The sequence below is a fragment of the Rhodococcus koreensis genome, assembly GCF_017068375.1.
Lineage (GTDB): Bacteria > Actinomycetota > Actinomycetes > Mycobacteriales > Mycobacteriaceae > Rhodococcus_F > Rhodococcus_F koreensis.
Map to the genome: position 1 here is coordinate 1,036,555 of NZ_CP070610.1, position 57,671 is coordinate 1,094,225.

Genomic DNA, 57,671 nt, shown 5'->3' on the forward strand with positions numbered 1-57,671 from the left:
ACGCCGGTTTGCAGATGGCCACACCCTTGTTGCAGCTCTGGGGGTCGCGAGGCCAGCTCAGCGAGGCGAGGCGCTGGCTTGACCAATTCCTGTCACTCCAGAAAGAACGCCCGACCATCACCTACATCCGGGCGCTGTACGCCGACTGCCTGATGTCCGAACAGCAGCAGGACCACCAGCGAGGTGCTGCCCTTGTCGAGCGGGCGCGGATCCTCGCCGATCAGATGACCGACCCGATAGCGCACGCGATCGTCGACCACGCGGACGGCATCGTCGGATTGTTCACCGGCGATCTCACACGCGCGGCGTCACGTCTGGAGCGGGCACAGCCTGTGTTGCGACATGCCGAGAACGAACTCGCACTGCGGATCGAGTCCCTGACGCTGCTGGGATTGACGTATCAACTGGCCGACACCCAACCCCACCGGGCAGTCGAATGCTACGAGGAAGTTCTCGCGATCACGGAAGCTCAAGGTGAATCCGTCTATCGGGCCTACGCACTGTGGGCCATGGCCGTCGCACAATGGCGACTGGGTGATCAGCGCCGCGCAACCGACCTACTCGAAGAAGGAGTGCGGCTCGCTCGACTCGTCGACGACCCGGTCAGTTGCGCGAACTGCGTCGAAGTACTCGCCTGGATCGCCGGAACCAGTGACCCTGAACGCGCCAGCACACTGATGGGGGCCGCGGAGACGCTCGGCCGCGCTGCCGGGAGCCCGTCCGTAATTGTTCCCGACCTGTTCGTTTATCACGAAGAATGCGAGCGGTCCGCCCGCCGGATGCTCACCGAACGCGCCTTCGAGCAACCCTGGCAACACGGCAGGGCAATGGATCTCACGTCCGCTGTCTCCTACGCACTCCGCGAGCAGACCCCGAAGACGAGTCCTCCAGATTCCACCACCCTGACGAAACGCGAAAAACAGGTCGCCGAACTGATCGCCGAGGGTCTGACCAACAAGGCGATCGCCGCCCGCCTCGTCATCTCACAGCGCACCGCTCAGGGACATGTCGAACACATCCTCACCAAACTCGGATTCACCTCAAGAGCACAGGTCGCTGCCTGGGTTGTCGAAGAGAGACAATCATCCTAATTTACGCTCAGCGTGACGGGGAGGCACGGGTCAGCCGGACATCGGACCCGCCTCCATCGAGCCATGGAAGGTTTCGTGGGTACTTGTGCTGGCCGTGTAGTCCACTCCTGAATGCCATCACCAAAAGCCGACTGCACACGGTCGCACGTGCCAGCTAGCGGTGCAGTCGCCGTTTGATATTGAAAGCGTGTTCCTAAAACGGTCGTTTATGAACCCTCGATCGGAACAGCGCACCTTCTGACGGAATCGACAGTGGTCGTGCGACGTTCGGGCCTTCAGCGCACTATGGGATCAAAGCGGCCGAATACGATCGTCTCCGACCCATGTGGGGTTCAGGGCGGCAACCACTGCTTCCTGAAATGACACGAAGGACAATACTCATGGTGAGTAGTCTTCGCGCACCGCTTATGTGCTGCTGACCACCTATCTCGACTTTCAAGATAGCTACGATCTGCCGATGCGTCTGAAAGAGCAACTACCGAGAGAGCTGGTTGCTGGATTGCGGCCGCTCCATTCTGGTTGCATGATGTGCGGTCAGGAGCCGTGCGTGGCGAATTCGGTTGCGGCAGCGAGCATGGTGTCGCGCACGGTGTCGAGGTTCGGTTCGCGGAGTAGCTGTGCGGGTGGTTGGTTGTCGAGTGCGGGGTTTCGTCCTTGGAACCAGGTTTGGATGACGGCGGGGGTGTCGCGCGCGCCGATTCGTCGTGCGGCGTCGAGGGCGACCTGGAGTCGGTCGAGGATGGCGTGGTCGGGCAGTGGGGTGGTGCCGTCCACCCATCCGTGGACGGTGGCGGTGTCGGGCGCTTCGGCCAGGTATGCAACGAGTTTCGCGCCCAGGAGTGACCGCAATTCGGTGATGAGGGTGCGCGCTGCCGTGTCGGGTCCGGTGCCTGTGTCGACCATTTCGCCTCTCCTCGGTCAGCCCCCGTGTGCTGTTCACGCTACTGCTGGAACGGCATCCGCAGGTCCGGGTAATCGGCGTCGGACAGGGTGATCGTGCGCCCGCACCCGCACGGTGTTCCCGATGTGCAGGAGGTGGTCGGGACGCTGTGCGGTGCGCGCATCGAGACGGGATTGTTCGGGCAGCGAACCCGGGCCGGAGGAACGGCGGGCCCGCGGTAACGCCGGGATCCGTCGGGTTGGCGGGCGCCGTGTGGGGCGAAGGCGTAGGCCTGGCGGGCCTGGTGCCGGCGGTCGAGCCGCCCGCGCACGCCGGCGTCCATCTTGGTGTCGATCGGCTCGATGTCGTGCAGCCCCGCAGGAAGACTCGTCGGGTAGAGGGTGCCGTCGATCCAGAGGGTGTCGCTACCGTCGGGTCCGGGGTGTATGCCGCGCTGTTTGGGGTGCAGGTCGTAGATGGTGGTGTAGCCGAGCTGCCAGACCGGCAACGCGAACGTGTCGTTGGTGACGTAGTTGTAGGCGCGGTCGGCGATGAGCTGCCGCGGCTTGCCGATGGTGTCACCGAGCGCGTGAACGGCGGGCAGGCCACCGATGCCCTTGTGCGACCCGGCCGGGGAGAGGTTCATCGCCCGGGCCACGTGTACCACCGGGCCACGGCCGGGCACGGATGGCACATCGGTGATCACGTGCAGGCCATAACCGCAGAAGAAGATCGTTTCCTCGAACTCACTGCTGCGCCAGCCCATCCGCGCGTCCATGTCGGCCGTGCAGATGTAGCGGCGATCCGGCCCGGTCGGGGCGTCCGGGAGGTGGTGCCCGCTCCTGCGGGCATGCGGATGGTTCGGATCCGGCGGCGCGAGCGGATGATCCGGCGGCGGCGGCGAGTCGGGGTCGGCGTCGACGAGCGGTTTGCGGTGGCGCACCCGCCCCCACGTCGAGAGGTCGGTCGAATCCAGAGCCACGGCCCCGGTCGACGGGTGACCCCACAGGGAGGCATCGAGCAGGGCCTGCACGAAGCGATGCTCGTCCCACTCGGGATACCGAGATGATCGGCACGCGTTCATCAGTCACCGTAACGCATCGTTGATGGCCTCGTAACTGATGGGCACACCGTCCGGCAGCTCAAGTGCCGCGCGTTGCCGATCGGTCCATCCCCGCACCACCGTCGCGACTTTTGTCTGGTGCATCGGTAGGCCGAGCATCGGTGTGAGCAGGTAGGCGGCGAGGAATGCATCGGCGGTGAAATTGCGTTGAACGTCGCGATGGTGGTCGAACACCTCGTGGACGAACTCGCGTGCCTCACAATGTTCGATCACCGCGACCACCCCGGCTGGTGGTGAGCTGTTGGAGGGAGGTGTCCGTCTCGTCGGAGTCGGTGACTTTCGGTGCGTCGTGGTCGGTGGCCGTGTCTGTTGGTTTCTCGTGTTCTGGGTGTTCGGATCCGCCGGGCTATTGCTGCGCCTATGGGTGCTCGCCCCGGCTGGTGTGCGATGTCAGTTCTGTGGGTGTCCAGGCGGGCCAGGTGGCTTCGCCGACGAGGTGTCCGTCGGTGAACTGGGCGACGATGCGCGGGCCGGTGCTCGAGCTGTTGTCGTACACGCTCGCGTGATCGAAACGTGGGAACGCCTGAGCGACGAGGCCCCATATTCTTTGGTATCGCTGGCGGATCTTGTGTTCGGGCACGTCGTGTCCGCCGGCTTGCACCCGGCAGCGCACACGCTGGACCGCTAGTTCCTCGGGAATCATTAGCACATGCAAGACGACGGTGTAGTCGTGTGTGCGCGCTTGGTCGATCAGCTCCAGTTTCGACGCTTGGGAGAACACCGTCGCGGCGATGAACGATTTCCCCAGGGTCAGCAGGTGTGCTCGGGTCTTCGCGGCGATCTCCGCCGCCTCATAGGAGTGGATGGCCGGATCTGCCGGCCATCGTTGTGTGGCGATTTCGTCGGCATTGACGAGCGGGCTGGCTGGCAGCAGGGGGGCGAGGGTGAAGGCCACGAAGGTGGACTTGCCGGCGCCGTTGCAGCCGGCCACCAGGTCGAGTCGTTTCACTCGGGCAGGATTGTGCGCGTGCCGTCGGGACGGTACTCGATGATCTGACCGTCCTCGGACAGCGCGACGGTGGTGATTCCCTGGGCGGCGAGCGTAGAGCCGTAGTCGGTGGTGGCCAGTTGTTCCTCGATCGCCGCGTTGATCTCGGCGTTGAACACTGTGCCTTCTTCGGGTCCGAGTTCGCCGAGCGGCAACCGGCCGGCGAGGGCGTCTTCTACTCGGCGGCGGGCCGCGGTCTGTCGGCTCGAGACCGCACGTCCCACCCGGGCCCAGTGTTCGAGTTGTTGGCGTCCGGTGCGGTGTTGCCGTTCTCCCTCGGCCATGGCGCTGGCCACCAGGTCGGCTGCCAGGCGGGTGACCTTGTCGCCAGTGCTGTGCATCGCTTCACTCTCAGGTGGTGTAGCTACTTGCTACAAGTGTAGCTGATAGCTACAGGCGCTGTCGGGTTCCTGTTGTCGGGGTCCGCCCGAATCCGCCGACGATCGTCGGTCCTCCCTTCGAGACCACGCCGCCGGGTGCGGTGAAGGTCCCCTAGACGACAAAAAGCCGCCCCCAACTGGCCATTGAGGTCAGTCCGGAGGCGGTTTAACGTGGAGGGTGCGGCCGTATCCCGTCGGGTCGAGACTTGGCATTCCGGGATACGACCCGCCGGGTTTGCTGACTCCTGCCTCCGCTGCGAGTCGCGTAGCTGAGCCGCTCTCGAACCATCCCCGAGCGCGGTGCTCCACGCATGGTTCGAGGGCGCAAGGGTAACTGGCCGAGATTCGCCAAGTCGCCTTACCGCGAAGTGGTCGCCCCGGGGTAGGTGGGACTCACGGCGGGGGTTGGGTGATGCACCGTGCATCACGGTGGGCGGCGACCTGGCGGACGATTCTTCTGGTTCGGGCGCTGTTCTGCTGACTGAGCAGAGGGGCGGGTCGGTCCGCCTGATCGCCGGTTCCGGTGGAGTGAGACGGGGAGGATTGCGATGGAACTGAGGGTGCGGAAGTCGGGGTCTGGGATCGCCGTCATGCGTCTCGGTCCGGCGGTTCCACTAGGGGTGGCGAGCGGTCAGGATGCGGGACTTGATTTCCGGGGTGGTGGTGCAGACGGCACTGAAGGCGGCTTCCCGGACCAACCGCTCGGTGGGCTCACCGCGTGTGACCGATCGGCTCCCCGCGGCGGTGGCGACGTAGGTGGCGGCGGTGACGGCGAATTGGCTGGCCTGGGCGCGGGCGTTGTAGATGTCTCCGTCGCCTATGGCCGCGTTGTTGAGTGCTGTGCGGATCGTGGTGTGTGTTTCCCGCAGTTGTGGGCAGGGGTGTCCGATGCGGTTGGCTTCGGTCAGGCACGCTCGTGCCACGCCGAGGGCGAGGGAGCCGTTGATCCGGAGAATGGCGCGGTCCGCGATGCTGAGTCCGCCGCGACGAGCCTTTCGGACGTGGATGACTGCGGTGTGGGGGATGTGGTGTCCGTTGAAGGTCAGTTCGACGGTGTTGGATGCGTCGGCCGCGGACAGGCAGATTCGTTTCGCGTGGACACCTCGACCGTCGGTTGCGTCCATGAGGAAGGTGACGGTTTTCTGGGCTCGGGTGTCGTATGCGGTGACGCCAATAGTGTCGACGAGGCCCCATCCGGTCACGAACGGTGCCTGCCCGGTAATGGTGTATCCATCGTCTGTTTCGGTCGCGACGATGACGGGGTTGTCCGGGTTCGCGTAGCCGCTGCCGGAGACCCCGGCGGTGACGGCGCCGCTGCGCAGGTCGGCGAGATAGCGGGCTTTGAGGGTGTTGTTCCTCGACATCATCATTCGGAGGAGGGTGCCGTGGTGTTGTGCCCAGACGAATGCGGTCGCCAGGCAGCCGCTGATGAGGATTTCGCCGACGTCGGCGAGGGTGTGGACGGGATCTTTGGTGGCGAAGGCGAGGCCGTAGAAGCCCTGGTCGCGTAGTGCGGCGAAGTGCGAGGGCGGGATCTTCCCCGACGTGTCGACCTCCGCCGCGGCGGGTCGCAGCACCTGGTCGGTGAGGGTTTGCGCTTGCTGTACCCAGTCGGTCATGGCTGACACCGTATCCACACTGCGCCGCACCCAGCCGACGTACTCCAATGGTGGGCGGACGCCGTGAGCCTCGTCCAGCTTCTGAGAACTCGCACCACTGCGGCAGCGGTCCACTGCCGAAACGTCGATCGAGATGTTGCCCGGATCGCCTCCGGTGTAGTCCCACGGCAGTAGCAGTCGGTCCGTGACCCGAGGTGCGGCGGCTCGATGATGGTGGAGGACTACCCGCGAGACTGGTGAACGTCCCGCTGGACGGCTCATCGGACATCAACTCGGCGATGTGTGGTGTGACGCAGGGTCCGGCGGATCTGTGCGAGGGCGACTTCCCGCTGCTCCGGGGTTGCTTGCATGGCGTTGCGACGGTGGATTGCGGTGCGGTGGGCTTGTTGTTCGCGGCGGCGCCGGGCGTCGGCTGCGGTGCGGTGCTGGCTGGGGGAGGGGCCGGTCCAGTCGATGTGGGTCAGTCGCCAGCGGAGGAGGGCGACCGGTGAGCTGATCCAGTCTGCTGTGGGCCAGGTCCAGCCGCGTTGGGTGGTGTCGCGGTCGAGGGTCTGTGCGATGTCTTGGCCGGTCCAGCGGGTGGTGTCGATGCCGGCGGCCTTGATGGTGTCGCAGATGTTGCCGATATGTCCGTGGGCGAGAACGGGGGAGCGGGAGGCGAGGGTGGCGGCTGCTTGTTGGAGGTGGAGGGGTCGGGGGTGTGGGGTGGGTGTGGTGGGCCGCGCGTGTGCGCGTTGGTGAGTACTTCGTAACGAAAGATTATGTGAAGGAACGTAAGTACCGGGGGATAGGGTGTCAGCGCAGGTGGCCTGGGGATGAGTTGTGCTAGCCGCGTTGGTGGGTTGTTGGAGTCGGGTGCGGTGGCGTGTGAGACGTCGGGCGGCGCGGGTGCGGCGCGGACGCGATGGTCGTTGTGGGGGTGAGGGTGTGGCGTCGACGATGCTTTTCGGGGAGCTAAGCGCCCACACGGATGCGGCTTGGTGTTGTTGGCCGCCGTGGTGCAGTTCGGCGGCCATGTACTCGTGGGTGCGGAGGGTGCGGCCACGTTCGACTTCGACACCCATCGCAAGGGTTTTGAGGACGCGGCGGGTGCGGTTGATCACGGAGAGTGAGACTCCGGCGTGGTGTGCAATGAGATTCCGGGACGCGGTGACACCGCGGCCGGTGGTGGAATCCGCGAATCGGGCGTGGGCTGTGGCGACGGCCATCAGGCGTTCGATGCCGATGCTGTGGGCGGTGAGTGCGGCCTGGCCGGTGGGGGTGTGGGTGATGTGGTGGCGGAGTTGGCGTAGCCATTCGGTGCGTCCGGACCATACGGGGATGGTGGCTTCGCATCCGGGTGTAATCGGGAGGGTGAAGGATCGGCCGCGTTGCCCGGTGTCGCGGTTGTACTCGTGGAGGTTGTTGATGGCTTGGGTGGCGGCGTAGACGGAGGCTTCCCAGGTGTCGACTTCTGCCGACTGCGGAATGTGCGTACCGCCGTTGACGGATGACCGGATGTTGGTGGGCGAAACGGGTTGTGTAGTTGCTGATTCAGCGCATGCGTTAGCATCAGACGTACCTTCCACAGGTAAGTCCCTTCGGGGAATGCAGTACGAGTGTCGGAAGCGGGTAACTTCCGGCACTCACCCTCAGAGAATGTGACGGCTCGGCAAGGCCTTCACCCTCTTGGTTGAGGAGGACCGGCAAGTCCTCCTCAACAACATGCCGCGGAGCGGTTCGTGAATCTGAAACCACCCCCACCAAGGGGGTTTTCGCGTGTCTGAGGTCTGCGCTTTGAAATTTGGGTTATCGGGGTAGCGCGATGGTTACGCGGTCAGGGGCATCGCCTCGCTTTGGGCGTGGGTGGGTGCCGATCAACTAGCGCGGTCACCGCGAACTGTGGAGGTTCGCGCGTGTCCGCTGAAGGGGACCGGGAAGGGTGGTTTGCGGCCGCAGCCGTGCCAGTTACGCCGACCGCGGTGCCGGCTTCACACCGAGCAACAGGCGGGCCGCGGCGGCAACCTCACGGATCTGCTCAACCGTGGCCGTTTCGGGCTCCGATGCGACGAGGCCGACGACATCGACCAGCGCGTCGCGTGCTCCCGGGCTGAGACGACACCTGCCCGGTGAGAGCCGGATTGGGCCGTGCGTGTCGATAAGATCCGGAGCGGACATCACAGTCGGCGTGCTGGTATCGGTGACGAGGAGTGCGCAGATGACGCTCTCTATCGCGATGAGGTCCCACGTTCGCCCGTGACGGTCGGTGGCGGTAAGACCCCTCATGCGACTGCCCCTCTCGTCGAGGGACGGCGCAGACGTGAATCCCATGCCTCGATGGCCGCGGCGACGCACGTCTCGGCGACAGAGCCCGGTTTGGCGGCGAGGTGCGCCCAGAACGCGGCGGCGACAGCTTCCGCACCACTGAACTGATGGCCACTCAGGTAGTCATGAGCATCGACGGTGGTATCGGCGACCGCGGACCAAGCGTAGAGCGCCGCCGACTGAGCGCGGCTGGCGCCGATCGCCCCGAGCCGGTGCACCGCATCCCACCTGGCAGCGAGGGGGTCGACCGTGCCGGTCGGCATATCGCGGCACAACATAGCGACGGTATGTCCCACGGCCGTGGAGAAGCCCGGAATAGTGACCAGACCCCACACTGGGTGGGAGTAGAGATCAGCGAGCCATCCCCAACGCAGAGACCCGGGGCCTTCGGTACCGGGGCACTCGATCTCGCCGGTCGCCATGAGCAGGACACGGTCGGAAAGACTGATCATGCCGCCGACCCCCGCTCGATTGCCCGTTGCCCTTCGACGCGGTTGTAATACACCCGCAGCTCACGATCAGTGGCGACGGCCGTTCCGTCGTGCCGATACGCGACACCGGCCCAGATCATCGACTGCGGCGGATCTCCCGCGGCGATCATCTTTGCGACTTCGGCGCGGCACGCGGCGAGCCGCGGGCACTGGAAGCATTCCCGCTGCGCGTCGCGGCCGGCGCGGTACGAACCCTCATCGATGTCCCACGACTGCGGGTCAATCGAGCAGGGCAAGACCGTCGGGGCTGATCGGCGGGCGGTCATGCGGCATCACCACCAGCGGCGACGTGGTTGGCGGGACCTCGGGGAGTCCTCGAACGCAGGACTGCATACGTCCGGAGCCGATCGGCGGGTACATGATTGCCGTAGTAGTCGAACGCGGCGCCCGCCACGATCTGATCCTGCGGCGGTTCACCCCCTGCGATTCGATTGCGCAGCGTGGTGCGGCACTGGGTGAGGATCGGGCATTCGTGGCACGAATCGATCGCACGCTGCCACGATGCCAAGTTCTGCCCCGTCAGTTCCCAGGAAGCGGACTTGCCCGCGCACGTGCCCACACCCGGCTCGGGTGCGGTCAACGGGATCATTCCGCGTGCTTCCAACTCGCGGCGGATACTCCGCAGCTGCGGGCAGTCTTGGCATTTGGCGGTGTAGACGAAGCCGCACCGGAAGCAACGCCCCTCAGGGGTTGGTCGGTGTGCGCTCGCCGAACGCAGCAACGTCGCGACCGAAAAGCGAATCGTTCTCGACGATGTGTCTGCAGTTCCATCGCGCCGCGCTAGCTCGCGGAGCGCGGCCGCAGCTCGGGGGCACAGAGGCTTAGCTGCCGTGACTAGGGCGCCGCATTCCTCGCAACGCCCCTCGGAGGACACGTGTTGGGCAGTGATGCGCACCAGGTCGGCAGTGGCTAACGATCGCGCCACGGCTGGATGCCGCTTACCGCGCTCTCTTTGGGCGCCAGCTATCGTGTTCATTGCAGAGACTCCAATCTGCTGATGGTGCCTGAACGGACCGCTAATCCGTTGAGGCTCGAGCCCCCTGGCCGCCGCTAACGGTCAGGGGGTTTCTCGTTGCAATAGGGCTCGACTCTTAGCTCCACCCCCATGTCGCTCTCGTGCGATCATATAAAAGCGATCGTTTAAAACCGATCGTATGTGCGCATCGTAACGGGAGGGCGGCACAGTGTCTACCAGTGACCACATGTGCGGCAGGATTATTTCGGTGAGTCGGCGAGTTATGCGCGGGTTTACTCCGTCCGCCCTGGTTGGCGCGCGCCGCAACGCCGGCTGGTCGCAAGCGGATTTGGCACGGCTTTCCGACGTCGGCGTCGCCACGATTAGAAGGTGGGAGAAGGGCACTGCATCGCCCCAAGTTGACGTCCTGGCGAGGGTTGCCGCTGTTCTTGAAGTTCCCATCTCCGACTTTGTGAATATCCCAGTCTCGGAGCGCTTCCCGGGCGACTGGCGGGTTCTGCTGGGGCTGACCCAACCGCAACTCGGTGCGCGTGCCGGGGTCCGTACTGCCGTGGTTGGCAGCATCGAGCGTGGGGAGACGGCATTGTCCGACAACGTTGCTGAGCGACTGTCGTCTGCGCTCGACATCTCCATTGCGGAGCTGCGGGACGCGCATCAGCGGGCGCGGAGCCGGCCGCCGGGCATGCCCGCCTGACGTCCTCGTGCGCGGTGGCGTGCCCGAACTCCGTGACACCGGTGCCTCGCCTTCTGTCGTTCATGTGAATGATCTTGAGCCTACTTTACTACTGCAAACTTGCAACAGTAAACACTTCCGTAACTACTGCAATAAGGCGACGTCAACGACATCTATACTCATGTCCAACTACCGGCGAAGCTTGAAGTTTGGAGGATGTGCGGTGAGCGAGAGTTTCGCCGAAAGGCTGCGACATCTATTCGACACGGTCCATCCGAAGGGGCGAGGTCCCTACAGCCAAGCGGAGGTTGTCGAGGCCATCCGAGCCGCCGGCGGCAATATGACGCCGGGATACATGTCGCAGTTGCTGTCCGGAAAGCGATCTTCACCGAGCTGGACCACGCTGCGAGACATATGTCGAGTCTTCGCAGTACCAATGGACTACTTCAATGACGACGATGTCTACGAGGAGATCAAGGGCTATATCGCCTACATCCAAGATCTCCGAGACGCCGAAGACCAGAATATTGCAGCACGAACGTACTTCCCGTTCCGGCGTCCCGAATAGGACTAGGTGAACAGTGTGTACGTGCCTCCAGCGATGACGGAGCCCACGAATGCACCCACGATGACCTGACCAGTCGTGTGATCACCGAGCCGCACCCGAGACCAACCGATCGCGGGCGTGCACGCTAGTGCCAGAACCCAAATCGGTGAGACAGCGAGCATGAGAATCACGGTGATGCCCGCTGAGACAGCAGTGTGCACACTGACCTTCCACCGAACGACGCTGGTAATTATCCCGATGGCCAGCAACGTCGCAAACCCTGCGGCCGTGAAGGCGATCAGTTCTGCGGGTGCATTGGTGCAGATCTGAATGACGAGACCCGCAAGCACGATTGCCAAGATAACGACAATCAGAAGGTGACGTTCGCGGTGCTCGGTCACATGGTGATCGCCGATCCGTGATCGCCAGATTTCGAACAGAATGAAGGCCATGGGGAGGCCGCCGGAAATCATGGCGACGAAGATCCCCCATGCCGTCGCCTCAAGGTACACGCCCAGGAAGAGTGACGAGACAATGTTGAGAACCCAAGGAGCTCCCACCTCAGTCAATGCTCTGGCAAGGCGATCAACACGGTCGCCGCGGGTTTGATTCTCAGTCATCGCCATCTGCGGCCACCAACTTTTCCTGTCGTGCGGTGTTGAAAGCGACGCCGAGAGTGCGCACCCACTCGACGTCTGAGACGCCCTCCGGAGCGCCGAGAGCTTCCTGGGGCAACTCTTCCCGTGTGAAGCCGGTAAGGATCCACTCAGCTATTGCAACTGGCGCTTCGTCCTCGGGAATCGGGGCGCCATGGGGGAGGCCTGCGGCTTGGGCGGCGATGCTAAGGGCGTCCATCACTTCCGTGGCGCGGTCGGCAACGCGATCCGTGGCGCTGCTACCTTTCCAGGAGGGTCGAATGACACCAGGCCAGCGCGTAGTGAGCACCCGATGGAGTTCGAAGAAATCTCGCAACGCCCGGCGGGCGGCCGTCCAGAGAGCCATCGTCGGCCACAGCACACCGATGGTGACCATGAGGACCCCGACGAGCGCAAGAACCTGAGTGATGTCGAAGACTCGGGGAGTCGGATCGATTGCACCGGTAGACGCGGCCAGAACGTATGTGATGCGCATGCCGGCGTAGACGGTGAGCAGGAAAACCCCGGGGCACAGCACCATCAAGCCACGACCCGTCGCGGTCCGCGTGTCGGCATGGCCGGCCGTCACGATGGTCACCACGATGCAGAGAAGGAACGGGTAGAGCATCGCGGTAATGCCGGCCTCCGCATATCCGGGAGTGTGGGCATACAGGTCGTCGAAGGTATATCCGTCGCGCTGTTCCGGCACTTCCGGGGCAGTCAAGAAGAAGGCCACTGACCCGCCTGCGGTGACCATTGACAGCAACGCATGAAGCCGGATGAGCTGTGCGCGACGTCGATCGGACGGAGCCATAAGGTCTGTCACGAGTATGGCTGCACCGAAGCAGATTCCGCTAAACAGGACCATTTTGACCGCGCCAGCACCATTTGAGTGACCAAGTGCGCCTCTCAGTAAGCTCTCGAAGAGCGGCAGGTTGACTGTCATGTGGGCGGCCATGCAGGTGAAGACAGTCAGAACACCGACCAGGTTCCATGTGCGAGCCCACCACCACCTACGGAACCGACTGGCTGCGGCTATCCATAGAAGGACTGCGACCGCCGCTGTTGCGGTCACCTGATCGCCTCGTCGAGGCGAGCGCGCACACCGGGATTGCGGGATGCTTGGTTACTATTCACCCGCCCAAGGAGTCTGCTCGCGAACGCCTCAGCCTCAATTTCCTCAGCGTCGTGTCCGTCACTGCACTCGCGCCGAAGCATTATCTTCGCCAATCCATGAGCCGCTGCTGGAAGAAACTCTTCCGCGAACTCGCGGGCAGGTCGGCCCCGATGCCCGAGCAGGATGTGGCCGAGTTCGTGGGCAAGCGTGCGCTCGCGGGCGTGAACCCAGTCAGCGCAGGAAACCTCGTCCCGGTCGGGATGTTGAACCCATTGGCCGAAAACGCCTAGCGGCAGGCTCTTGTTGGATTGAACGACGGTGATCGGGCGCTTCCGGTCCCGGGCTGCTGCCTCCATCAATCCTGTAAGCGTAGACGCTTCACCTGAGGTCGCTACGCGAAACAGTCGATCGACAGCCTCTGAAACACGATTCGTCATTATCAACCTCCACCCGGGACCATTGGGGCGCATATGAATACACGTGTGCCACATCTTGACGCTGCATCTGAAGCCGCCCCGACGGGCTTCAGGGAACTCCCGGGCGGGAGCGCGGTGGCTAGATTATCAGCACCGCGGATAGCTGCAACCAGAAGGTCTCTGGGACCTCGGTACCAAGCTCTGCGCGCGTAATCGTAGTCGGCGGTAAGGTGGAGAAACCATCCTGAAGTCGTGTTTCGCTGCTGGAGAACAGAACTGCGGTACTCAAACATCGAACCTATCTAGCCGGGCGACTGTCAGGCAGAGTGGCATAGCTACTCAGAGCTGGTGCCGGTTCGCCCGGCACGCGTGGTGCCCCCAACTGCAATGCGTGCCGATTCGCAATACGGGGTGTGGCGACTGTGAGAAATTGATGCTTCGGCGAGTCGAAATCTCCGTTACCCGTTGCAGTTGAGATGCATGTAGATGTCGAGGTCGTCATACGGCGAGTTCACGATCCAGTGGGGCGGAGTGTCGTCGTCGACCTGAATTTCGACTTCTCCGACCGATGGCTTGTCCCAGGTAATGCCGAGAGGAAATTGCTTGGTGCTGCCCTTCGGTCGTGTTTTGCTGACGGCCTCGATCGCTCCCGGGGATTCGGCGAAGTCGTGTGCTGGGTAGTTGAGGCTCTCGTTCTCGATCGTGACGGTTTGGGATCCGTGGGTGAGGGTAGCGTTCCACCCGTTCGGTGCGGCGACGTCGATGGTGAGGTTGTCGCCCTCGCCGTGGCACTCGACATCGACCTGGTCCGGGGTAGGAAGGGTCACGAGGTCGATGCCTTTGCGGTTGCCTACGCCGATGGCGATGTTGCCGTCCCACCCGTCGGATCCGCCGGACGATTCGGCGGGCGTGACGCTGCCGGGCCGAGTGTCATCGCTCGACGAGCCTGAGCATGCGGCAAGGGTCGCGGCGATCATGGCGATGAGCGCGAGCCCGGCGGGTGCACGGCTGCTGGACATTTTGGTTCCCCTCCTGTTGCCGTAGTACGGCGTTGTCGAACTCGATGCGGTGGTTGCTGCGTTCAGTACCGGATGGTGTCGATGAGCCAGTTGCCCCCTGTCTTGCTAAGCGTGACCCAGACGATGGTGTTGGGGTCAACAGGGACGGCGTTGTCCCCGGTGATTGCGGTCTGGTGGATGGTGGCGACGCGGTGGATGAGGGTGTCGGTATCGGGCGGGCAGCCGGAGCAGCCGATCAGCACGTCGGCGACGACCTTTGCGTTCGTGGTGGCCCACCGTCCCCATTGCACGCCGGGACCGCGTTCGGGCGTGACTGGAATGGCCACTTGCGCTGCGAGCCTGTCGGTCAGCCACTGTCGGGCCCGCACGAAGCCGTCGTTGGGGGACTGGTCGGTGGCCGGGTACCAAGTGAACGCGACCGATAGGGCCTGGCGGGCGACGTCTTCCGCCACGTCGGCGTCCGGAGCCGGCGCCGCCGTGGTTGGTGGAGGTACGGGCGCAAAGGTCGTAATTGGTGCTGTGGCTGCCGGTGGTGCCGCGGCCGCCGGTAACGACGTTTCTAGAGGCGACGTCTGCGGGTCCTGTTGGGTCGGCCGGCACGCATAGACGAGGATGGCGACCAGGGCACCCAGGATCACGACCACGGCCAGGAATCGGCGCACGCTCATCTCGGTCCTCCTGCAGTAGCGGGCAGTCCACTCATCACATCACCCTCCGTGCTTTCATCCCGCCCATCAGCGGCGCTTCCTTCACGACGTCGCCGGTGGTCGGGGCGTGGATCATGCGTCCGCCACCAAGGGCGATGCCGACGTGACCCGGCCCAGACCCGGCCCAGGATCCGAACACGAGATCACCCGGTTGGGCCTGATCGATGGGAATCTCCGTGCCAACGGTCCACTGCTGCTCCGAAGTGCGTGGCAGTGTGACCTTGCCGCCGCTGCCGGTGAAGGTGGCGTAGCTGGTCAGGCCGGAACAATCGAAGCCCCCGCCGGACGGTCCGCCGGTGCTACCTCCACCCCAGACATACGGGGTGCCGAGGTACTGCCGGGCGGCCGCGACGACCTGGCCGCCGTCTTTCGATCCGTTCGGGACCAGGCGGCCGGTGGAACTCAGGGAGGTGTACTTGGCCTGGCCGAGGATGATCTTTGCGACGTAGTTCTGGGTCTCGGCGTATGGGGGGATGCCGCGGTGAGCCTGCACCGCACCGAAGCCTGCATTGTACGCGGCCAGTGACAGCTCGGCCGGGTCTCCCATGACGGTGCCGACCGCGAGCGCGGCGTTGACCTGGTCGTTGAGCGCGCACATGAAATGCCCCTGAGCCATGACGGCGTCGCCGATCGAATTGGGGTCGACCTTGCCGTCGCCGTCGTAGTCCTTGCCCCAGGTCGCCCAGGTTCCGGGCATGAACTGTGCAGGTCCGAGAGCACCAGAGGGGGAGCTGGGGGCGTTGGCGCCGTGCCTGAACTGATTCTCGGCGTGGAGCTGCGAGGACAGGACCGGGGGCCGAATGCCGGGGCAGATGCTGCCGGCCTTGCGGATCCACGGATCGAATTCGGCCGGCACCGAGCCGGCGGCCAGCTCACCGCCGCCGACGGTCCCGAAGCCCGCGCAGTTGATCGGCGACGACAAGGAGGCCAGCCGCACGTCCGCGCCGTCCGGCGCGCCAGGAGGTGAGGCCGCACTGCCCAGTTTGATCATCGGGTCCACGGCGGTGCCGCCTTGGAAACGGCCGCCTTCCCAGTACTCGAAATGCAGGTGGGCGCCGGTGCTTTGGCCGTCGTCGCCGACATTGGCGATGTGGTCACCGGCCCTGACCTGTTGGCCTTCGCGGGCGATTAGCCCGTCGGTGAACATGTGTCCGTACACGGTGGAGACCGGTGTGTCGCCGACGAGGGAGTCGATGACGATCCAGTGTCCGAATCCGGTGGCGGTGCCGGAACGGACGACGAGGCCGTCGAGGGCTGCGTAGATCGGGGTGCCGATGGGGCCGGCGAAGTCGACGCCCTGGTGCTCGGTACCCCACCGAGGCCCGAAGCCGGAGGTGAATGCGGTGGTCCCGGCCCTCGTCGGTGCAGTGATCGGTCCGGAGGCGCGCAACTGGCCACCGGCGGGCGCGCCCGGGTCGCTAGCGGTGGAGGTTGTCTTGCATCGATCGTGGGGGATGACTGGTTGAGGTGCGCAGGCCGTCGTGCTGACGACTGTGCTGGCTACGGCCGCGAGTAGCAGCGCGGTGCCGCGCTGGCGCAGTGTCACAGGGCTCCCGGGATCGGGGTGTCGAGTTCTGGGATCGGGATAGGCCCGGGCACTGGAACGGGCACCGGCACGGGTGTCGGTTCGGGCTCGGCCATTGCTGGCGGTGCGGTGACAGATTCGGGCGCCGAGGTCGTCGTCGACGGTTTCGGCTGGCTCGTGGTCGGCTGCGTTGCAGTCTGGGGCGTGGTCGAGTGCGTGGAGGTTGAGGGGACACTCACTAGGGTCGGCGCGGCGCCGAGTTTGCTGACCTCGTCGCGGTCGAGAGTGGGAAACGGGTTCTGGACCTGCCATTTCGGCCCGCTCGGGGACTCGGCCACCTGCACGGACACGCGCAGGTCGCCGGCCTGAGTGGGGATGGTGACCTCTGCCCGCCGCTCGCCACCGGCGCCGGTGACGATCTCACTGGTCGTGGGCCCGGTGATCGCGACGGGCACCTGTGGACGTGCGGCGACGATCGTGTCACTGGGGGTGTCGGTGGTGTATCGGCCGAGTTTGGTTCTCCACTCGGTATTCGACTGTGTGATGTCCACGTAGTTGTGCGCATAAGCCATCGCTGTGGCTGGCGCGCTCTTCCCGGCCGAGGCCGTCGTTGTGCCTGCGATGGCCGACTCGGTCACCTCGATGAGGTCGTAGGTGACCTCGTTTCCTTGTGCAGGAGTCGTCGTCGGTGCACCGGTCACCGCCGCGGTATTCGGCGCATGGCTTGTAGGAGGGGATTCCCCGGATGCGGTGCCGGCAACGAATAGAACGGCGAGAACGGCCGCCATGCTGATCATTAGGTTGGTGCGCGAGTACAGCACCCACCTTCGGATCGGGGCGAGGACCGGGTTGCCTGCGGGGCGGGCCATCAGGTGAAACTCTCGCTCGGGTGCGTGCGCACTTCGGGAGTCAGCGACGGCTCGTACAAGCGGGTAATCGACCGCGGCGGAGCGGAAATGCTGGCGGGCGCGGACGCGGCGGGGACGTTCGCTGATGAGGTGTCCTTGCGGGTCGGAGTGAAGACCTTGGTCGGGGCGATGGCAGAACCTGCTCCGCCGTCCCATGTCTCACTGACCCTCGGGGTGTCACCGTGGCGCGCTCCGCCACCCAAGCGGCTGGCTTCGAGCGCTTGCAGCGCCGCGCTACGGTCGCGGCCGACGCGGGTGTTCGCGGTGTCCTGTTCACGATGCTTGCCGCCCTTGGTGAGGTGCATGTGGCGTGCGTCCTGGGATTCCTTACGTGAGTCAGCGAGCCGTTGCAGGAGGTCCATCTTTTTGTGGGCGGCGATCCGAGTTTGGTCGGCCTCGTGCCGGCGACGCTGGTTAAGTTCGCGCCCCTCCGGGCGGGCTGGGCCTGCGGAGTTGCTGTCGGAGTCTTCGGCGGTGCCGCCGTCCTTGGTTATTTTGCGTAGCGCCCCTACTCCTTCCTCGACCATCGCACCGGTCGGGCCACCGATGACCGCGCTGGCGCCCTTGAAGAATTTCTGCTTCATCGAGGTCTGCGCGTGACGGGCCTTTCGATTGAGGGCGCCGGCGCGGTTCTGGGTGAAGGTTTGCGAGACCCGTTTGAACGGTCGCATGATGAACCAGCACACCAGGGTCAAGATGACCATGAACCACAACCGCCATGACCCGTCGATTTGCCCGTTGTCGGTGACGTACAACTTCACCAGGGCCAGCAGGTAGAGGGCGACGATGACGGAACCGGCCACGCCCCACATGTAGGCGCTGGCGATCATCCGGCACACTCGCATTAGCGTTCCCGCGTGTGCGACTGCGAGCGGTATCCAGATCGGGGCGAACAGGATGGCCAGGCGGATGGCGAGCAGCGCGATGAGCTTCAGCACCGATGCGCCGATCCACAGGATCGACGGCATGCCGATCTTGACCATTGCCATGAATCCGATTCCGGTGCGGCCGGAGTCCTTGCCTTGGAACGTGTAGTAGGACAGTCCGTAGTCATCGTTGAGTGGCTTGACGATGTCGTCGCGAAAGATGTGCTCCTTCTTCGCCTTCAGGTCGTTCTCGACACCGGAATCTGGTGCGTTCTCGATCTGCTGCTGTTCCTCGTAGGAGAATGCGAGCGCATCGCGCAGTTTGGGGCCGAGTTGGTTCTCGTTGTCGCGGTAGTTCGGGCCGAACCAGCCTTTACGCCAGTCGTCGAGGAAGATGTCGTCGAGCAGTACGTCCCGGGGTCCTTTGCCGCTGCCGGTGATCGAGAGCATCTCGTTCTGGGTATCGGTGATCACTGCCCCGAATGTGTCGTCGGCGAGCCGGATTGCTTGCTGGGGTGCGCCGATCAGGAGAGCACCGAGGGCGAGAGCGGCTCCACCGACGGCCATGGATTTCGTGACGCCGGCAGCGTTCGATTTGAGTGCGTGCCAGAGCATGATCGAGGCAGCCGCGGTCAGCCCGATACCGAGCCAGAGACCGTAAATGCCGATCATGCCGTTCGAGATCGAGGAGACGACCTGGTCGAACTGTTCCATTGCGGGTGCGACGCCGGCGTCTTCGGCGGCCTGACCGGTCTTGGTCTGGTCGTCGAGCCAGAATGCGGCGGCGGCCAGGGACTTCCCGATCGTCAGGAATCTATTGCCCCAGTCGGTGTCGGTGACGGCGCCGGGCGCGCGCACCAGGTCCATGCCGCAACCGAGGTCGTAGGTGTACCACTGCAGGCCGGCCCACCCGTAGGTGGTGTATCCGGTGACCCCGTTGTCGGGGCGGTTCTGGCTGGTGGCGTCGAAGACCCCGGGGAACGCTCCCTTGGGGTATTCCGGGGCGGGGACTTCGTCGCACGCGAACCCGCTGGCCGCCGCGACGGGGGAGAGCGGGTCGACGAGCAACGGGGCCAGCGCCAGGGCGAGGACGGCCAGGAGACGCCCCAGCCGACCGGTCAGGCGTCTATTCGGGCTCGCCTCGGGGTTGTGGGTCCGATGAGTGCCTGCGGGTCGAAAATGCAGGTTGAGCCGCCGCAGGGTGGTGGTCATGTGGCACCGCCGAGGGCGTTCTTCGCGGTACTCGAGTTCAAAGCGGCGAAGACGTGGGATAGGTGCACGTAATGAACCCAGCTTGACCGGACCAGTTCGACGTCGTCGGCCATCCGGACCATCCACCGCCGCGCCTGATCTTGGTAGGAGGTGTCGGTGTCCTCGTCGAGCGTGTCCTCGCCGCCGCTGCCGAGTTCGGCGAGGAATTGCTCGAAACCCTGCCCGGTGGGGAGTTTGAGGAGCTTGAGCGCCCCGTCGATGGCGTGTGGGTCGCCGCCGACGTCGCCTACGAACACTTCGTAGGTCAGGGCTGTTTTGTCGTCGGTGCCGTCGAGGCCGAGGAAGTCGTCGGGCAGTTGCGAGCACACCAGGGCGCGGACCTTGAACTTGCGTGAGTCGCGGGCGATCCGCAGGTTCAGGGTTCTGCCGGCGCCAGTGGATTCGAGGTACTTGTTCTCGTCGAGGAACAACACTTTACGGACGTGTCTCGGCTTTTCGTAGACGAGGCGGTTCGCCAGCCACGCGGCCATGTGCATTAGTGGGGCGGTCATCCGCTGCTGTGGGGTCCACTGCGAGGAGGGAACACCTTCCGGTGGCAGCTGCAGACCGGGCATGGTCAGGATGGTCAGCCGGATATCGGCGTCGAAGTCGTCGACGCCGCTGCCGACCGTGCCGGCCTCGGGGAAGAGTACCCGGGCTTCGGCGAGCCTGGACATCAACTCCAGCTGCTGATATATCCCGGCGGCGCAGGTGCGCACGGCCTGATCGGGATCGTCCTGGCCGATCGTCTTGATGGCGTCGAGGACTTCGCCCAGGTTGTGGTCGCGGTCCCCGCCCACGCGGTTGGCGGCCAGGTGCAGCACCGACTCGGTGTGTTCGAGATGCAGATGCCGTTCGGTGAGCATCATCTTCAGCACCGAGACGGCGACCTCGACGCGCTCCGCCGCCGCCGCGCGCATGTCCGCGTCGTACTTCGCCTGCGCCGCGGCATACGGGTCGGCGGCCCTCATCAAGTCCGGGTGGAGGGTGTCGTACTCGGGGTCCTCGCGTCGGGGGTCGATGATGACCCGGTAGGGGTTGAGCGCCCCGGGGCGGGAGTCACGGCCGGTGAGCGCGTAGACCCGGGCGATGTCCCGGAATTCAGGTAGGTTCGCCAGTTCCTTGAGTGGCCCCGAGGGGTCGTGGATTACTCCGTAGGCGCCCGCGCGCACGGCCTGGTAGACGATCATCCCGGCCATGAAGGTTTTGCCGGAACCGGGGACCGCGACGATCGGGGTCAGACCCGATTTGTGTTTGATCTCGTGTGCGGCGAATAGGTCCCAGATCACCGGGCGCGGTGCGATCGACGAGGTCTCACCGAGCACGACTCCGCGGCGGTCACCGATCCGGTCACCGACGGTGGCCATGCCCGCGGCGACGGCCTCGACGTCCATGTGGCGCTTGTTGGCGATGTTCGCGAGCGGCTCGCCGGGGATGAATTCGCGCAGTAGTTGGAACTGTCCGTGCTCCTGCTCGAGTGCGATGTGCGGGTAGTACATCTCCCGCAGGCCGGCGACCTTCTTGCGCGCTTCGTCGGGGGTAGCTCCGACGATGGCGACCCGGTACCAACCCGAGGTGCGGGTGGAGAGCCCGGAGTGGTCTTCCTCGACGTCGGAGATGACATCCTGGACCCGAGCGTGCTGCTCGGCCAGCTCCTTCGGTGGGACCTGGTCGTGTTCGACGGTGTAGTGGTCGAACTGAGACTCGATCTTGCCCGTCAGCGAGCGCATGGTGCGGATGGTTCTTGCCTTGTCGTGCAGCTCGATCCGATCCGACCATTCGAGCGGTTCGCCGGAGGGGTCGCCGATGACCTGCCAGGGCAGCATCCGCTCCGGGATCGGGAGCGGTGCCATGCGTCCGACGGTGAGCACGATGACCGCACCGGTATAGCGGCGACCCTCGACGACGCCGGAGACGGTGGTGTAGCCGTCACCGGGTGTCAGGGTCAGGTCGGTGAGGTCTTCGAGAGCGGCGACGTCGGTTTCCTCCCAGTCTCCGGCTCCCGCGGTCGCGCCACCCGCAGCCAGGGGCAGGCCGATCGTCGCCGACCGGCGCAGCAGGTAGTCGATCGCGGCAGGGGACGCGGGTGCTGCATTGACTCCGCGGCCGGCCATGATCCGCTCGAGTGCGGCGAGATGGCCGGCGAGCGCGTCCTCCTCGCGGGCGAACGCGTCGTCGGCCCAGCCGGTGATCAGGGACGAGAGTGCGCCCAGGAGCGGCCAGGTCGCGACGTAGCCGAGCGTGTGGGCGAGGTAGTCGAGCCCGGCACCGAGCGCAGAGCGGTGGGGCAGTTCGATGCCCCAGTAGCGGCCCTTGATCGTGGCGTTCGACCACAGCATCGCGTGCTGCTGACCGCGTAGAAACTCGGCCCACGACAGCGCACCCGGGACGTCGTCGATCGGCGCAGCCCACCGGTCGTGGTCCTTGGCCCACTGCTCGACCGGAAACGGCGTGCGCACCAAGCGCCGGTGCAGCCGCTCGACGCCGGCCTTCTGCAGGTTGGTCAGCACCATCGCCTCGTCCTGGATGAAGCGCCGCTGCTTGCCCGTGGCGCGGAAGTTCCACGGACCCTGCTTCTGCACGAACCATGCAGTCGACGTGCGTGAGGTGCGGGTGATGTGACCGGAGGTCCCGGTTAGCCGCAGCCGCACCGACTTCCGGGCACGGTCGGTCCGCTTCTTCGCCGCGGCCTGCCCGCGATCGGCGGGCGTCTGCCGGCGCCGCTTGGAGCGCTTGCGTCGCCGCTCCCCGGTGCGGGGGTCCTCCGCCAGGAGGGTCGGGTCGCACGCCCGAGCGTTGATCTCCTCGGACACCTCGGTGACCGGGTGCGGGGGCAACTCCACTTCCGACCACGCCCGCGCCCCCTGCGGTGGCTGTGGTGGGAATGCCTGCCGGCCGGCCGCCGGCAGCGCCCCGGGAGGGATGACTGGCACCGGGTCATCGAGCTGAGGGTCGAACAGCGATGCGATGTCGTTGTCGTCGTAGGTGGTCATCGGTGTGAGTCCTCACCGTCGGTACGGGCAGTGACGTCGTCAGGTTGTGAACCGGTGGTCAGCCGGTCGGGGAGGGTGACGGACACCGTCACCCCGGGCTTCGGTGGGCGCGGGGCACTCAGGTCGTTGGCGGCGGCCTTCAGCACTGACCGGAGCGGCCGATCCGGCGTCACGTATTTCGAGATCCGCGTCGTGGCCCACACCGTCACCAGGACCATCACCAGCAGCGGTTTGAACCCGAGCGGCACGTGCAGGATGGCGCGGGAGATCAGAAACACCGCCGCGAAAACCGCGGCGCCCACCAAGCCGGCGGTATACCGAATCCGGACCGGAAGGGCGTAGCCAGTCGGGCCGAGATAGTGGCGGTCCACTCGATACAGCAGGTCATCGTTGTTGATCACCTAACGCTCCCTTCTCGGTGCAGGAACCATCACTCGGTCAGGCGTTGATGCCGAAGAGGCCGAGAACCCAGTTCCCGAGTCCCTTGGCGGCGGTTTCCGAGGTGGCGATGCCGACGAACGCGAGACCCACCAACGTCAACCCGCCGACGGTGAACACCTTCGACAGATTTCCGCGCAGGCCACCGGTCAGGACGACGCAGGCGATGACGACCAGGATGGTGAAGACGATGTTGTCCTCGATCCACTTCCTGAGCCCGCCGGTACTGACTTGCGTTACTTGGGCGACGATCGAAATGTCGGGGACGGGGGGAGCCGCGTTCGCGAGGGCGACGACGGTGGAAGCGATAACGGACATGCTGCCTCTCCAAAAGGGTGCGTAACCGAAATAAGCGAACGTGGTTGCGCGGGAACGTAGAAGAGATACACCGCCAGAATCAACGTGACCTGTGGATAACTTTTCGATCCGAGGTGACTTTGTTGCGGTGTCGTGCATGACGGTTGCAGAGGACAACGCGAGGACGAGCCCGAATGCCGGAAACCGTCTGGGCTGCTGGGCGTGTGCCGTCCAACCTTGCGTGCCGCTCGGGCGAGTGCTCGTGGCGCAGGCCCATCGTGCGATCTGAAAGCGACACGAACGCCTCGGATCGCACTGTCATGCAGCTGTGAATCGACTGGGCCCGGCGAGCCCGAACCGCTCCACGCCCGCGCGCATCGTTACTGCCGGTCGATTGGGAGGTGGTCGTGACGCCGCCAGAGAGGCGCAGCGGTACTGCGTGAGCAGGCCGCGACAGACGGTCGCGGATTCACCCGAGCCGAGAGCGCTCGCATTCGTCTCGCCGCCCGCGGGGGATTGACGCGATGTCGAGGAGGGCGGATTTCCGCGGTGCGGTGGGAGCGTTCGAGGGGCGGGTGAAACACCGTCCCCCTTCGGGGGTCACTCCCCGGCCCTTCGGGCCTAGGGGAGTGTACCTGGGAAAAAGGTTTCGCGTCAACCGATTTCAGATACGGCTGTTCACGCGCTATAGAGACCGCTTTGCGAAACGCTCCACGCAGCGGGTCAGTGACCCGCTCGGCTGCGGTGCCCGACCGCACTCGAGGGGCGGGTGAAACGGCGAGTGAAGGACGCCGAGTCATCCCGTGCCGGGACCGCTCGGTCGTGGGCTCGCCCGGTCGATTCGCCGCGCTTCCCTCTGCGACCGCCAGGCTGCTGTGAGGGGCGGTGACGCACCGATTCACGCAGCCGACTGACCGCCACTCTTGTAGTCGCAATAGGCTGGTGCCTCCGCGGGCGGCGGAGGCGCCACGAGCCCGCCGTGCATGCGCTCGCAAATGCGTGGTGGGAAGTCGCCCGAACGCGGAGATGCCGCGCAGCCACAAGCGATCCGGAAGATATGGGCAAGCGTGCTTGCATCATCCGACCGACACGAGCGTGCGCGCAGCGGCGCAGTGTCCCACACCAGGCGTGAACTGCACTTGGGCGAAGTTATCCACAGATCACGTTGAGAGAGATCACCCGCATCTGCCAGTGTGCGCATCCATCACATCCGACCGTTGTCGGAGGCGGCACAAATCAACCGGAAAGGGGAGGAGCGATGGCGCAGCGAGATCCGCTGAAAAACTTCCTCGTCGAACTGTTCGGGCCCGCACCCGGCACCCGCAACGGCCGCACCGGTCAGCCGACACCCGAACCCGCCGTCGGCACGTACCGAACCTTCGCCCCGGTCGCCGTCGCCGCCGCGGCCCTCGCGTTCTACGCACCCCAACTCGCCGACACCGCGATCACGGACTCGGTCGACCAAGCCGGTCAGTTCATCACGACGGTCCACGGGTACCGCTGGCCGCTCGGCGCCCTCGCCGCCGGGTGGAGTGTGCTCGACATCGTCCGGTGGCGCGGCCACCGACAACGCCTCGCGCTCGAAGCACAGCTACGGCAGACGACCCGGCACCTACCGGTCAAGGTGACCGTCGCGTTCCCACCCGGTATCGGTGCACTGCGCAGCGCCAAGATCCGACTTCCTAGGGGTGCGATCATCCGCCCCAAGGAGATGGACGAATTCACCACCGCGGTCCGCGGAGCAGCTGCCCGCACCGGCACACACACCTACACCGTCCGCCATCACGCGCACCGCGACCTGATCCTGATCACCCGCACACCGATCGAACCCGACACCCGCTCACCGCGCCACAAGGCCCTACAAACCGCGTTGTCCGCCGGCACCATCTTCAAAGAGCCCAACGTCACGGTCCACTCCTGCGACGAGGACGGAATCGAGACCGGCTACAAGATCACCTTCACCCCCTCGCTGAACAGCGGCGCCCGCGGCTTCCAGGCCAAGGTCGACGAAGCACTCGCCGCGCTCGCCGGCGACCACGAATCCGGCCGCACCTGGGCCACCGCATGGACCCCCGCCGAGGGCTACCTGATGATGTACCTGCGCGCACCGCTACCCACCCGCGTCGACCACCCCCTCGCCCTGGTCGACGAGAACCTCCGCCACCTGCCCTACGCCACCGGCGCCGCGAACCTGAGCCTGTACTGGGATGTCTCGACCAAATCGAACAAACCACACTGCCTGATCGTCGGCCCCACCGGCGGCGGTAAAACCTCCGTGATCCGCACCCTGCTCACCGAGGCCTCCCGCCGCGGAATCCCCTTCCTCGGCGTCGATCCGAAGATGATCGAACTCGACGGCCTCGAGGGCTACCCCGGATGCGCGGCCATCGTCTACGACGCCGTCCGCTCCGCGATGCTCGTACGCGCCCTGCACGCGGAAATGATGGCCCGCAACCACTACGTGCACGTGAAGAAGATCGAACCCTCGCAACTGCCGCTGCTGATCGCCGTCCTCGACGAATTCTTCATCCTCTCCGGCAAATGGCAGCGCCTGGCCAAGGACGAGGACGAGGAGATCCGCGCGCAGGTCAAACAGCTCGACCCGCTGGGGGCGTGGGCCGACCTCGCGGTCCTGGCCCGCTCGGCCGGCATCCGCCTGCTGCTCGGGGTGCAACGCCCGGACGCCTCCTTGTTCGGGTCGAGCTCGGGCAATGCCCGCGACAACTTCGGCACCCGGATCTCACTCGGCAACCTGTCGCAGGACGGCGCGCTGATGATGTGGGGCGACGCCCACGTCGGCCGCGAAGTGGACACCTCCATTCCCGGCCGCGGGGTGGTCACCGCCCTCGACGGTTCCCCGGTGGATGCGCAGATGTGGTGGACCCCGAATGTTGATCCGCACCCCAACAAATGGAACCAACTCTCCGACGAGGAGAAGGCGATCGTGCACGGCCTGGCTCCGATCGAGTCGCCCACGTTCGAATTCTTCTCCACGGAGCTGCGGAAATTCGTCGAAGCCGAGCGGGCACTGGCCAAGCGCGCGCGGGAGTTCGGCGACGCACCGGAACCGTCCGTCCTCACCGACTTCTCCACCGACCACGACACGGTCGACGACGAGGTCGCCGACGCTATCCCGGCCTCGGCGGTCACCGAGGGAATGGTCATCTTGCTCGATGACGACAACGGCCACCCGGTGCCCGTCACCGTCGACACGGTCGCGGTCGTGCGGGACAAGGACACCGGCGACGTCCTCGAAACCGTTATGTCGATCAACGCCGGCGAGCGGGTGAAAACCACCGTCCACTTCGACGCCACCGAGGTCGTGATGCTCCCCGAACCCGACACCGTCCTCACCGCATGAGACGGACGCCCCGACAACACAGGGACGGAGCGCACGCACACCACCCTCACCGCCCCTGATCCCACCGCCGCACCAACCCATCGAGAGGACCCCGACCCATGAGCCGCCGTATCTCCCAGTCGATCACCCCCACCACCGACGACGTCACCGTGCTGCGTGAACCGTTCGCGGCCAAGGGCGCCAACGACCCCGTCATCGCGGAACTGCGCCGGGTCCTCAAGGCGGCCGTCCCGACATGGCTGGCGAAGCTGACCGAGGAGCAGGAACTCACGTCGGGACGCCTCGAGGAAATCAAGGCCGCCGTGGCGATGCGACGCCAGATCATCGAGGCCCTCCCCGACGGCAAGGCGCGCTCCGACGCCCTCGACGCCCTCACCAAGGCCGAGAAGACCGTGGCCGACATGGACACGGAACTCGCGTCTGTCGGCGCCTTCGGCGGGTGAACCGCATGCACGAGTTCACCGTCGAGATCGTCTCCGACAGAGTTGCGCGTGTCGCCGGCACCGGCGACGAGCTGGTCGCCCCGGTTGGGAAGTCGATCCAGGACAGCATTTACGAATACAGCCAGAAGGTTGCCGTCGACGCCGGGGCGCCCGTCGAGGTCGCCGTCCACCGGTCCGGACGCTGCACCCAGGTCACCGTGGCACCCGACGGAACCGCGTCCCGGTCAGCCCCAACCGGCCCCATCCCGACGAGCGCCGACCGGGGTGAGGAACCAGCAAACGCCGACATGATCGCGGAGGAACCGGTCAGCCTCACGTCGGACGCACTCGGCGACACCGCTCACCCGGCACCCGATGACGCCGGGCAGGGGAGTGCTCCCCACCCCGCACACGATGCTCGCCGCCAACCGGTATCTGTCCTGGCGGCACCCGGAATCATCCCGGGAGCAACGGAACCGGCACGCACCGGGATACGGGGGCGACTCAACGCCGTCCTGGGCCTGAGCCTGTCCCCGAAACCCTCCTCGACCGAGATGCGACTGCGCGTCGCGGCCGCGACGATTGCCGGCCCAATCCCCGACTTCTCCACTATCACGGTGGCCAACACCAAAGGCGGGGTCGGCAAAACCCCGATCGCAGTCGGTCTTGCGCAGACACTGGCCACGCACCGCGGCGGCGCCACCGTGGTCTGCGCCGACCTGGCCGAGAGCGGCGGCAGTCTCGCCGACCGGGTCAGCGTCCCACCCCCCGACGAGCAGAACATCTTCGGGCTCCTCGCGGCCGACCAGGCCGCCACCGGGCACCTGCGGCCCTCGGCCCTCGGCCGGCATCTGACCCGGCAACCCTCCGGTGAGGACATCGTCGCCGGCCACCACGACCTCACTGCAACACAACACGTGGGTCTAAGTGGGGACGACGCTGCGGCACTGGCCTCGATCCTCGCCCACCACCGCGAGATCCTGGTCGCCGACACCGGGAACAACCCCCTCGCTGGCAGCTGGCAGTGGGCCGTCTCGGAGGCCGACGCCCTCGTCGTGCCCGTGCCTCTGCGCCGCGATGCCGCCACCACAGCGCACCGCATGCTCCTCGACCTCGCCACCACACATCCCGGCCGACTGGACCGGACCGTGGTCATCATCACCGATGGCCCCGGGGACACCCCGATGGTCGAATCCGACACCGTTGACGCATTCATTGCACTGGGAGTGCAGGTACTCCGCATGCCCTACGAGCCGCTGTTCGCCGGAGGGGAACGCATCGTCCCCCACCACCTGCGCCGCACCACCGCCGGCTCCCTGACCGTGATCACCGCGACCGTCGTCGACCTGATCACCAAAACCGGCTGACCTGAGCCGATCCTCCTCCGACAGCCACAACCGTTCGCCCACCGAGCTTGCACACACCCACCGACGAAAGGGAAGCACCATGACCGCCCCGAACCCCCACACCAGGAACCGAGCACACCACACCGGGCGCCACCGCCAGGCCGTGCGCCAGAGCACCACCGCCGCCCTCGTGGCCGCGTGCATCGCGGCAGGGATCTCCCTCGCCCCCAACGCGGCAGCGGCACCGGGACAGGCCGGCATCAACGACAACACCGGGCAAGCCGGCATCACCGGCGACGGCGGACAGGCCGGCGTCACCACCCCCACCCCGGCGCCGTCCCAGACCCCACAGCAGAGCTCCGAAGACGCTGGCACAACCGCGGACTGGGACACCTACATCCCGATCCCCACCGAGTACCAGAACGTGCCCACCCGCCAAGCACCCACATACACCGAGCCCACCTACTACAACGACACCCCGTTACCAGTAGGGGAGCAGCACGTACCCGAGGCCGATCAGGAACCCGAGATTGTCCCGGGACACGGCGGTCCGGTCGCACCGATCCAAGCCCCAGAAGACACCTACCGCTTCGGCTATCTCACCGGAGCCCGCCCAGACTGGCTGCCCAAGACCGAGGCCGACAAACTCAACAACACCAGCGCCATCCTCGAAGCTCAGGGCGCGACATTCTTCAACTCCCTCGGCGTCCCCACCACCCGCTCGGACCGCATGGCCGCCGCAGCCACAGCAGGTGCCGTCACCGCCGGTGTGGCCGGTGCGACCGCAGCTGGGGTCACCGCCGGTGCCGTGGGAGCCGCCGGCGGCGCACTGATCGGCCTCGCCGCCGGGACCGCCATCGGCGGGCCCGTCCTCGCCGGTCCGGGCGCCGGTACCGGCGCGATCATCGGCGGCCTCGCACTCGGCGCGCCCGCGGCCGTCACCGTCGGGGCGCTGTCCGCGGCAGGAGGTGCACTCGCGGGCGCCGCCTACGGGGCGGGCGAGAACCTCGGCGAGGCACCCGAACCCGCACCGGTACCGGCTCCCGAACCCGACCCGGCTGTCGATCTGCAGCCCGCCGCCCAGTTCGTCGAACACGTCACCCCCGCGGCAGCACAGGCCGTCGACACCGCCGCCACGACAACCACCGGTTCCGCTGCGATCGAGTGGGCCGACAACACCGCACCCGCCGTCACCGAGGCCATCGGCCAACCGGTGATCGATCAGGCCGTCGACGCCGGAACACAGACAGCAGCATGGGTGGCCGAACAGCCTGGCGGAAACCAACTGCTCCAGGCCGGCGCAGACCTACGCACCGCGATGCCCGCAGAGGTCGGCGCGCTCCTGTCGACCGTCGAAACCGCGGCGCACTGACCACGGAAAGGGGTTGCAGGTGAGGAAATACAGGCCGAACAGCGGAGCGCGGAAACCGACCCGGCATCCGGCAGTAATCGACACCCTCGGACCAGCACCCACTGCCACCACCCCGTCGGGCCGACGCGACACCACCTCGTCGTCCGGCGGGCCCGCCGCCACGAGCACACCGGCCCGACCACTCCCACCGCCGAAATCAGAGAAGCCTGGGCAGCGGCGAGTCGGCACCAAGACCGCCATCGGCGCCGTGATGGTTCTCGCTGCGGCAGGCACCGTCGGCTGGACCGCACTGCGGGTCGGCGAGCCCGAAAACACCACTCCAGGCGCCCCAGAGACACCCCAACAACCCGAAACGGTCACAACTACCCCCGCGGCGAACTCCGATCCCGCAGAAAGCCTCTCAGCCGCACCCCGCGGTGACGAGAACCAGTGCCAGAGCGACCGCGGCGACCAGAAGACCGGAACTGGGGTGATCGCCGCATTCGAACACGCCTACTACGTGCTCCGATCCGGCCAAGCCGTACGCGCCCTCGCCGCACCAAGCTCACCGCTCCCGACGGCCGACACGATCCAAGCAGGCATCGACACCGTCCCACTCGGCACCAACTACTGCCTCCGCACCATCGAAACCAACGACAACCACTACACGCTCGTCCTCACCGAGATGCGACCCGGCGAACCCGCCACGCAATTCACCCAGACGATCACCACCACCCACGTCGCCGGGCGCTGGTTGATCGACGTGATCGCGTGAACACCGACACCCGGCATTGCATACCCACCGGAGGCGCCACCTCGCCGCAGCCGCAGCCGCAACTGCAGCCACAACCGCAGCCGCCCCGGCCCACTGCGTACTTCGCCGACCGTCGTTGCAACGAGTCCATCCCCGTGCGCCTCGAGTTGCGCCGACGTGCAGCTCGAGGCGCAATACGACGCAACGCGGGCAACCGCCACCGTGTCCTCTGCACAGAATTGCGCCCGACGGCACACCACGCAAGCAGCAACGCTTATCCGTTTGCGCACGCCGCGCTCGAGCCCGCCGACGTGCACTCGTCCCGAGCAAACGGGAGAATGCGTTGCGCAATTACCACAGCACGACCCGAACCCCACGAAAGGCCTACCCCCGATCAATTGCGCGCTTCGGTTCGGCCGGGCAAGAAAGCAGGATGTGCCCGCAACCGGATTGCGCACGCCCCAAGACACACATTGCGCACACATTGCGCACTCACCGCCGGCCGCAACAGGTACGCAACGGCGTTCGACCCGACCGCGCCCGCACACGCACGCCAGGCGCAACGCCGCGACTACCAACGCTTCGTTTCCGCAACCCGCGAACGCCACCTCGCCGCAACCTGCAACATCCTCAACCCACATACGCGCAATGAACCCTCGGCCAGTGAGCGCGAGCGCAAGCTTTCGCGTTTCGTCCGCAACGCCACGGCAACGCAACGGCATGCGCCACGGTGTCCGTGCCCGCTCGCGAAATCCGCAATCTGACAGCGACCGGCGCGGCACTGCCGCGCGCCACGACCAACCCGGAACCGGAAGGACCATCCGAACATGACAGACCTCAACCTCCGCGCCGCACGAATTCAGCTCCACGCCCTGATCGCCGCATTGCTCATTGCGATCATCATTGCGGTGGGCATCACCATCGGTGCGTTCGTTCTGTCCTTCGCGGCGCAACGAGACCTTGCGCAACAGGCGGGCATTCCGCACTGGCTCGCTTGGATTTTCCCGGCCATCGTGGATGGTGCAATTCTCGGTGCCACGATTGCGGTCGTTGCGCTGAGCAAGATCAGCGGCGGTGCCGCCGGGAAGAAATTCTTCCTGTCCCTCGCCGTCGTCGTCGTGCTCATCAGCGTGTTCGGCAACGCCTATCACGCACATCAGGCTGGTCTCCGAGCTGCCCGCGCTGTCACAGCCGGTATCGACCTCGGCTACACACCACTGTCGCCGACCGGTGCCTCACTCATTGCGATCATCCCGCCCTTGCTCGTCCTCGCCTTCACACATGGCGTCGGCGTCCTCATCAAGGCAATCGGGTCCGCGTACGCCGAGTTCAATGTGCTCGCACAGTCGCTTGCCTTCGGCGGCGGCGATGCAATGCTGGTCAACAACTCCGACTGGGTCGTTGCCGGGGATGATCGCGTGGAGGCGAGCGTTGCAGCAGTTGGCAACGTCGGCGACGTTGACGCAAGCGCGGTTGCCGCGGACTGCGAGGTTGCGAAACATGCTGCTGCCACCGCAATGACCGAGGCACACGGTGAACCCGGGATGCGGGCGGCAGAGCCGACTACCGCGCAACTGTTGGCGTTCATCGAGGAGAGCAGTCTCGATCCGCTGGTGAAGAAGACGGCTCGAATCAAGATCACCGAACCGGCCACGACCTGGGGTCAGCTCGCCGATGCCACCGAGGCAAAAGCCCCGAGCACCGCGCTTCGCCGGTACAACAAGGCCGTCGCAGCCGCGGTCAATGCAGGATTCGCGATCCCACCGCTCCCTGCCTTCGACCGGCATGACGACCTCACTAACACCCCGGTGTCCCGGGAACGCAACGGGTCCCTGATCAGCTTGTGCAACCGGATGGTCAGTGCGCACTGCTAAACCCACCACGGCGTGAGATGCGGCGCTCCACGGGCACGCCCGCACAGGACGAGGTCGGCCGCAGCCCACCGATTTGCATGCGGCTGCCGCAACGCCACCGGTGCCTCCGAAAGCCGTTGCGCAACGTCCACCGAGAATGATGTGGACATTAGCGCCCGACGCAATCGAGGCATTTGCCGGCCGCGACGAAGCCGGATAACTCGATACCGGCGCAACATCGTTTTTCGCAGGGATCGAGGCCCGCACTCATGGACTTGCATGAACCGGACGCCACATTGACCGGGGTGCGAACTCGGCACAGCGGTGACCATCTCGACGGAGGCCCATAGACCGTGGAGTTATCCACAGGTCACGTTGATCTCACCGTACTAACCGACCACTGTGGGCACTCACCTCGACGCGAGCGCAACCGGCAGGGGCCACTGTTGTGCTCACCGAACGGTGATCCACCCCAGTCCGCCCGGTAGATGAGGTGCCAATGCCCGCCACACGTCCGACCGCCCAACGCACATTCGCAGCACTGGTCACCGCGACGGTCGCCACCGGAGCCGCAGCGGTGACCGTCCCGGCGGTGGCGCACGCGGACCCGGCCAGATGCGCATCGACATTCAACCTCTTCATCCCCGGAACCTGGGAAACCAACGAGCATGCCGACCCCTCCGTTGCGGTCGGCATCCTCAAACCGATCGCCGACACCATCACAGCTACCCACGGTGACCGCGCGGAGGTCTACACCCTGCCGTATATGGCCCGCGCGTTCGACAACGGAAAGACCTACGCCGACAGCAAGTCCGACGCACGCACCAAAGCAACCAATGTGCTGACCGACATGGCAAGCAAGTGCACGCGAACGAAGTTCACGATCACCGGATACTCTCAGGGCGCTGACGCGGCCGGCGATCTCGCCTCCGACATCGGTAACGGCAAGGGCCCCATCCAACCCGATCGAGTACTCGCGGTCGGCCTGCTGGCGGACCCCGGCTCGGGCACCCAGGGTGAAGCCGTCGTCGGCCCCCGCGCCGCAGGCACCGGCATCGCCGACCCCCGCCCGCAGGGAATGGGCCAGCTCTCCGGCCGGGTCGCCTCCATCTGCTACACCGGCAAGGACCTGTACTGCTCCATCCAGAAAGGGACAAGCCCGCTCCTCGGGTCGCTCGGCTCCATCCTCAGCAAGACGCCCAGCACCGACCTCGGGGCGCCCGCCCCCGACGGAAGCACTGGCATCGCTCAGGCATTGACCGCGGACTTCTCCCAAGCCGATCTGCCAGCACTCGGCCGCAACGCCACCACATTGGCGCAACAAAGCAACGCAGACACGATCGACGTCGGACAGCTGGCGAACTCCGCGACGTCCCTGATGCATACCCTCAGCCCGATCGCGGATCTGATCGCGACCGGCGCAGCGAATTCCGCTGCCACCGCCCACCTGACCACCGCAGCACCGGGAACCGCTGAACACGCCGCCGGACAGCTCCTAACCGCCGCGTCCCAGGCCGACCTGTCGAATGCGGTGACCACCGCGAGCAAACTCGCCGACACCGCTTCGGCGTTGGTCCAGTCCGGCGCAGCCACCGTGCCAGCCACCTCGCCGGAGGCGACCGCACTGACCAACGCAGCAGGAACACTGAGCGCACAGGTCGCGCCGCTGACCGCCACACCCGCCGACGCTCTCACGGCCGCATCGAGCGTGCTGGCGGTCCTCAAGCCGAGCGTCGTCGTCGGCCAAGTACTCAACGTGGTGACCGGCGTAACCGCACTCGACTTCCCCGGAATCCTGCACAACCTGACGGTCCTCCCGCAGACGGTTGCCGCGCTCGACGCACACGGGGCGCACCAGATCGCGGGGGAGTTGAACAACCAGTTCGCGCCGTTGGTCACACTCGCCGCGGGCGTCGACCTTCGGTGGGTCTCACAAATCCTCTCGGTCATCCCGGACCCCTCCGGGTTCACCCAGATCGCAGCCCTGGTGACCTCGATCCTGGCCAATGTCGATGTCATCCGGCTCGCCAACCTGATCGGCCAGATCCAGGAAATCGCCTGGGCCGCCGTGGAGAAACTCCTCCCACCACCAGGGCAGGCGCCCGACCCGCTCGGCGCCGGAGCCGCCATGACCGGACTGCTGCCCGTCGGCCTCGACATCACCTCGGTCGCGGTGAACATGCTCACCGGCAAGGCCACCAAAACAAACCCGGCCCTCCTCGGCAAACAAGCCCACACTGCTCCGACCCCGATCAACGCCCCAGCGCAGAATCTCGACCTGAATGGACTGACCGGATCGCTGACCACCATCGCCCACTCCCAAGGTGCCGGCGACCTCGCCGCCCTGGTCTCCGAAGGGTTGAACGCCGCATCATTCTTCACCTCCAGCGCCCACACCGACTACAACCACCTCGTCGTCGACAACGCCGGCCGCACCGCCATCCAATGGCTCACCGACTGGCTCAACCTCCAGATCGACCGGGGCGCGTAGCCGCCTTCTACGAATGGTCCTGCACGTGAAAAGAGGCGAAACACCATGGCCCTAACTCGGTCACACAATCCCGCTGCCCGGTGGATCTGGTGCAGGCGCTGCAAACTCCGAAGCTACCTTGCCCGATCCGACGCCAAGAGCGTCCGCAGACGCCACCACGGATCGAAAGGTCTCTCGGTGTTCCCCTGCCCCCACAATCCCGGCCAGTACCACGTCGGACACCGCCCCACCGCCCTCACCCACGGAGCCATCGACCGCCGCAGACTACGTAATCAAGCACTCAAAGACCCCGGGCCAGTCACCGACCGGGACCCACCTCCAACGCGTTAGCGCAGCGACGGCATCCACCCACCGAAGACTTCGACACATGCGCATCGAAGAAGGAGATCCTATGCGGGCACCGAGGAGGAAGACTCACCGATCAGTCGACCCTGCCGTGCTCCGAACGACGCGGTCGATCCTACGCAACGTTTGGCGATACTAAACCCAACAAGGAACAAAAAAATGACCTCCTGCCACATTCATGCCGGCCATGCGGATTCGCCGGTCATCTTGCACGTCCCGCATGCCTCCCGCTCCATCCCCGAGACGGTCCGTGCCGGAATGCTCCTGACCGACGACGAGTTGCAGCTAGAGCTGGACGAATCGACTGACACCGCAACAGATCACATCGCCATCCGTGCTGCGGAACTTCTCGCATCCGGGCGCCCGCGACCCTGGCTGGCCACCAACGAGTTCTCCCGCCTCGTCATCGACCCCGAAAGATTTCCCGGTGACGACGAGCCCATGAACGCCGTCGGCAGGGGAGCGGTATACACCCGCACCTGCAACCGCGCACCGCTGCGGCCCGAACCCGCCACGGACGCACAACGCCTCATGGACACCTACTACCGGCCCTACGCCGCCACGCTAACCGACCTGGTCGACGACCGGATCACCAACACCGGCGCAGCCGTCATCATCGACGTCCACTCCTACCCGCAACACCCCTCCCGATTCGAGAACCCCAACAAGTCCCGCCCAGCGCTTTGCCTCGGCACCGACGACTTCCACACTTCGAATGAACTCCGCGAACAGGCACTCGACGCGTTCGCCCCGCTCGGCGACATCGCCACCAACACCCCCTACGGCGGCTGCTACGTCCCCCTCAACCGCTACCAGCACGACCCGCGGGTGAGCGCCGTGATGATCGAACTCCGCCGCGACCAGTACCTCACAACGCCGAGCGTCGCGAACCCGGCCAAGGTGGACTCACTCGCCAGCATGCTTGCAACCCTCGTCGCCCACTGCACTCCGAAAGTGGCCGCCGACTGATGTGCCAGCCAAAACCCGGACCACGCTGCTCCCCACACCTGCGCATCCGACTCACCCGCGCCCGAACCAAATTGAACGATGCACTCCACGCACTAGCTGAAGATCCCGACAACAACACCCTCAAACAACGCGTGCGACGAGCCGAAGCCGCCGTCGCAGAACATACCGCGCTATACGACTCCACCCCCACCGGTCAGAACGAACTTCGCGAAGCAATCGCACACGAAAACAACGACACTTCTCGCAACCTGCTCAACCAACGACTGGCCGCCGCTGAAGCGTTGCGCGCACAACAGATACACGCGATGCACAATAGTCAGCAGGACCCAACCACAAAGGACAATCACCATGAGCAACGAACCAACGCTGACCCAGGAACAACGGGAAGCGTTCTGGCGTCTACACGGGTGGCGCCCGAACCTGCCGGACAGCAAGCGCCGGGAGATCGAGCAGTACTGGACCGACCCGGAGATCGTGGAGGCCGAAGCCCTCGGATTCTGATCTCCGGTCGCGAGATCACTCCCATCGCCGAACACACTCTCTCATCGCACATACGCGAGCGACTAGTCGCAAAAGGTGTCAGCACACCCACGCTGTACGAACTCGACCGACACGACGCAGATCTGTATCGAGAGCAGATGCTCGCACTCCGAAACAACAATCCCTACGCGGCCTCTGTCTACGTCTACGACACTCACGAGTACCGCGGAATGCGGATACTCGTCACCGACTTTACCGACCGCAGACGCCGGAATACGCCTTTGACCTGCGCTGATGCGTAGCTTACATGTTAGCGATGATGTCTTGGTGTTGGTCGACGCCGGCGTGTTGGACCAGGTTTGCCGAGTCGAGCTCGGGTTGGTCGAATGCCGATTTCGCGCCCCGCGAACATGGACCTGGGTTAGGGGAGTTCGGCGGTGGGGGCGGGTGAGCGGAACAGACCGTGTTGGGGTGGTGATCATTGGCGGGTCCGTGCGTCGGCCAGTTGCGCCTCGAGGTCGGCGATTCGCTGGTCCTGGAACCGCAGGTTGGAACGTGCGGCTGTCAATCGTTCGTCGAGGGCGCGGCTGTCGCCGGCGAGTTGGCGGACGCGTTGTTTGAGCGTGGTGTTCTCGGTGGTGACGCGCTGGATGGATTCCTCGGTCCATTCGGCTTCCAGGTCGCGGATGCGGCCGAGGAGTTCGCCGATGTGGGTGCGCTGAGCGAGGATTTCTGCGTTGGCGGTCTTGAGCCCGTGCTCGGCGTTGAGGGCCCGCTCGCGCCAGGTCGCCTCCTGCCGGGTGTCGAAGTCGGCGCGATGTTGGTGATCTTGTTCGCCTGCTGTGGCTTTCGCTGCATCGATCGCGGATCTGGCTGCGGGGTTGGTGTAGAGGAACGTTCGAGAGACCCGCGCGTGGCGGGCGACAGCGGCCGTGCTGACGGGGGTTCGTTCGCGGTGGAGCCGGGCGATGGCGTCGTGGACTCGGTCCACGGCGGCTTGGGTGTCGCGGCGGCGGGAGGCCAGCGCCGCGGCGGTGCGTGGCTGAGTCGGGGTTCGGGTGCTCATGCGTCGATTTCTCCTTCGCTTTGGTCGTTCTCGGCGTGCGCGGCATCGGTGAGGTCGGCGGCGCGGAAGGCGACCGACCAGACGCGGTGGAAGTAGTCCTGGGGCTTGCGCAGGTCCAAGGCGAGTGCCTGGTCGAGCAGGCCGAGCCCGGCCAGTGCTTTCTCGAGTCCGTCGATGGCGCGGGCGGTGGGTTCGAAGTGCTGGTGCAGGTAGTCGGCGGTGGCGTCGTCGGGTGCGTTTTCGGCCAGTTGCCGCCATTGCTCGCGTTTGCGCCGCCAATACAGCAGGTCCGCCCCTGACAGGACGAACTTGTCGCAGCTGTGGCAGTTCAGATTCCAGGGGCAAGTGCCGCCGTCGACGACGGGCTGGAAGGTGCAGAACCCGCCCTCGGCGGGGGTGCTGCGCCTCGACAGGTCGACCGCCAACACCTGGGCCTGCTCACGGGTCATGGGTGTGGCGTCTCCGGCGAGGAATTCGCCCGGGCTGACCGCACCGGGCCCGGCGACCCAGACGTGCGCCAGCACCTCCTCGAGATCCGAATGCGACAGGTGCACATAATGTTCGGCCATCCGATCGCTGACCTGGCCGAGGTAGGCGCGGATGTGGGTCAGGCTCGCGCCGGCGCGCAGCAGATTGGTAGCCAGAGTGTGGCGAGCTTGGTGAGGCACCCACCGGCCGAGTTCCAGCGAATCGACCCAGGCGCTGAACTTGCTGTGGAACCACTGGTAGGTCAACGAAACGGTGCCGTCGGGGTTGCGTGTGGCCGTCGGGAACAACGCCAGCCCGGCGCGTTCGGCGTCGGTGGGTCGGCGTCCGTGATGGGCGGTGAACCGGTCGAGGGTCTTGCGTTGTCGTTCGGCGAGGATGTCGTGCAGGCTCTCGGGGATGCGGATCGCGGCATCGTAGTTGCCGACCTTGGTCTGGTCGTGCCAGAACATCGGCAGTCCGCCGTAGCGGCCCAGGCAATCCCACCGGACCTGCAGCACTTCTCCGATGCGGCGACCGGTGGTGACGGTCGTTTCCCAGATGTCGCGCAACCCTTTGTCCAGCGGATCGTGGACCGCGGCGAGACGCTGCAGGTTCTGCTCGTCGGCGAGGGCACGAGCGACTTCGTCGGGAAACGGTCGTCGTGCGGTGCGGCCTGTGGCGGCCCCGGCCGTGGGAACGACGACGATGAACTCCCGCGCAAGACCGATCCGGTCGGCGGCACCATTGTCCAGCGCGGTCCGCAGCAGCTTGCGCAGGGAGTTGAACACCACCGACCGGGTGGTGGTGGTGACGGTGCTCGCCGTCCGGCCGGTGCGTTTCATCGCCAACGACGGCAACCCGTCGCGCTCACGTCGGCGCTGGTCGGCGACGAACCGCCGCATGTGCTCACCGTCGAGTAGTCGTGGGTCGTGCCCGCTTTCGGGGGCGTCGAGTTCGAGGAAGGCGCCCAGTTCCAGTGCTGCCCGTCGCATTCCGTCGATAACAGTGCCGGACCGCGGGCAGCGGGGCGATTGCAGCATGTCCGCGAAGTAGTCCCAGACCAGGTCCCGCAGCCAGCGCTGCGCGATGCCGGTCAGGTCGACATGGCTGGCTCGTTGGTCGAACCGGACGCCGAAGTAGTCGGTCTCGAGGTACCCGGCCTCCTTGGCCTGGGCGGGGGTGAAGTAGATCAGCCGCAATTCGTGCAGGATCTGCTTGACGATCGCGCCGGTGAAAACCTCTGCGCTGCCGGTGCCGAGTTCGAGATCGATCAGAGAGTCCACGTCCCGGCCGCGGCAGGTGACCACCAGTGAGCGGAGACAGCCGAGGTCCCAACGGGTCGGACGGGCGCGCTGGGTATGGATGAACAGACCCCATTTGATCTCCGCGCGCACCAGGGGCCGCAGCCCATGCAGATTTACCTTCCCCGGCCACGGTGTCGCGGCTGCCGCGGCGCACCAGCGACGAAAGGTCGCCTCGTCGGTGAAATCGATCGGGACCGGCTGACCGAACTGTTCGTAGCGGTGCCACGACCACGGCGGTAACACGGCTCCGCCGGGTTGGCTGTCACGTTGATACTTCTTGCCGTGCCACGGGCACAGCCCCAGCGGCGAGTCGGCGAGGTCGATGCAGACCGCCACCAGGCAGGTGCCGTGACCGGGTAACGGCGGCTGTGCGGTGAGCCATGCGGTGAAATCCGCGCCGGGCCCGGTGGTCTTCTGGTGGTGGCCCCACCGGAAGATGTGGCGTCGACACAGCCGTAACTCGGAGTGCGCTGCCGGTCGCTGGGGGCAAATCCGGCAAACCAGCTCCTCGGCCCGCACGTGCCGCTGGAGCGGCTCGGCCGCGACAAGGAATGCGGCCTTGCCGACGCCGCGCTCGCGATCACGTGCCCACCCGCGCAGGTGCTCGGAGCACAGATCCGAGCCGCCGGTGCGAGGCCGCTCGCACCGGTCGACCACGCACTCCCACCGGTAGATCGGATGCTGTGGCGGGATCTCGATCACGTCCGGCCGGAACGTCGGATCGAATGAAGGGCCGTCGATCAGTGCGGTGAGAATCTCGAGCCGGTCGCGTCCGACCCGGCCGGGCCGATCCGGAGACAGGTGCGTCAAGCCGGCACGGGCATTACCGGCACCTTTGGCGCTCATCGGCGCTGCTCCCACACCCGCCGCAACGCCGCGTCGAAGGCCCGGTCGTGAACATCGACGTGCCCATAGACCTCGTCGACCATCGCCGCCGACGCCCAACCACCCGCATCGCGGGCGATCAACAGGTTACCGTCCGATGCGTCGAGCACCGCACTGGTGAAGGAGTGCCTGAATTGGTGCGGCCGCACCTTTCCCAGTCCCGCGCGGTCTCCGGCCCGCGCCAACATTCGGCGGGCGCCCACCGGCGCCCACGGCAACCCCGCCCCGACACCGTGCAGCTGGACCAGCAGCATCCCGTGATCGGCGCGCCCACACCGATATTCGGTACTCATGTAGTCAAAGTAGGTGTGGATCATGGCCGGGCTGACCCGCTTGACCAACCCGCCGGTCACCGCGTCGTCCTCGACCCGCCACGGATGCTTCGTCTTTGCCTCCGCCCGGTTCGGGTTGTCGGGACGATGACAGACATGCAGGTGCGGGGAACGGCACTGGCCACAGGCCGCATCCTCGCGAAGGTGCAGATCGACCAGATGCAGCCCACACAGTTCCCCGATCCGCAGTCCCCCGTCGGCCAACCAGGTCACCACCAGTCGGTCGCGTGCCGAACGGACCGATGCCAGCAGCCGGTCGCGTGCACCGTCGGGAAGCATCTTCGGGTGCCGACGCCGCAGCCCCGACGGAGCCAACGGGTTCGCCGGCATTGATGACGTCGTGTGCCCCAAGAACGCGCGCCGACGGTCCACCCGCGTCGGCAGCCGACGCTTATCCAGCCTCCGACCCAGCTCGGCATTCACCCCGAGCGCAGCCTGATGCAGATAGAACCCCTTCAAACAGGCTGCCGTAGTCGACAGCGCCGCATGCCCGTACGGGCGTTTCCCGGCCCGCCATGGCTCGCCTAACGGCATCGTGACCTCGGCGCCGACGATGCCCATATATCGTTCGAGATCCCGCAGCACCACCCTGTCCAACGTCAGGCACTCGCGCTCGAGCCAGCGCAGGTGATCCACCAACAGGTAGGCGTAGGTGCGTTGGGTGCCCGACCCGTCGTGCTCGCGCAGGAACCGGTCCGCCTCGCGATGCTCCGTTCCTTCCGGCCAGACGATCGTCCACGACCGCCTCCCACTACGCCTGTCGATCCGCTGAACCCGAAGATCCCCTACCACCACTCGCATCGCCATCCGTCCTCCACGTCTCTGCCTGAACATGACGAACATCCCGAACCCTGGTCGGTAAACAACCACGGGACGTCCCGGAAGTCGCGCAGGACGAACGGCGTGTACAGATATATCTGCGGTCGGTAAAACCGACGACGGGAAGGCCGGCGTCGCAGTCAACGGCGATGAGGTTGTCTCTGTCTTCGCGCACAACGATTGTGCCCATCCAAGGGCGGCATACGCGCTGCTATCTCAGGCAACCGAAATCGGCGGACACCGACTGGATTGCTTCGACACAGTGCTTCCAAAGATCTACGCGCAATTGGGATTCGTCCCGGTCGCCCGCCTCGCCTGGAACGACGACTACGCACCCGATGGCTGGAACTACAGCACATACCGGAAGTTCAACAACGGACGGCCCGACGTCGTCTTCATGGCCTACGACCCAGCAGCAATCGGTTCGAAGTACACCAAAACAGCTGCCAAGTATGTCGACAACTACGACACGGGGATCGAATCTGCCCGGAACTACTCCTCTCTCAGGCCCTCTGCACCGAGTCCGGCAGAGCGGTAACCACCGAAGCGGAGGCAGGCGTAGCGGCTAGAAACTCTGCTCGCAAGATTGCAAGGCCGTGGTGCCAGGACCTGCACGTCCTGGCGCGGGTTAAGCCCGAACTTGTGGGGGATGCGGCGAGCGACGATGTCGACCACCAACTCGGCGGTCTCCTCGGCCGGGTGCAGGTCCGACTGTTCCGCGAGTTCGCAGGCGAACCAGAAGAAGTCGTCGAACCCGGTGAGCTGCGGGCCGGTTGCGGCGTTGATCCGGTGGGCGTTGACCACGATCCCGGACCGGCGGGCCTGCCGGAAGATCTTCGTCAACCGCACCCGCGGAATCGTATCGGCGGACAGCAGGTCGCGCAGTACTCCTCCGGCACCGACGGAAGGGAGCTGGTCGACGTCACCGACCAGCAGCAGATGAGCCCCCTCCGGGATGGCCTTGACCAGTTTGTTGGCCAGGATGACGTCCATCATCGACGACTCGTCCACCACAACAAGGGCAGCGTCCAGCCTGTTGTCGCGATCGTATTTCGGGTCGCCGCCGGGTTGCAGCTCCAGCAGGCCGTGGACGGTGCAGGCCTGGTGGCCGGTCAGCTCGGCCAGCCGTTTGGCGGCCCGCCCGGTCGGCTCACGCAGCCAAGGGCATGGTCGAGGATCGGTTTCAGGATCGGCAGTCCAACGAGGTGATCATCCGGTGGGCAATGGCGGCGAGTTTGACGTTTTCGCGTTGGGAGGCGTCGACGAGGGACGCGAAGGCGGTGTCCTCGCCGATCCCGCGGGAGGCCATCAGGGCACCTTTGGCGTGTTCGATGACGCCCCGGTTCTCCATGGCGGTTTTCAGGCCGGACAGGTCGTGGAGTGCCTCTCGAGGTCCCGGGAGAGGCCGATGATGGTTTCCCCGACAGTGGTGTGATCTTCAGCAGGGCGGCGTCGAGGTCGCTGAAACCGTGGCCGTCGACGCTGTAGAGGTGGAGGGCACCGATATGATCCTCGCCCAGGCGCAGCGGCGCGGACAGGTAGCAGGCCGCGGTCGCCGGAATCCTCGGCGGAGGCGTTCGCCGGGATCAACGGGTGGGTCATCGGCGCGACCATCCGGTGTCCGATGTGCGCGACCGCTCGCATCGCCCGTATTGCCTGAGCGTCGGACGCTCGTGTGCGGGTATGCAGGTCGGTTTGCCGGCAGCTTCCGGGCGACCGGGAAGCGTCCACCACCCGCTCGGCATTCAGCTCGACGAACAGCGTCTCCACAGTCACCGCTGGGCATCGGACTTGAAGGTGGTGGGGAAGGGGCTGGGCCCGAGTGCGAGGGTGAAAGAGGTGGGGTGGAGTCCGCCCCGAGGCCAGGACCACTGCGTCGACCAATCGAGGGCGTCGGTGCGGGGCCGGGTTTCGTAGCGCGCGGAGTCGGCGCGGAGACCGGCGACGTACAGCGGGAACCGCAGCAGCAGCCCGGATGCGAACGCGGTCGCTGTGGACGGTTTCAGGGTGAGGCGTTCTCGGTCACGATCGGCATGCCCGCGTGCAGGGCGATCCTCCCGTGGTGGGCGGCGCGAGGGCCGGCCAACGACGGCGGCGCATGCTTCGATCGTCGCATCACCCGGCCCGGCGGTGTCGGTGAATTTCCTGAGAATCCTTACCCGCGAGAATGATTCGAACACGAGTCCTACGTCCGGGTAGCTGAGATCAACGTGCCTACCCGCCGGTCCGCCGGGGTCGCGAGCTCTGGGGTGGATCCGCCAAGGCGCGACGAACGCACGACGCTCGGGTTCGCCGGTTCTGCGGCGCTGACTCTCAGGCTGACACAAGCACTCTGACGATCAGAGGTCCCACAACCCCAGCAACGCGGACCTAAGGTCAGGGGAGCGGACGAAGTGGTCGGTCCGCAGCCGTGAGCCCGGGTGCCCCAGATCGGTCAGCGCCTTCTCAGCATCGGAAAGGCGGAGTGGAGACAGGCCGGTGCGCAGGCGCAGGAAGTGCAGAACTGCTCCACCGGACCGCGGGATCTTCATGGGGTCGGACACCACGACCGCCGGCGCGTAAATCCACTCGTCATCGGCCGAGACGAAGACGATCACGTCACCCCGCTTCACCCCGCTGGGCCTGTCGAGACGAAGCGATTCGAGCTGGTACTTCGCCGCCGGGCCGCCGCGGCTGTGATGGCGGCCCCGCAGTTCGTCGAGGACCTGTTGTTCGGTGCGGGTGGGTTCATAGTCGACGGCGTGTTTGACGAACATCCGAGTCACCGGCGTCGGCAGGAAATCTGTCTCGATGCGAACCCTGCCGGTGACCCCGGGCAGTGGAACCGCGCGGCCGATCTCCCACTCCAGGATCGCGTCGTCGAGGAACACCTGATCGACCTCGGTGATCTCATCGAGGCCGTTGATGAACGTCCGCACGGAGGCGACGATGTCGGGGTCGTCGGTGATGACCACAGCGTCGTCGGCCAGGGTGGAGTTCTCCGACGCGTTCGCCGACCCGATCACCGCCCGGGCGTTGGTGACGATCACCTTGGCATGCAGGGTCGGCGACGACAGCACCCGCACCCCCCTGTTCACGTAGTACGCGAGCGCGGCAGGGGAGGTGGCGTGCGTCCGGATAGCGGCCTTGGAGGCGTTGACGACCAGGACGTCCCCCGCGCGCAGCGGGAGCAGCGCGGGCGCGTCCTGTCCGAGGTAGCCGATCGCGGCGTACCGGGCGCCGCGGGTGCGGATGGCGCGGGTGATGTGCGGCCACGGACTCGGCCCGTGGAAGGTGGTCCCCATACCGACAGACGGTAACCGGCCCGCCCTGCGTGTGGTGCCGGTCCCGGGTAACGCCAAAAGAAGCTTAAGGGGGCGCCGCCGATCCGGTGCTCCTGGCGAGGTCGACGGTGGCGCGGGGGCGGGCTGACCGCAGTCGCCGGGGGGTGCAGCGATCCGGCCGGATCACGCGGTTGCGGACAACGCGTCGGCGTCGGCGTCAGCCCCGACCGTCGGCCCGGCACTCGTACTCTTGTGAGCACCACGAGACCGGCGGGAGAAGGATCATCAGTTACGAAGCGATCTACGACGGGGTCCGATATCCGCTCGCCGATGCGGCCGCCGCCCACGGTCTCGAGGACGACATCCGGGGTCTCTTCGAAGACAACGGCAACGGTCGATTCGTCGGCTTTGTCAGCCAGAACTCGACGGTTCGCCTGCTGATCACGCCGGCGACTCCGATCGCGATCCGGGGCAACGACGAGCCGAACCCGAGCGTCGTCCACCGCTGGTGACCCCGCCTCCAGATGTCTCCGTCGGCCGCGACGGTGTGTCCGCCCAATGGACGAAGGGTTGTCAGCGAGACTTTCGGCAACGATCCACCGTCAACACAAGGAGGATAGGGTGCCCAGCCTCATCTTCAACGGCGTCACCTACGGCATCAGCCAGACCCGATTCGAGGCCACCCGGGAGCTGCTCGCACGGTTCGCCGAGGGACACACCCTGGGAGTGGCGATGTCCCTCACCCATGACGGCGCCCGGCACCACCTGTACATCACCCCCGGGGTGCCGATCACGCTGGTGGAATGACCGGTCCGGCCCGATTCGGCAGGATCGCCGCCTTCGGTTTCGCGAGGAAGCTGCGGTGGTCATGGAACCACGCGTGACGCCATCGGAACCGACCGCAGCAACCGAGTGCATTCGACCAAGGGGGCACCGAATCCGGGTTGCCGGGGCCATGACGGTCTCCTCGGGTCGACGTGCCCGAGCAGTTCAGTAATGAGTGGGTGCGGGGAGATGCGGTCCCCTTCGTGGGTGCACGACTCGGCTGTTGCGATGACCGCGACCACGGCGATCGGCGACCACGGCGTGTCGGCAGATGCCAACCGGCAGCCGCCCACGATGACTGCAACGGCGGCGTGCCTGCGGCCGTCGTGACCGCGGCCGAAACCGCGGCCGAAACCGCGACCATCGCTGCACCGGTGACGGCGTCCGCGACCCCCCTACACCGGTCGTCCCGGCGGCTCGAAGGTCACCGCCCCGGTGATGACCGCGTCCGCTGCGGCAGCTGCTCCGGCCCGGTCCGCGTCCTCGACAGTCCCCGCAGCCAAGACAACGGCCACGGCCGCCATGAGCACGCCGACCGTGGCTGCTGTGCAAAATGAAATCGATGAAGCCTGTGCTCTCATCGATGTACACCCCGAGCAACACCGCGACTGCGACACCGACGGTCGCGGCTAAGACCGGCCACCCGGATTCCGTCGTGACGTCGAACGCGATGGTCATCAACGGAGTCGGGACCGGGACGTTCACCGTCAACGCTCGCCTGCACCAGACGAACTCGGCCACCGCGACGGCCCACCTCCGGAAGAACGGGGTGCAGAGCCGACGGTGTGTGACGACGTCGCTCAGGGAGTGGTCTGTCTCGGCAGGGCGTAGCCGAGTTTCAACAGCGCCCTGCGGAATTTCAGTTCGTGTTCGAGTGGGACCGCGAGATGACGGTCGCCGATCGGGCGGCACAGCCCGCGGAGCGCCCGGTCTCGGGTGACGAGCGCGGCCAGTGCGTCATCGGTGCATTCGATCACCCAGACGTGGCCGAGGTCGGTCAGCTGGGTGGTTCGGCGGGTGACATCGTTGACGAGGGTCGTCAGCGAGCCGGGCAACTCATGCTCGGTCCGCTGGGCGAGGAAGGTGGTGAGGTCCTCGAGGTTGCGGCCGGTATCGATCGCGGACAACAGACTCGCGGCGGAGACGGTCCAGACCCGGTCCGCGGTGTGCGCGGCGTACGCGGACAGCAGAAGCTGATCACCGGGCGACAGGGTGCCGGTGGCGACGACATCGAGGTTGGGCAGGACCTTGAGCACCGCGGTGGTCTCGTCATCGGTGGGCGGGTGGTAGGTATCGGTCAGGCCCAGGACGTAGCAGCCCAGGGCGGTGAGCCGGATCGCCAGCAGTCCGTCGTACCTGCTCAGCGCGTCCAGATCGTCGCCGCCCCAGTTGTCGTGGAAGTCCGATCGGGCGCCGGTGGGGTGGAGGTAGTCGAGGTCGAGCAGTCCCAGCGTGCCGGCGTACTCGAACAGCACCGCGGCCGTGTAGCGGCCCTCGAGGATCTCCCACCGGTGGTGGCCGTCGTAGCCCAGACTGCCGTAGTGGGAGTCGACGAGATAGAGCTTCCACAGCGCCCTCTCGCTGCGGGCGACGGTGGGGCTCATCCCTTTCCGCCGCATGGTCGTGAATAAGGAATCCACGCTGATCCACTCTCCGGGTGGGCAGCTTGCCAATCCCTGCGCGACCGTCTGCCGGCGAGTCTTGGCCGAGGTGAGGACATTGCGTGCGCGCTGGCCCTTGATCTGCTCGATTCGGCTGAACTCGTCGATCACCGCGTGGGGGAGCCAGCGCTGCCACAGCCGCCGGATGACCTCGGCCGGCGGCCGACGCAGGGCGGTGCGGCCCTTGAGAGTCAGGTGGAGGCGCCCGTCCTCGACCGTGGCGAGCCCACCGGCCTGGATGATCAGCGGCCACGCGAACGACGCGATCGGGTCGTGCAGGTAAAAGTCGCCGTGCGCGAGCTGAGCGCCGACGGCGGCGACCGTCGCCGCGGAGGGGCGGCGGGTCTTCTCGCTGCACCGCAGTTCACCCGCCGCGCATAGCTGCAGCACCGTGTGCAGGTTCAGCGAGGCTTCCTGCTCGGTCTCCCGTATCCGGTGCTCCCCGACCACGCTCAGGGGTCCGGTGCCGCCGGTGTGCACGCTCATGTCCTCACCTACCTCAGCCAGTGCCGGTATGCCTCGACCCAGTGCGCACCGGCGGGCAGAGGCGTCGGCAACGGCAGATCGAGGATGGGGATGCGCTGTCGCCACTGTCCACGTACGCAGATCACCGCGATGCATTCCTCAGCAGTCAGGTCGATACCGGACACGGTGACCTCGGTCCCCGACACGAATGTCTGAAACGGCAGGACGAGATGCTCGTCGAGCATGGTGTAAAACCCCGTGACGCATTCGCTGTCGTTGTAGCAGTCGACGGTGGCCTCCGCGACCAGGGCCGCGAGCGCCGCACGATTCGATGGTGTCACGGCGCCGAGGATAGCCGGAGACCCACTCGGACCGGTCCGCACCACGGCGCCACTCCGCCGACGGAGGGCGGGCAGATGGCAAGGCCCGACCCGTTCTCCACAACACGGTGCGCGCTCAGGTGGGGGATGCTTCCCGACAACGCCACCAGTGCCGGGGAAGCTGATGGCGGCTGATGTGCGTCACCTGGTTGCACCTGATGGTGGGGGGAGCCGCAATTGTGTGCTCGGTCGATCGGCCTGGTCCGCCGTCATGGGGGAGAGGCGGTCCCCGAGATGCTGGTTGGGTGATCCCTCGCTGGTGCCTCGTTGCCGTGGGAGTGGGCCGGCGGGTGCGCCTGGAGTGGAAACAGTGTGGACATTGGGTCGCGGGCCCCAGGGGCGAGATGCCACTGATGGTGAGGAAGGGCGTTCCTCGGCGGCGGTCTCGCGTCCGGGCGATGACGTGGATGTGCGGCGTGTCATCGACCCAATGTGGGCGCCGGCCCGGCGGAAAGGGCCGCGCCGCGCTCGAGTAACGGGCGCGGGTCAAGATTGCCATCGCCGAGGCGGCAAGTGTGGACCCGCGCCACGAGGTCGATCGCGTATCTCGTCCGGGTCTGACGCCGTAGGCCACAACCGACGAGGTATATCGGAGCGGTCGTTGCGGCCGCCGGTGCCGGGGAGTCGCTACCGATCCGCAGCGGCGCCGGGGAGTCAACAGCTCGCGATCTGACAGCCCGGAAACCGGAATCTGAGAGGCGAATCGTCACAAGGGATGCAGTATTGGAACAGGTTTTCATTACCGGTCACCCCGCCGCTGCCTCAGCTGCTCGGCTCCGGACTCTCGAAGCTTCCAGGGCGACAGGTAGCTCGATGGGATGAGAATCCTGCGATGCAATCTCGTGCTGCTTCGTGCCTCAATGCGACAGCGCACAAGGCCGACGGCTGACGCGACTCCATAGGGTGGCTGACACGACTCCATAGGGTGGCTGACACGACTCCATAGGTGTTGGAGTCACGCACCGTGGTCTGCACACCAGTGCACACGTGAGCTAAGATGTGCATATGGGGTCGTTGGAGAAGGTGGATTCGCTCGACGCGCTGCTTGCCAAGCATCACGTCGACCTGACCGCCCGTGAGATGCTTCGCGAACTCGACGCTGCACTCACTGCGGTACCCGCCGCGTCGGACACGTTGTCGGCTGGAGAGATCGAGTTCCTCCGCACGCACGCCGGCGAGGGCGTCGGCGAAGTCCTCGACCAGTGGTCGTCGGTGGCCGAGATCCGCGCTCGTGCGGTGGAGATCGCGCGGCAAACGGTGACGGCGCTCGCGGATTCGTTGGACGTCAAGGAGGCAGCGGCGCTGCTCGGTATTGACAGGTCGGTGGTGTCCCGGCGGCTCACCGCGCGCACGCTGTGGGCGTTCGATCTGCACGGGCACCGCCGCATCCCGCGATGGCAGTTCGTCGGTGAGGATGTCTTGCCGGGGCTTAGTACTGTCGTGGCGGCCATCCCCTCGACCGCCAGCCCCGTGTCGGTCGCCGCGCTCATGCACACCCCGCAACCCGACCTCGGCGACCGGACCCCGCTCGAGCATCTGGCCGCGGCGGCGGACCCGGCACCTGTGGTCGCGCTCGTGGAATCCCTCGACACCTGGTGAGCGGTCGGCACCCGAAGATTCCGCGGGCACCGCGGACCCCGCTCACCGTTGCTCCGGAGGACATGCTGGCCTACGACGGTGTGCTGTGGCGGATCCACCGCACCACCGGTCCTCACGTAGTGTCCTGGCGGACTCTGCGCACCTACGGGCCGATCGCGTCCATGCGCTACGACCCGCACCCCGGCCCCGCCCCGGCAGCGACCACCATCGGGGTCCTCTACGCCGCCTGCGATGTCGCCACCGCGCTGGCCGAGGTGTACCAGGCGACACGGACGATCGACACCGCGATCGGGGCCCCTGCCCTGACAGGGTGGCGCCCGACCCGTCCCCTGAATCTGCTGAATCTCACCGAAACCTGGCTGGTACGTCACCACGCCTCGTACGCACTGCTTCACGGACCGCGTACCGTGTGCCGAACGTGGGCGCGCACCATCCACCTGACATGGCCGCACCTCGACGGTCTGTACGTACCGTCCACCATGACCGGCCGTCCGAACGTCGTGCTGTGGAACCCCGCCGCCGACTCGTTCCCCGCCGACCCCGAGTTCACTCGACCACTCGATCACCCGCGCGTGCGGCCCATCCTCCGCACCGCCGCACGCACTATCGGATACGCATCGACGGTCTAACTCTGTCCCGGCCCGCACCGATCGGATTCGACTGCATCTGCGTCGCCGTGTTTGGTGCGGATCGCCGCCATCCCGAGCGCATACCGCACACCGCTGACCGTCGAGCAGGCGCTCGACGCCGCCTGAAGCCTGGTTGGGTCAACCGTCCGTGGTCGTGCCGGTATCCGAGTCGGACACCTCGCAGCGCTACGAACCCGGTGGACACCCACGGGCACGGGCGGAAAACCCGCTCATCGACTCTCATCGACGCCCACCGTGCCGCCCTCGCCCTCGCCCTCGCGCAGCGGGCCACGGTCGTCACCGTTGGGCAACGACGTCGCCGGTTTCGGTGCGTGAGTGGCAGCCGGAATCCTAGAGCCCCAATGCCTCCCGCAGTCGCCGTACGCTCATCGCCCCCGGCCGCTCCTCCTGCGGGAAGGAGTCGAGCAGCCGGATCAGGTCGTCGCGGCGGGTGGGGTCGGCGGCGCACTCGCGCGGGGTGTGATCACCGAGGGCGGGGATCGCCTCGTCGAGCCACTGCTGCTCGTATCCGCGGATGTGCTCGTCGAGTGCCGCCGCGATCGCGGGATCCTCGGGGTCGAGGTCGATGGGGTGTGTCGGCCGAACGTTTTCCTGAGCCTGAGCCTGAGCCTGAGCCATCAGCTCGGATGCCGGTGTCCGGGTCTGCTCGCGCAGTCTCGCCCCGGGATCGGCGGCGCCCACGGCGTCGACCAGCGACTCGAACCGCGGCTCGTTCATCGCCTCGACCTCGAGCACCCAGGGGTCGGTGCCGGGGGCCAGGTTCAGCACGCCGAGCACACTGCCCTGCTCGGTCCAGGTCCACCGGTCTGCGTCGGCGGCGCCGAAGCGGCGACTGAGCCTGCGTCGGATCCCGGCGGTGTCGGCCACCTCGAAGACGGCCCGGCACGCCACCATCGGGTGCCCGTCGGGAGTGACCAGTCGCGGCGGCGCGAACCGGGCGCTGAGGAACTCGACGAGCTCCTCGGGGTCGGTGGATTCCGAATCGAGCAACTCGATCAGCCGACCACGCTGTCCGGGCTCGATCGGTTCGATGCCGCCGAAGATCTGCATCGTGGAACCGGCGGGAACGACTCGGGCGCAGAAGAAGTCGCCGGCCCGCAACTGCCTGCTGGCGGTCCGCTCGGTGACCTCCAGGCGGTCGCCGGTGCGCACGTCGCGCAGCGTCAGCCCCTCGCCCGCACGCACCGCCTCCACCTCGTGCACCGACCGCTCGGCGAGCAACCACTGCTGCGCGAGGAGCAGTTCGTCCGCGGGCAGCAGCACGCCGCGCTCGGCGACGAACCGCGCGAAGGCTCCGCATTCGAACAGCACCACATCCGCGACCAGCGGGTCGTCGAGCGCGTGATACAGCGCCATCGGATCGTCGTCGTGCGCGGACCGAATCTGGGCGAGCGAGATCAGCAGCGGTCGCCACTCGATGCCCTGCGCGAACGAGCCCGCCTTCTGGTACAGCCACCCAGCCCGCTGCTCGAGTGGGTGTTCGGCCTTGCCGAGGTGGCACGCCTTGTATTTGCGCCCGGATCCGCACCAGCACCGATCGTTGCGCCCCAGGTCCGGCCGGTCGACAGGAAGAAACGATTGGAGCAGGTCGTACAGGGGTTCGCGATACGCACCCTCGACCCGGTCGAGCAGCCCGATCGCCCGCACCGCGTCACCACGATCGGACGCGAAGCGGGCCAAAGCCTCGAGCGCCTCGTCCCAGTTCGGGTCCACGGCCAGGGCTCGCTCGTAGTGCCGCTCGGCGTCCGCGGTCCGTCCGTCGAGTTCGGCCGCCTTGCCCGCCAGCCAATGCGCGGTCGGGGCGATCTTGCGGGGACCGCGGTCGCGGAGCACCGTGGAGGCCAGGTGCAGGGTTTCGGTGCCGGCGCGGCAGGTGGCGTACGCCTCGCCGAACGCGGCGCGGGCCGCGTTCGGGCGGGCGAGCCCGGCGAAGCGGTCCCTCGTGCTCGTCACGACCGCGTCGACAGCGCGTTCGCGCTCGTTGGCGGGGGTGCGCTCGAGTACGCCGATCAGGGCGATGAACGCCATGACCGCTTCCGTCTCGTCGTCGGTGAGGTGGTGAGCCGCCGTGACCGTCGCGGCGTGCGCTTTCCCGCGATGGGCGGCGAAGTCGAATCCCCGGACCGCGATGTCGTCGCCGTCGCACACGTATCCGGCGTCGGTGATCAGGTCGCCGAGCGGTGTGGTCGGCGCCGCGAACAGGGCCCGGTCGTCGGCCATCAGCTGCCAGATGATGGTGTCCAGGGGCTCGGGGCGGTCCATCGGCACCAGGTCGGCCAGTGCGACAGCGAGATCGGGTGCGGGTGCGGGTGGGGTCGCCGCGGCGGTGAGCCGCAGCTCGCCGTCGACGAAGGCGAGCGCGACCAGGTCACCGGCCCGGAATTCGACGAGTGCGTCCGGTTCGAGCAGCAGCGCCGCGTCCGTCGGCCAGTCGGGATCGTCGACGCCGCGCTCGTCGAATACGTCGTCGTCGAGGTCACGGAAGAGGGTGCTCAGCCCGCCTGCGGCCGGGTCGTGGTCGTCGAACGGCAGCAGGGGCGTCAGGTCCGGGTGGGCGTCGAGGATGCCGGACGCGATTTCCGCCTCGGTGAGCCGGTGGGTGAGCACGCGTCCGGCGAGCAGGGCGTCGAGGGCCACGCTGCGACCGTCCGCCAGGTAGCCGAGCCGGGGATGGCCGATGTACTCGGCGAGTTCCTCCATGTCGGCGAGATAGCCGTGCCCCTCGGCGACCAACCGCCGCGCCCATTCGTCGGTATGCATGGGCCCGTGCTCGCGGAGCAGGACCATGGCGGCTTCGGCAGTGGGATCTGTCGGATCGGTCACCGGGCCAGGGTATGCGATGTGTCCGGGCGCTCGTCGAAAGGAGCCTACTCGTCGCTAATCCGAAAATGAGGTGACCTTGCTCGTGGTGCCGGCACGCGGGTTGTCCCGGCGGAGCGCAGCGGAGCCGGGAAGGTCGTGGTGGTGTTGTTGTGCGGGTCAGGCGGCCGGGGTGAGGGTGACGGTGTAGCCGAGGGCTTCGAGTTGACGGATGTGGTTGCGTTTCTTGGTGTCCGGGTTGATATGGCGGGTGTAGTGGTCGGGGCCGAGGTCGTGGAAGGTGGTGTGGTCGTCGGAGAACAGGTGCCAGACGATGACCAGGATGGAGCGACCGACGGCGACGATGGCCCGTTTCTTACCGCGTCGTCTGGCGATGCGCCGGTACCGGGCGCCGAGGAAGGTGTCGGTGCGGCCGGCCACGACGGCGACCTCACCGAGGGCCCGGGCGAGGTAGCGGTTGCCGTGCCCGGTGGCACCGTTGCCCTTGGACTTGCCGGCCGAGGAGCTGATTCCGGGCGAGAATTTCGCCCACGAACACAGGTGCCCAGCGGTCGGGAACCGGGACATGTCCACCCCCACCTCGGCGAGAATGGCGGCGGCGGCGACGGGACCGATGCCGGGGATCTCATCCAGGCGTGCCGCCGCCGATCCGAAAGGGGCCAGCTGCGCCTCGATCTGCTCGTCGACCGCGGCGATGTCGGCGTCGATCGCGTCGATCCGGCCCAGCATCCGGGCCAGCAGGAAGGCATGGTGGTCGTCGAAGTGCCCGTTGAACGCCTCCTCGAGCCGGGCGATCTTCACCCGCATCCTCGACCGCGCCAGCTGGGCGAGGACCTTCGGGTCCCGTTCGCCGGCGATCAACGCGTCCATCATCGCGCGTCCAGATACCCCGAAGATGTCCGAGGCCACGACGGAGAGTTTGATGCAGGCGCTCTCGAGGAGTTTTTCGACCCGGTTCTTCTCTGCCGTGCGCGCCCCGACCAGATCGGTGCGGTAGCGGGTCAGGTCCCGCAGCCGGCGGATCGGCCAGGGCGGCACGAAGCTGGGTCGTAGCATCTGCCGTTCGGCGACCTTGCACAACCAGACAGCGTCGAGGACATCGGTTTTGGGCCTACCGGGCAGGTGTTTGACGTCGCGGGCATTGACCAGCCACGGATCGAGGCCGTGCGCCTCCAGAAGATAGAACACCGGTTTCCAATAATCCGACGTCGCCTCCATCACCACCCGCTCGACACCCAACTCGACCAGATGATTCGCCAGCTCGGTCAACGCCCGGGTCATCGTCGAGTGCGTGGACACCTCCTGCAACCGTTTCTTCCGTCCAGCCTCTGCCGGGATCCGGACGCAGCACACCACCTCCGCCTTGCCGATATCCAGGGCCGCGACCCGGGCGATGATCTGTTCCTCGTCGTGCGATTCCACCAGCATCGTCGTCCTCTCCTCACCGGCGCACACACCGATTGATCAGGCGTGGTCACCCGTGGGGATCACCGGGGTGAAACGGAATCTAATCCTCGTGCTCGACAACGACGGCAACAGTGAAGGGCCCACGGCGTGATCCCCAACGCCCGGCTAGATGACGGCCTCGAAGAACCATAGGGGGACGGCGTCGACGGGCGACCACCACACCATTTTCAGCCTGGAACGGGCGTCCCACCAGGGACAATTTGGCTAGGTGAGGGATTCGGCTGCGCTGCGGCGCAACAGTTCAACCACAAATTGCGTCGCTGTGGCGCGCACGATTCCGTCAACCGATTGCCTGGCAGCGACGAGCCGAACCCGAGCGTCGTCCACCGCTGGTAACCCCCGCCCTAGCCGATACGGTGCGCGCGGGCCTGCTGCCTCACCGACGCCGAACTGCACAGGGAATTGCACGAATCGCCGACATCGCCGCCGACCTCATCGCCAGGTGTCGCGGGCTACACCACGGCAGGGTGGGGCAGGCCCTGGCTGGCGATCAACCAGGTCTTCCGACTGGTCGGCGACCCGGAACGACGTTTCCCCGGCGATGTGGAGTCGATGAATCGTAGACGCCGGCATCGCCCCGTCCACCGGTAGCGTCGCCGGGAAGCTTCGATAGTGCGCTCGCCGATAATCTGTGGTCGATTCTCGATATCGAGTTGATCTATTGTCCTGCAATCACATTCGCCATCAGCGTGGAGGTCGAGTCGGCGTTGTTCCGGTATCGACACCTGGGACAGCCCGCGCAGGATCCAGGCCGGTCCCGCGGGACTGTTACCGGACGAGTACGCACGCGCCTGCCAGGCCCGAGCTACTGGAGGCAGATATCGGACCTGAGCTCGCCGGAGCCATGGAGAACGGTCTCCGGAGAAGCGGGGGGAGCTTTAGTTATCTGGTGTGGAGTCGGTGGGTGAGGGCGGTGTGGCGGCGGCCCGCGCCCGGGGTGCGGACCGCCGCGGCCAGGGCTTTGCGGGATCCGACCAGGACGACGAGTTTCTTGGCGCGGGTGACGCCGGTGTAGAGCAGGTTGCGTTGCAGCATCATCCAGGATGAGGTGGTGAGGGGGATGACGACGGCGGGGTATTCGCTTCCTTGGGAGCGGTGGATGGTGACGGCGTAGGCGTGGGCGAGTTCGTCGAGTTCGGAGAAGTCGTAGTCGATGGATTCGTCCTCGTCGGTGAGCACGGTCAGCGTCTGGTCCTCCGTGGTGATGGCGGTGACGACGCCGACGGTGCCGTTGAACACCCCGGCTGTGCCTTTGTCGTAGTTGTTGCGGAGCTGGGTGACCTTGTCGCCGATCCGGAACGCCCGGCCGCCGTAGCGGCGTTCGGGCTGTCCGTCCTTCGGTGGGGTGAGCGCTTGTTGCAACAACGCGTTGAGGTTGCCGGCACCGGCGGGGCCGCGGTGCATCGGTGTCAGGACCTGCACGTCCTGGTGCGGGTTGAGCCCGAACTTGTGGGGGATGCGGCGAGCGACGACGTCGACCACCAGCTTGGCGGTCTCCTCGGCCGGGTGCAGATCCGATTGTTCCGGGGGTTCGCAGGCGAACCAGAAGAAGTCGTCGAATCCGGTGAGCTGCGGGCCGGTTGCGGCGTTGATGCGGTGGGCGTTGACCACGATCCCGGACCGGCGGGCCTGCCGGAAGATTTTCGTCAACCGCACCCGCGGGATCGTGTCGGCGGCCAGCAGGTCGCGCAGTACTTCTCCGGCACCGACGGAGGGGAGCTGGTCGACGTCACCGACCAGCAGCAGATGCGCCCCCTCCGGGATGGCTTTGATGAGTTTGTTGGCCAGGATGACGTCCATCATCGACGACTCGTCCACCACCACAAGGTCGGCATCGAGGGGATTGTCGCGGTCGTATTTCGGGTCGCCGCCGGGTTGCAGCTCCAGCAGGCGGTGGACGGTGCAGGCCTGGTGGCCGGTCAGCTCGGCCAGCCGTTTGGCGGCCCGCCCGGTCGGCGCCACCAGCACCACCTTGGCTTTCTTCGCGGTGGCCAGCTCGACGATGGAGCGGACGGTGAAGCTTTTGCCGCAGCCGGGCCCGCCGGTGAGTACCGCGACCTTGCGGGTGAGGGCGAGTGTGACCGCGCCTTTCTGCTCGTCGGTTAGGTCCTGCCCGGTCCGGTCCCGCAGCCAGGTGAACGCCGTGTCCCAGTCGACCTGAGTGAACGCGGCGAGCCTGTCGGCCGGAGAGTTGAGCAGGCCGAGCAGGCCGCCGGCCAGGGAGCTCTCGGCGCGGTGGAAGGGCACCAGATAGACCGCGGGGACGCTCCCGTCACCGGCAGGGACCGGTTCGCAGATCACGCCGTCGTCTGTGGCGAGCTGGTCCAGGCAGGGGCCGATCAGGTCCCGGTCGACCTCGAGGATCTTGGCGGCCTCGGTGATCAGGTTCGGTTCGGGCAGGTAGCAGTGCCCGGTGTCGGCGGCTTGGGACAGGGTGTACTGCAGCCCGGCCTTGAGCCGCTCGGGGCTCTCGTGCGGTATCCCGACCGCTCGGGCGATGGTGTCGGCGGCCTGAATCCGATGCCCCACACGTCGGAAGCGAGCCGGTACGGTTCGGCGCGGACGACACCGATGGCGCCGTCGCCGTAGTTCTTGTAGATCCGTACCGCCAGCGAGGTGGACACCCCCACCCCCTGCAGGAACACCATCACCTCTTTGATCGCCTTCTGCTCCTCCCACGCATCGGCGATCTTCTGGGTGCGTTTGGGGCCGAGCCCGTGCACCTCGATCAGCCGCTGCGGCTGGTGTTCGATGATGGTCAGGATGTCGAGACCGAAGTGGGTGACCATGCGTTCGGCCATCATCGGCCCGATCCCCTTGATCAGCCCGGAGCCGAGGTAACGGCGAATGCCCGCGATGGTGGCGGGCAGCACGGTGGTGTAGGAGCGCACCTGGAACTGCTTGCCGTACTTCGCGTGGTGGCCCCACTGACCGGTCAGCCGCAAGCTCTCACCGATCTGGGCACCGAGCAGCGGCCCGACCACGGTCACCAGATCCGGGCCGGACCGCTCGGTGGCCAGGCGGGCGATGGTGTAGCCGGTGTCCTCGTTG

Annotated in this window: 48 protein-coding genes and 2 pseudogenes (2 of these 50 only partly in view); 17 read left to right on the forward strand and 33 right to left on the reverse strand. The window is 66.3% G+C overall.

Translation table 11 applies throughout. The features are described 5' to 3' along the window. Nucleotides 1–1,091: the 3' portion of a protein kinase domain-containing protein gene (locus JWS14_RS45650; RefSeq protein ID WP_206016782.1), read on the forward strand. It extends 2,158 nt beyond the left edge of the window; 1,091 of the gene's 3,249 nt are visible here — the last part of the coding sequence; its start codon lies beyond the left edge, outside the window; its stop codon occupies nucleotides 1,089–1,091. Nucleotides 1,092–1,625: 534 nt separating this feature from the next. Here JWS14_RS45650 and JWS14_RS45655 read toward each other — a convergent pair. The 11 genes from JWS14_RS45655 to JWS14_RS45700 all read right to left on the reverse strand — a co-directional run bounded on the left by JWS14_RS45655 (nucleotide 1,626) and on the right by JWS14_RS45700 (nucleotide 9,465). Further along, entirely contained in the window at nucleotides 1,626–1,994 is a 369-nt protein-coding gene (locus JWS14_RS45655; protein WP_206016783.1) for an antitoxin Xre/MbcA/ParS toxin-binding domain-containing protein, read from the reverse strand. A gap of 38 nt (nucleotides 1,995–2,032) precedes the next feature. Continuing rightward, nucleotides 2,033–3,004, reverse strand: coding sequence for a hypothetical protein (locus JWS14_RS45660; RefSeq protein WP_241031819.1), 972 nt, complete (start codon nucleotides 3,002–3,004; stop codon nucleotides 2,033–2,035). Between the two features lie 54 nt (nucleotides 3,005–3,058). Then, nucleotides 3,059–3,316 (reverse strand): hypothetical protein, encoded by a 258-nt coding sequence (locus JWS14_RS50840; RefSeq protein ID WP_241031820.1) that lies wholly within the window; start codon nucleotides 3,314–3,316, stop codon nucleotides 3,059–3,061. A gap of 136 nt (nucleotides 3,317–3,452) precedes the next feature. Beyond that, nucleotides 3,453–4,043: an ATPase gene (locus JWS14_RS45665; protein ID WP_206016784.1), complete on the reverse strand. Its 591-nt coding sequence runs from the start codon at nucleotides 4,041–4,043 to the stop codon at nucleotides 3,453–3,455. Next, entirely contained in the window at nucleotides 4,040–4,423 is a 384-nt protein-coding gene (locus JWS14_RS45670; RefSeq protein ID WP_206016785.1) for a TA system antitoxin ParD family protein, read from the reverse strand. Before JWS14_RS45670 ends, JWS14_RS45665 begins: the two co-directional genes overlap by 4 nt. Nucleotides 4,424–5,076: 653 nt before the next feature. After that, the gene (locus JWS14_RS45675; protein ID WP_206016786.1) at nucleotides 5,077–6,081 is read right to left on the reverse strand and encodes an acyl-CoA dehydrogenase family protein; all 1,005 of its coding nucleotides are present in this window, start codon (nucleotides 6,079–6,081) and stop codon (nucleotides 5,077–5,079) included. Nucleotides 6,082–6,338: 257 nt separating this feature from the next. Then, nucleotides 6,339–7,649 (reverse strand): Rep protein, encoded by a 1,311-nt coding sequence (locus JWS14_RS45680; RefSeq protein WP_206016787.1) that lies wholly within the window; start codon nucleotides 7,647–7,649, stop codon nucleotides 6,339–6,341. 379 nt (nucleotides 7,650–8,028) lie between these two features. After that, on the reverse strand, nucleotides 8,029–8,346 hold the full coding sequence (locus JWS14_RS45685; RefSeq protein ID WP_206016788.1) for a hypothetical protein: 318 nt from the start codon (nucleotides 8,344–8,346) through the stop codon (nucleotides 8,029–8,031). Further along, a complete protein-coding gene (locus JWS14_RS45690) occupies nucleotides 8,343–8,837 on the reverse strand; it encodes a hypothetical protein (RefSeq protein WP_206016789.1) in 495 nt (164 codons plus the stop codon). Before JWS14_RS45690 ends, JWS14_RS45685 begins: the two co-directional genes overlap by 4 nt. Beyond that, nucleotides 8,834–9,142, reverse strand: a complete 309-nt coding sequence (locus JWS14_RS45695) for a hypothetical protein (RefSeq protein WP_061699537.1) — start codon at nucleotides 9,140–9,142, stop codon at nucleotides 8,834–8,836. Before JWS14_RS45695 ends, JWS14_RS45690 begins: the two co-directional genes overlap by 4 nt. Further along, nucleotides 9,139–9,465 (reverse strand): hypothetical protein, encoded by a 327-nt coding sequence (locus JWS14_RS45700; protein WP_061699538.1) that lies wholly within the window; start codon nucleotides 9,463–9,465, stop codon nucleotides 9,139–9,141. Before JWS14_RS45700 ends, JWS14_RS45695 begins: the two co-directional genes overlap by 4 nt. Nucleotides 9,466–10,078: 613 nt before the next feature. On the opposite strand from JWS14_RS45700, the gene JWS14_RS45705 reads away from it, so the two are divergent. Together JWS14_RS45705 and JWS14_RS45710 are read left to right on the forward strand one after the other, a co-directional pair. Beyond that, nucleotides 10,079–10,546: a helix-turn-helix domain-containing protein gene (locus JWS14_RS45705; protein ID WP_020476731.1), complete on the forward strand. Its 468-nt coding sequence runs from the start codon at nucleotides 10,079–10,081 to the stop codon at nucleotides 10,544–10,546. A 202-nt stretch (nucleotides 10,547–10,748) separates the two neighbouring features. After that, complete coding sequence (locus JWS14_RS45710) at nucleotides 10,749–11,093, forward strand: helix-turn-helix domain-containing protein (protein WP_011599406.1); 345 nt, start codon at nucleotides 10,749–10,751, stop codon at nucleotides 11,091–11,093. Between the two features lie 2 nt (nucleotides 11,094–11,095). Here JWS14_RS45710 and JWS14_RS45715 read toward each other — a convergent pair whose 3' ends face one another. Together JWS14_RS45715 and JWS14_RS45720 are read right to left on the reverse strand one after the other, a co-directional pair. After that, on the reverse strand, nucleotides 11,096–11,698 hold the full coding sequence (locus JWS14_RS45715; RefSeq protein WP_241031821.1) for a phosphatase PAP2 family protein: 603 nt from the start codon (nucleotides 11,696–11,698) through the stop codon (nucleotides 11,096–11,098). Then, the gene (locus JWS14_RS45720; protein ID WP_241031822.1) at nucleotides 11,685–12,653 is read right to left on the reverse strand and encodes a hypothetical protein; all 969 of its coding nucleotides are present in this window, start codon (nucleotides 12,651–12,653) and stop codon (nucleotides 11,685–11,687) included. Before JWS14_RS45720 ends, JWS14_RS45715 begins: the two co-directional genes overlap by 14 nt. A 47-nt stretch (nucleotides 12,654–12,700) precedes the next feature. Between JWS14_RS45720 and JWS14_RS45725 the strand changes: the two genes are divergently transcribed. After that, a complete protein-coding gene (locus JWS14_RS45725; RefSeq protein WP_061698040.1) occupies nucleotides 12,701–13,114 on the forward strand; it encodes a hypothetical protein in 414 nt (137 codons plus the stop codon). Nucleotides 13,115–13,698: 584 nt separating this feature from the next. Here JWS14_RS45725 and JWS14_RS45730 read toward each other — a convergent pair. From JWS14_RS45730 to JWS14_RS45765, 8 genes are all read right to left on the reverse strand, one after another. Then, a complete protein-coding gene (locus JWS14_RS45730; RefSeq protein ID WP_206016791.1) occupies nucleotides 13,699–14,259 on the reverse strand; it encodes a hypothetical protein in 561 nt (186 codons plus the stop codon). 62 nt (nucleotides 14,260–14,321) lie between these two features. Then, the gene (locus tag JWS14_RS45735) at nucleotides 14,322–14,927 is read right to left on the reverse strand and encodes a hypothetical protein (RefSeq protein ID WP_206016792.1); all 606 of its coding nucleotides are present in this window, start codon (nucleotides 14,925–14,927) and stop codon (nucleotides 14,322–14,324) included. A 34-nt stretch (nucleotides 14,928–14,961) separates the two neighbouring features. Next, nucleotides 14,962–16,512 (reverse strand): peptidoglycan DD-metalloendopeptidase family protein, encoded by a 1,551-nt coding sequence (locus JWS14_RS45740; protein WP_061697868.1) that lies wholly within the window; start codon nucleotides 16,510–16,512, stop codon nucleotides 14,962–14,964. Continuing rightward, a complete protein-coding gene (locus JWS14_RS45745; protein WP_241031823.1) occupies nucleotides 16,509–17,360 on the reverse strand; it encodes a hypothetical protein in 852 nt (283 codons plus the stop codon). The genes JWS14_RS45740 and JWS14_RS45745 overlap by 4 nt, the downstream gene beginning before the upstream one ends. After that, nucleotides 17,360–19,477, reverse strand: coding sequence for a hypothetical protein (locus JWS14_RS45750; RefSeq protein WP_206016793.1), 2,118 nt, complete (start codon nucleotides 19,475–19,477; stop codon nucleotides 17,360–17,362). The genes JWS14_RS45745 and JWS14_RS45750 overlap by 1 nt, the downstream gene beginning before the upstream one ends. After that, a complete protein-coding gene (locus JWS14_RS45755; protein WP_206016794.1) occupies nucleotides 19,474–22,509 on the reverse strand; it encodes an ATP-binding protein in 3,036 nt (1,011 codons plus the stop codon). Before JWS14_RS45755 ends, JWS14_RS45750 begins: the two co-directional genes overlap by 4 nt. After that, nucleotides 22,506–22,910: a hypothetical protein gene (locus tag JWS14_RS45760; protein WP_206016795.1), complete on the reverse strand. Its 405-nt coding sequence runs from the start codon at nucleotides 22,908–22,910 to the stop codon at nucleotides 22,506–22,508. The genes JWS14_RS45755 and JWS14_RS45760 overlap by 4 nt, the downstream gene beginning before the upstream one ends. 37 nt (nucleotides 22,911–22,947) lie before the next feature. After that, nucleotides 22,948–23,265: a hypothetical protein gene (locus JWS14_RS45765; protein WP_206016796.1), complete on the reverse strand. Its 318-nt coding sequence runs from the start codon at nucleotides 23,263–23,265 to the stop codon at nucleotides 22,948–22,950. 1,237 nt (nucleotides 23,266–24,502) lie between these two features. Here JWS14_RS45765 and JWS14_RS45770 point away from each other — a divergent pair. From JWS14_RS45770 to JWS14_RS45810, 9 genes are all read left to right on the forward strand, one after another. Further along, the gene (locus tag JWS14_RS45770) at nucleotides 24,503–26,605 is read left to right on the forward strand and encodes an FtsK/SpoIIIE domain-containing protein (RefSeq protein WP_206016797.1); all 2,103 of its coding nucleotides are present in this window, start codon (nucleotides 24,503–24,505) and stop codon (nucleotides 26,603–26,605) included. A gap of 98 nt (nucleotides 26,606–26,703) precedes the next feature. Further along, on the forward strand, nucleotides 26,704–27,048 hold the full coding sequence (locus JWS14_RS45775; protein WP_061697875.1) for a hypothetical protein: 345 nt from the start codon (nucleotides 26,704–26,706) through the stop codon (nucleotides 27,046–27,048). Nucleotides 27,049–27,053: 5 nt separating this feature from the next. Next, nucleotides 27,054–28,394, forward strand: a complete 1,341-nt coding sequence (locus JWS14_RS45780; RefSeq protein WP_206016798.1) for a nucleotide-binding protein — start codon at nucleotides 27,054–27,056, stop codon at nucleotides 28,392–28,394. A gap of 79 nt (nucleotides 28,395–28,473) precedes the next feature. Further along, a complete protein-coding gene (locus JWS14_RS45785) occupies nucleotides 28,474–29,745 on the forward strand; it encodes a hypothetical protein (RefSeq protein ID WP_206016799.1) in 1,272 nt (423 codons plus the stop codon). A 19-nt stretch (nucleotides 29,746–29,764) separates the two neighbouring features. Beyond that, on the forward strand, nucleotides 29,765–30,499 hold the full coding sequence (locus JWS14_RS45790) for a DUF8176 domain-containing protein (protein WP_206016800.1): 735 nt from the start codon (nucleotides 29,765–29,767) through the stop codon (nucleotides 30,497–30,499). Nucleotides 30,500–31,305: 806 nt separating this feature from the next. Then, nucleotides 31,306–32,352 (forward strand): DUF2637 domain-containing protein, encoded by a 1,047-nt coding sequence (locus tag JWS14_RS45795; RefSeq protein WP_206016801.1) that lies wholly within the window; start codon nucleotides 31,306–31,308, stop codon nucleotides 32,350–32,352. A 478-nt stretch (nucleotides 32,353–32,830) separates the two neighbouring features. Beyond that, nucleotides 32,831–34,822 (forward strand): cutinase family protein, encoded by a 1,992-nt coding sequence (locus JWS14_RS45800; protein ID WP_206016802.1) that lies wholly within the window; start codon nucleotides 32,831–32,833, stop codon nucleotides 34,820–34,822. 504 nt (nucleotides 34,823–35,326) lie between these two features. Further along, the gene (locus tag JWS14_RS45805) at nucleotides 35,327–36,136 is read left to right on the forward strand and encodes an N-formylglutamate amidohydrolase (protein WP_206016803.1); all 810 of its coding nucleotides are present in this window, start codon (nucleotides 35,327–35,329) and stop codon (nucleotides 36,134–36,136) included. Nucleotides 36,137–36,484: 348 nt separating this feature from the next. Further along, entirely contained in the window at nucleotides 36,485–36,637 is a 153-nt protein-coding gene (locus JWS14_RS45810; RefSeq protein ID WP_167114954.1) for a hypothetical protein, read from the forward strand. A gap of 457 nt (nucleotides 36,638–37,094) precedes the next feature. Here JWS14_RS45810 and JWS14_RS45815 read toward each other — a convergent pair whose 3' ends face one another. From JWS14_RS45815 to JWS14_RS45845, 7 genes and pseudogenes are all read right to left on the reverse strand, one after another. Beyond that, nucleotides 37,095–37,682 carry a DUF6262 family protein gene (locus tag JWS14_RS45815; RefSeq protein ID WP_206016804.1) on the reverse strand — a complete coding sequence of 196 codons (588 nt, stop codon included), beginning with the start codon at nucleotides 37,680–37,682 and terminating at the stop codon, nucleotides 37,095–37,097. Next, nucleotides 37,679–40,300 carry a tyrosine-type recombinase/integrase gene (locus JWS14_RS45820; protein WP_206016805.1) on the reverse strand — a complete coding sequence of 874 codons (2,622 nt, stop codon included), beginning with the start codon at nucleotides 40,298–40,300 and terminating at the stop codon, nucleotides 37,679–37,681. Before JWS14_RS45820 ends, JWS14_RS45815 begins: the two co-directional genes overlap by 4 nt. Next, nucleotides 40,297–41,478 carry a tyrosine-type recombinase/integrase gene (locus tag JWS14_RS45825; protein ID WP_206016806.1) on the reverse strand — a complete coding sequence of 394 codons (1,182 nt, stop codon included), beginning with the start codon at nucleotides 41,476–41,478 and terminating at the stop codon, nucleotides 40,297–40,299. The genes JWS14_RS45820 and JWS14_RS45825 overlap by 4 nt, the downstream gene beginning before the upstream one ends. Nucleotides 41,479–42,087: 609 nt before the next feature. After that, a pseudogene (locus JWS14_RS45830) lies at nucleotides 42,088–42,639 on the reverse strand (ATP-dependent DNA helicase); the annotation flags it as partial. A 34-nt stretch (nucleotides 42,640–42,673) separates the two neighbouring features. Then, nucleotides 42,674–42,841, reverse strand: coding sequence for an ANTAR domain-containing protein (locus JWS14_RS45835; protein ID WP_061699722.1), 168 nt, complete (start codon nucleotides 42,839–42,841; stop codon nucleotides 42,674–42,676). A gap of 421 nt (nucleotides 42,842–43,262) precedes the next feature. Next, a complete protein-coding gene (locus tag JWS14_RS45840; RefSeq protein ID WP_241031824.1) occupies nucleotides 43,263–43,670 on the reverse strand; it encodes a hypothetical protein in 408 nt (135 codons plus the stop codon). Between the two features lie 159 nt (nucleotides 43,671–43,829). Beyond that, nucleotides 43,830–44,774, reverse strand: a complete 945-nt coding sequence (locus JWS14_RS45845) for a phospholipase D family protein (protein WP_206016807.1) — start codon at nucleotides 44,772–44,774, stop codon at nucleotides 43,830–43,832. A 170-nt stretch (nucleotides 44,775–44,944) separates the two neighbouring features. On the opposite strand from JWS14_RS45845, the gene JWS14_RS45850 reads away from it, so the two are divergent. Beyond that, nucleotides 44,945–45,265, forward strand: coding sequence for a hypothetical protein (locus JWS14_RS45850; protein ID WP_241031825.1), 321 nt, complete (start codon nucleotides 44,945–44,947; stop codon nucleotides 45,263–45,265). Between the two features lie 109 nt (nucleotides 45,266–45,374). Further along, nucleotides 45,375–45,560, forward strand: coding sequence for a hypothetical protein (locus JWS14_RS45855; protein WP_061697184.1), 186 nt, complete (start codon nucleotides 45,375–45,377; stop codon nucleotides 45,558–45,560). A gap of 818 nt (nucleotides 45,561–46,378) precedes the next feature. On the opposite strand, the gene JWS14_RS45860 is transcribed toward JWS14_RS45855, so the two are convergent. Both JWS14_RS45860 and JWS14_RS45865 read right to left on the reverse strand, forming a co-directional pair. Further along, nucleotides 46,379–47,725 carry a helicase-associated domain-containing protein gene (locus JWS14_RS45860; protein ID WP_206016808.1) on the reverse strand — a complete coding sequence of 449 codons (1,347 nt, stop codon included), beginning with the start codon at nucleotides 47,723–47,725 and terminating at the stop codon, nucleotides 46,379–46,381. Nucleotides 47,726–47,733: 8 nt separating this feature from the next. Further along, entirely contained in the window at nucleotides 47,734–48,045 is a 312-nt protein-coding gene (locus JWS14_RS45865) for a calcium-binding protein (RefSeq protein WP_206016809.1), read from the reverse strand. Nucleotides 48,046–49,089: 1,044 nt separating this feature from the next. Here JWS14_RS45865 and JWS14_RS45870 point away from each other — a divergent pair. Together JWS14_RS45870 and JWS14_RS45875 are read left to right on the forward strand one after the other, a co-directional pair. Further along, on the forward strand, nucleotides 49,090–49,683 hold the full coding sequence (locus JWS14_RS45870; protein WP_206016810.1) for a helix-turn-helix domain-containing protein: 594 nt from the start codon (nucleotides 49,090–49,092) through the stop codon (nucleotides 49,681–49,683). Then, a complete protein-coding gene (locus tag JWS14_RS45875; protein WP_206016811.1) occupies nucleotides 49,680–50,312 on the forward strand; it encodes an RES family NAD+ phosphorylase in 633 nt (210 codons plus the stop codon). The genes JWS14_RS45870 and JWS14_RS45875 overlap by 4 nt, the downstream gene beginning before the upstream one ends. A gap of 351 nt (nucleotides 50,313–50,663) precedes the next feature. Here the strand turns inward: JWS14_RS45875 and JWS14_RS45880 are convergent, their stop codons facing one another. The 3 genes and pseudogenes from JWS14_RS45880 to recD2 form a co-directional block, all read right to left on the reverse strand. Continuing rightward, complete coding sequence (locus JWS14_RS45880; RefSeq protein WP_206016812.1) at nucleotides 50,664–53,156, reverse strand: SEC-C domain-containing protein; 2,493 nt, start codon at nucleotides 53,154–53,156, stop codon at nucleotides 50,664–50,666. Between the two features lie 156 nt (nucleotides 53,157–53,312). Beyond that, nucleotides 53,313–54,581: an IS110 family RNA-guided transposase gene (locus tag JWS14_RS45885; protein ID WP_206012884.1), complete on the reverse strand. Its 1,269-nt coding sequence runs from the start codon at nucleotides 54,579–54,581 to the stop codon at nucleotides 53,313–53,315. 921 nt (nucleotides 54,582–55,502) lie between these two features. Then, a pseudogene (gene recD2 / locus JWS14_RS45890) lies at nucleotides 55,503–57,671 on the reverse strand (SF1B family DNA helicase RecD2); it runs 77 nt beyond the window's last position.

Coding starts and splice junctions, on each gene's coding strand:
- JWS14_RS45655 (WP_206016783.1), bottom strand. CDS start 1,994: ATGGTCGACACAGGCACCGGACCCGACACGGCAGCGCGCACCCTCATC.
- JWS14_RS45670 (WP_206016785.1), bottom strand. CDS start 4,423: ATGCACAGCACTGGCGACAAGGTCACCCGCCTGGCAGCCGACCTGGTG.
- JWS14_RS45675 (WP_206016786.1), bottom strand. CDS start 6,081: ATGACCGACTGGGTACAGCAAGCGCAAACCCTCACCGACCAGGTGCTG.
- JWS14_RS45685 (WP_206016788.1), bottom strand. CDS start 8,346: ATGAGGGGTCTTACCGCCACCGACCGTCACGGGCGAACGTGGGACCTC.
- JWS14_RS45690 (WP_206016789.1), bottom strand. CDS start 8,837: ATGATCAGTCTTTCCGACCGTGTCCTGCTCATGGCGACCGGCGAGATC.
- JWS14_RS45695 (WP_061699537.1), bottom strand. CDS start 9,142: ATGACCGCCCGCCGATCAGCCCCGACGGTCTTGCCCTGCTCGATTGAC.
- JWS14_RS45700 (WP_061699538.1), bottom strand. CDS start 9,465: ATGATCCCGTTGACCGCACCCGAGCCGGGTGTGGGCACGTGCGCGGGC.
- JWS14_RS45705 (WP_020476731.1), top strand. CDS start 10,079: ATGTGCGGCAGGATTATTTCGGTGAGTCGGCGAGTTATGCGCGGGTTT.
- JWS14_RS45715 (WP_241031821.1), bottom strand. CDS start 11,698: ATGGCGATGACTGAGAATCAAACCCGCGGCGACCGTGTTGATCGCCTT.
- JWS14_RS45720 (WP_241031822.1), bottom strand. CDS start 12,653: ATGACAGTCAACCTGCCGCTCTTCGAGAGCTTACTGAGAGGCGCACTT.
- JWS14_RS45725 (WP_061698040.1), top strand. CDS start 12,701: ATGTGCGAGCCCACCACCACCTACGGAACCGACTGGCTGCGGCTATCC.
- JWS14_RS45730 (WP_206016791.1), bottom strand. CDS start 14,259: ATGTCCAGCAGCCGTGCACCCGCCGGGCTCGCGCTCATCGCCATGATC.
- JWS14_RS45735 (WP_206016792.1), bottom strand. CDS start 14,927: ATGAGCGTGCGCCGATTCCTGGCCGTGGTCGTGATCCTGGGTGCCCTG.
- JWS14_RS45745 (WP_241031823.1), bottom strand. CDS start 17,360: ATGGCCCGCCCCGCAGGCAACCCGGTCCTCGCCCCGATCCGAAGGTGG.
- JWS14_RS45750 (WP_206016793.1), bottom strand. CDS start 19,477: ATGACCACCACCCTGCGGCGGCTCAACCTGCATTTTCGACCCGCAGGC.
- JWS14_RS45755 (WP_206016794.1), bottom strand. CDS start 22,509: ATGACCACCTACGACGACAACGACATCGCATCGCTGTTCGACCCTCAG.
- JWS14_RS45765 (WP_206016796.1), bottom strand. CDS start 23,265: ATGTCCGTTATCGCTTCCACCGTCGTCGCCCTCGCGAACGCGGCTCCC.
- JWS14_RS45770 (WP_206016797.1), top strand. CDS start 24,503: ATGGCGCAGCGAGATCCGCTGAAAAACTTCCTCGTCGAACTGTTCGGG.
- JWS14_RS45775 (WP_061697875.1), top strand. CDS start 26,704: ATGAGCCGCCGTATCTCCCAGTCGATCACCCCCACCACCGACGACGTC.
- JWS14_RS45780 (WP_206016798.1), top strand. CDS start 27,054: ATGCACGAGTTCACCGTCGAGATCGTCTCCGACAGAGTTGCGCGTGTC.
- JWS14_RS45785 (WP_206016799.1), top strand. CDS start 28,474: ATGACCGCCCCGAACCCCCACACCAGGAACCGAGCACACCACACCGGG.
- JWS14_RS45795 (WP_206016801.1), top strand. CDS start 31,306: ATGACAGACCTCAACCTCCGCGCCGCACGAATTCAGCTCCACGCCCTG.
- JWS14_RS45800 (WP_206016802.1), top strand. CDS start 32,831: ATGCCCGCCACACGTCCGACCGCCCAACGCACATTCGCAGCACTGGTC.
- JWS14_RS45805 (WP_206016803.1), top strand. CDS start 35,327: ATGACCTCCTGCCACATTCATGCCGGCCATGCGGATTCGCCGGTCATC.
- JWS14_RS45810 (WP_167114954.1), top strand. CDS start 36,485: ATGAGCAACGAACCAACGCTGACCCAGGAACAACGGGAAGCGTTCTGG.
- JWS14_RS45815 (WP_206016804.1), bottom strand. CDS start 37,682: ATGAGCACCCGAACCCCGACTCAGCCACGCACCGCCGCGGCGCTGGCC.
- JWS14_RS45820 (WP_206016805.1), bottom strand. CDS start 40,300: ATGAGCGCCAAAGGTGCCGGTAATGCCCGTGCCGGCTTGACGCACCTG.
- JWS14_RS45825 (WP_206016806.1), bottom strand. CDS start 41,478: ATGGCGATGCGAGTGGTGGTAGGGGATCTTCGGGTTCAGCGGATCGAC.
- JWS14_RS45835 (WP_061699722.1), bottom strand. CDS start 42,841: ATGGAGAACCGGGGCGTCATCGAACACGCCAAAGGTGCCCTGATGGCC.
- JWS14_RS45845 (WP_206016807.1), bottom strand. CDS start 44,774: ATGGGGACCACCTTCCACGGGCCGAGTCCGTGGCCGCACATCACCCGC.
- JWS14_RS45860 (WP_206016808.1), bottom strand. CDS start 47,725: ATGAGCGTGCACACCGGCGGCACCGGACCCCTGAGCGTGGTCGGGGAG.
- JWS14_RS45870 (WP_206016810.1), top strand. CDS start 49,090: ATGGGGTCGTTGGAGAAGGTGGATTCGCTCGACGCGCTGCTTGCCAAG.
- JWS14_RS45885 (WP_206012884.1), bottom strand. CDS start 54,581: ATGCTGGTGGAATCGCACGACGAGGAACAGATCATCGCCCGGGTCGCG.